We start from the raw sequence: 57,671 nt of genomic DNA, 5'->3' as shown, positions 1-57,671 counted from the left end.
TTGGATATTATGTTTTTTCAAACAAGATTTTCAAAGGCTACATCAAGCATTTCGGCGATAAGTTAATATCTCGGAAACGAATAATTTCAATTTTGAAACTTGGAATCCCAATCGGTTTTCAGCTGATTTTGGAAATCGCTTCGTTCTCGTTTGGAGCGATTATGATTGGCTGGCTTGGTGCATACCCATTGGCGGCTCACCAAATCGCAATCAGTCTCGCGGCTACAACATATTTGGCGGCGGGTGGGCTTGCTTCGGCGGCAACGATTCGCATCAGCACATTGATTGGAGCCGGAAAATTTGAGGAAATGCGCCGCGCGGGATTTTCTACTTTTCTGATGGCAGCAATGTTTATGTTCGTTACGGCAATCCTATTCATATTGCTGAGGAATCATTTGCCCTTGATTTTTGTAAATGAGCGGGAAGTAATCGAACTCGCTTCCGGTTTAATCATCATAGCATCATTATTCCAAATGTTCGACGGAACGCAAGTAGTAGCATTAGGTGCATTGCGAGGCTTGAAGGATGTCAAAATCCCGACATTGACTGCACTGATGGCATATTGGTGCGTCGGCATACCAACGGGCTACACCTTAGCATTTGTCTTTGGATATGGTGCATACGGCGTATGGATAGGCTACTTAGTCGGGCTTGGCACCGCCGCCGTGTTGCTCTTTTTCAGATTCGTTAAAGTGTCGAAAGAGGTTGTTTAGAAAGCACCTCACCCGACCCTCCAAGAAAACATAGCCAATGAATTTATTCGTGTGAAAATCAAAACAATCCACCCCGTCTGCTTCGCAGACACCCCTCAAGATAGGAATTTAAGTCGTAGGGACAGAACAGCGTTCTGTCCTTTTCATCTTGAACAAGATTATCAAGATTTCAGGATGGACAAGATTTTATTATCGAAAACCACGAAGTGGTTAAATATGAATAGCCCCGTATGAAATGCGGGGAAGAAATCGCGACATATTCAACAAACCACGAAGTGGTTAAATATGAATAACCCCGTATGAAATGCGGGGAAAGAATCAAAGTATTATCCTTTCGTCCCGTCCGGTGCTACAATAGACGAAACCTTCCGAAGGTTTCGAACCTTCGGAAGGTTAATCATTCAATTCACACAAATCATAGTTCAGACAAATAAATCATAGTTCAGACTTTCACAAACATTTGCTTCCGACTACCAATACGAACATAATACACACCTCGAGGAAGATGCGAAATATCAATGCTTTAATTCCCCTCTTGAGGGGTGGATGCGCCAGCAGACGGGGTGGATTGTCATTGTCCTTAATAACCCACGAATAAATTCATGGGCTATGTTTTAGGTAGAGACAAAACAAAAAAAAGAGGCTGCCCATATGGACAGCCTCTTTTATACGTTTGCGAATCGGATTATTTAACAATAATCATCTTCTTGGTGTCTTTGAAAGGTCCGCTTACCATTTCGTAGAAGTAAACACCACTTGAAAGCTCTTCAACAGGGATACGTACGCTATATTCACCGCTATTCAATACGCCTGTGAATGGTACTGATACTAATTCACTTTGTGCATTGTACAAGCGGATTTCCGTTGGTATGTTTTTACCTCCAACGGAGAATACTATGTCGGCGCCTTCGCTGCCAACCGGATTAGGATTGACTTGACCTAAGTTGTATTTAGCAGATGAAATTTGAATCGGTCGCATAAAATCAACACAGACATCGTCCAAAGTAACTTTAGAATAAGCATAGTTGAATTTTACACAATGGTCATCTTCAAATATGGCATGTTCGATTATAGTTTCCTTCGCTTTGATTACCATGTTGCCGTCATTATCTGTGTAAATCGGCAAATACGAGTCAAATTTGATGTGTACCATTTCGAGGTCACGGTTGAAATTAGTTGCTAAATCTTGAGTACCTTGCAATGTAATGCGAACTGTTTCGCGGTTACTTATACGGTTGAATGAATATGTGGTACCTGTAATGATGTAGCCCATAGCTGCAAAATCGTCACCAACGAAGATTTTCGCTTGATTGCCGGGATTATGCCCGATACCCAAGAAGTCCTTGCTATAGGAGACTTCGACTGTAAATTCTGTGTTGTAGCTATTTTCAACTGCTCTGTCGCTTTGGATATAAACTGAGTATCCAATTGCATCTACTTTGCCGGGTGCCACATTAACTTCTGTTTCTGTACCCTTGCCACCACCTTTCGAGATTAAGCTTCTGCTCAACAATTCGACTTCAGTGGCTGTAACTGTCAATGTTGTTTCATCATCCGGTTTGGTAGTAGAGGAGGTCTTAACTTTTAAAAATAAGTCAGCATTGTCGTATGTGACAGTAGGAGTGAAAACTATTTCGATTTCTCTTGTATCACCGGATCCTAAAGTGAATGGAGGAACAGTCAAAATGCTGAAGTCCGGAAGAGATACATTCTGTAGTCCATAATCATTTGTAACAGTTAACGCGGTTACAGTTAGTTCTTCCGAACCTTCGTTTGTGATTGAGGCTCTCATAAGTATAGGACGGTTGATACAGGTAACTACTTCAGCAGCTTGCAAACTCCAAGCTTCGACTTCTGCTGTGCCTGTCCAAACTGAAGTTACTTCAAATTCAGCATCAGAAACAGTAGTCAAACTTACTTCGAATGACCCAAATGTTACTGCTTCAAACTCACCGGGTACATTGATATATTCGCCGGGGCTTAAAGTATAAGGTAATGTGATAGAATTACCATTTTGGTCTGTTAGCCCTTCTCTATCCCAGCGGAAGATGCCATTACCGCCAAATTCGGAGAATGTAGCACCGCCAACTGCATTAGTTACAAAATCTGTAATAACAACATCGTGGTCGTTTTCCCATTCATTGTTTGTGAATCTAACTGAACCCGTCTTCTTATCTGTACCGACAATCATATGACCGAAATCAAAGTCCTCGGTGCTTGTGCGTGGGAACACACCAATACCGCGTAAAGTGCTTGTCGGGTCATCCGGTGCATCGCTATTGAATGTAAGGACTAAGTTATGATTGCCATTTGTAGTTGGGTGGAAATACACAGGAATTGTGCGTTTAGAATTTGGAGCAATTTTCATATTTCCAAATATACCTGATAAAATATTCGGGTTTGACAAATCTTGCCCTGCATCTGTTTTGAAAGCACTTCCGAGAATATTCTCTGTTATAGTAACACTTTTAATCGTAACTTCAGCAGAACCATTGTTTTCTAAAGTAATTGCGTTATTGGCAGAAGGATATGGGTCAAATGCGTAAACTCCACCTTTATTAATATAAGAGTTGGGGTCAACAAGTCTTTCTTGCCAATTTTCTCCATTTACAATCAAACCGGGTTGGATACCGCGACCGCGTAATTCAGTTAAATGGTCAGGAATTTGAGTATCGGCAATCCATGTGATTGTACCGGTATAGTCTTGAACTAAAGCGGGTTTGAAACTAACTCTAACTGTGAGTAATTCACCTGGTTCGAGTAGAATCGGATTTGATTCGCTAAGTTTGCTAATGTCAAATTCAGGTAACTCGAACTCAAAAATTTCATCAGTACCTTTGATACCGATTCCGTCTGTCAATTCAATTCCTGTGATTTTCAAAGAAGTTGTTGCTTTATAAGCTCCAACATTCGGATTCTCTAAAATCAAATCAACAGTATTGGAGCGGGAATTAACGACTTGTAAATCGAAATCGTGGTCGGTAGCATTAATATAAGGATTGCCAATGAATGCTTCAACTAAAGCGAAGTATGTAAATACGCAAGTGTCGCCTGTTGAGTTTTCTATAACAATTACTCCTACTGAATCTTTGAAATAGCCTTCTTCGTTAGCTGTGAAGATTACGTCAAATTTCACTTCTTGACCTACAGCCAATGGTGCTAAGTTTACATTTTCATACCCAATCAAATCGAAGTTTTGATATCCGAAAATGTCGCTTGGTTTTTCTTCTTTTACTTTTGAATCAAGAGTGACGTATATACTGTATCTGTCTCCGATTTCTCTTTCACCGTCGTTACGTAAAGTAAAAGTCCTGCTTTCAGTTGTCGGTGGATTAACGAGTTTGAATGTACCGTAATTCTCTTTATATGGAGATAATGTAGGGCTTAGAGCATAGTGTTCGATAACAGTGTCTTTTCTATTACCGGCTCTATCCATGAATACAAGATGGGCTACACCATTCAAAGTTTCATCATTTACTTTTAAAGTCCATGTAGTTCTTGGTGAAGTACCCATTATATATTCTTCGACATTAAATTTGAAATTATAACTTTTTGAAACATCCATGAAAATCAAACCGAGATTCGAGCGATTTTCCGGGTCAATACGCGGTTCGTCAATGACTTCGCCCGCAACATCACCGGAGCAGTCTTGCATGAAAGAAACATAAGGTGCTAAAGTATCGGGTGTTTCCAAGTCAGCAGTTGCAACTGAAGTCGGGAAACCATATGAGTCATAATTATCATAACCATACGCATATGCCACGAATGGGTCATTTGCACGAAGTTTGTAAACGCCGTCATACAACAATTTGACAGTTTTGGAATAGTATCTTCTACCGTCTTCATCATAATCATTAAATGGAGTTCCCGGATTGCCGGAAAATGCTTCGAGAGGAATCCATCTGAATTGTCCGTCAATAACTTCTGCTATTTCCATATCTTGTGGAAGTCCGTTATCAATAGTAGCCTTGTATGCAATATTGATAAAATTATCTTTAAAACCAAACCCACCACGAATACCGGGGGTGTTGAATACGATTTCAGTCTGATATTGCTGTATTGGAGAAAGTTGCAATTGGAAGGGGTCATTCGAGACACCGTCATCATCTTGTCCGGGATTATACTGAACTACATTGATTGCTTCGTTAGACGAAACTACCACAGGTCTCGGATTGTCATCAGCTCCTGCACGAGTTTCCATCCAACCTCTTTCTCTCAGACCACCTGCACTTTGAATTGTACCGGAAGGTAATCCATCAAAAAAGTACTGAGTCATGGGCTTTTTAGCAAAGATTTTTATAAGTGTATATTTTTTTCTGCCTTGAATTGGGGTGACGTGGTACTTTTTACCCCAAACATTTTCGGGCAATTCTTGTTCAATTATGAAGTCACAATAACCAATATGTGAGGGTATGTAAGCACAGAAATTCCCGGAAAGCACATTGACAGGTTTTGTAGCATTAATTGTACTACCGGTTAGGTCATTGAAAGCCCCTATACCCGGAATTAACCAAATGTCACCTTCGTTTATTGTAGTTCTCATTACTTCATTTGCTCTGAGTTCTGACCCATCTAAAAGTGGAACCCGCGCATTCTCGTAACCACCAAGACGAAATGTTACTTTTGTGTTATCATAAACACCTACAATACTTGTATATGATGGTAGGAATTGACCTGTATTATTAGTAGGGTCTTCATAAGAAGCAACCTGATATTTTTTCCCCAACGAACTAACAGGAAGTGCTAAGTAACCATCTGAAGTATATTGGTAACGAGTTACACCATAGACAATAATCGGATAGTCTGCACTAATCCTGATTGCTCTCCCTTCCCATACCTGAGCGGGTTGGGGTCTAATTGGCAAACCTCCACTGCCTTTTGAATAAGCTTGACCTTCAGTTGGGGGCAGAGGAAACTCAATTACGTCATTTGGAATGGTGACTTTTTGTCTAAAAATAGCCAACCCCGGTATTTCTAAAGTTACTGTTGTAGCAACTGAGGAAGAAACATAAAGCCGGAGTGCGTTGTTCGGACCAGGATCTTCCCAACATGGATGAAATGTAACCCAGAACAATGTCCCTGCATTGTTCGAATTCAATAATTGTGGCAGATTCTCTTTAAACGAATCTACCAAATCGTCTTGGGCGACTGCGCTATTGTGAATAAATCCTGCAAGAAATATACCCATGATTATCAATAGGGTAATTTTGGTTTTCATAAATCCTCCAATCTTAATATGTCAATAAATATGAAATGTTTTTAAATTTCAGTACTCTTTCTATATGCAAAAAACAAGTGAAAATTTGATTTGTTACATTTTTTTTTTGATTTTTTTGATTTTTTTTTGTTAGTGTTCATGGTCAATTTCATGATTAATGAACTAATATTAATCAAAATCAATCACTTAATATAATTATTAGGCTTGCATACATTTTAGCTTCATATAAATTATCACCTGAAGAATAAAACTACATAATAACATTCTGCTATGAATAGCTGTATCGCTTTGATTCACCTGTGATTTAGATGATTATAGACAATATGGATTGTAAAAAAGTTCATGCTATTAATTACATTCACTAAATGCTTCATGGATAGCATCGTATAAAAGCGAAAAATATCCAAGAGATAGTTTAACACTTATAACAGAATTTTATTAATTTTTTTGGAAAAAAAAATAATAAAATTTTTTCTTAACTTCTAACTTATGAGGTATTTCTTGGAAATTTGCTTGGTTTAAAATTGGTTTAGGATTATGTCTTCGCGTAAAGCATAAGGCGAAAGTAGTATCTTTGGGTGCATTGCGTGGCTTGAAGGATGTCAAAATCCCGACTTTGACTGCATTAATAGCTTATTGGTGCGTCGGCATACCAACGGGCTACACCTTAGCATTTGTCTTTGACTACGGCGCCTACGGCGTTTGGCTCGGCTATTTATTTGGGCTTGGCACTGCCGTCGTCTTGCTCTTTTTCAGATTCGTTAAAGTGTCGAGAGAGGTGGTGTAGTTACGCTATCTCGAAATAATTGTCGCTGCCACGCAGTAGCTTCACTAATTTGGCGCGCACTTGCAAATTCTGTGTTTTGTTCAATTTTGGGTCGTCGCGGAGCAAATATTCGATTGCTTTTTTGGCTTGAGCGATGATTTCGCCGTCTTCCGCAAGACTTAGGTATTTGAACTCCGGCAGTCCCGATTGCTTGGTTCCCATTATGTCGCCGGGACCACGCAGCTTCATATCGGTTTCGGCAATTTCAAATCCGTCGGTGGTTTGCACCATCGTTTTCAATCTCGCAATCGCTGTTATTCGCTCGTCAGTCGAATCAGTCCCGCGTTTCATGCTGTATTGGTAGTTGTCCTTGGTCATCAGAATGCAATAGGATTCGCGAGTACCGCGCCCCACTCTGCCCCGAAGTTGGTGCAATTGCGACAATCCGAAGCGTTCGGCATTTTCAATTAACATTATATTTGCATTCGGAATATCAATGCCGACTTCAATCACAGTCGTCGCCACCAAAATGTCATATTCCTTTGCCAAAAATTTTTGCATAGCGTCCTCTTTCTCGCTCCAGTGCATTTGCCCATGAACCAAACCACACTGCAATTCGGGGAAAATATCCTTTGATAAAAATTCAAAATGCTCGGTTGCCGATTTCAATTCTTCCATTTTCTCGGATTTTTCGACCAAAGGGAACACGATGAATGCCTGACCGCCATCGCTTGCGTTTCGCCGGACAAAATCGTAAATTTCCTCCCTTTTGCTGTCGAACGATACATAGGTCTTGATTGGAATCCGGTTTTTGGGCATAGTCTTAATGATTGACACGTCCAAATCGCCGTAAACAGTCATAGTCAGCGTTCGCGGAATCGGTGTCGCCGACATCACCAAAACGTGCGGCATCACTTTCGATTCGGATGAATTTTTGCTCAGATTAATCAAATCACCCCTTTGCTTGACGCCGAAGCGGTGCTGCTCGTCAATTACCAAATATGCTAAATTTTTGTACATAATATTTTCGCTAAACATGGCATGAGTGCCGATGATGAGATGTGCTGTTCCATCAGCAATTTTTTCGAGTGCATATTTTCGTTGTTTGCCTGTTTGCCCACCCATAAGTCTGAAAATTTCCAGACCCAGCGGCTCGAATACTTTGCTCAAGTTGCTGTAATGTTGCTCGGCTAAAATTTCCGTCGGCGCCATCAATCCGCATTGAAAGCCTGCATCTATCGCCATCAAAATTGACAATGCGGCTACAATCGTTTTGCCCGAGCCGACATCGCCTTGCAGCAAGCGATTCATAGCTTGCCCGGAGCGAAAATCACCGGCGATTTCATTCAGCACCTTCTTTTGGTCGGACGTCAATTCAAATGGCAAACTATCGTATAGTTGCCGAGCCAATTTGCTCTTCCCTTCGATTAGATAAGCATTTTCGCTCGTTTTAGACTTGTGCTTGATGCTTTCTACTTTCATCAGAAAATAAAATATCTCCTCAAATTTGATTCGCCACCTTGCACGATTGAGCAAATCCTCCGATTGCGGGAAATGCAGATTCAGCACGGTAGATTTTATATCAGGCATATTCAAAGTTTTTCGGATTGTGTCCGGTAAAGATTCTGAAAGCCTGATAGTGTTCGCTTCGAGCAGTTGATTGATGATATTACTGAGCATTTTGTTCGTGATGCCGCCTTTTGCCATCTTCTCCGTAATTCGGTATTTCGGCAAAATCATCCCGCTCTCGTACATACGCGCATCGTCCGATTCCAAAATGTCAATCTCGGGATGAGAAAAGTTTACGGAATTATACTTGTCAATCTCGGCTTTGCCACTGACCGCGAGAATCTGCCCTTCCTGATAATGCTTGGAATAATATTGGACATAATTCCAAAAGAAAATGCTTGCATTAGTTCCACTGCCATCGCTCAAAGTCAGCTTCAGAAATTTGCGTTTTTTGCCGAATGAATTTTCGGACTTTTTGATAATTTTGGCTACGATTGTAGAAATAGACCGAAATCCTACGCTACTTGTCAATTCCACATCAATCATATCGTGGCTACCAAGCTCGCGAAACAGATTGCTGATTGTAGTCCGAGCGTTGCGGTCAATGTACGATGCCGGGAAGTATGTGACCAAATCGTCAGGTGCCAAAATTCCTGCTTCTGCAAGTATTTCGGCTCTTTTGGGTCCGACACCTTTTATATATTGAATCTCGTTTGCGTTCATCAAATTACATTTCGGAAAAAATACAATATTAAACGAAAAAATTACTCTAAGCAAATTTGTATATATTTTCGGTGATATTCAAATTTTTATTGATTTTTGGTGTAGATTTTCTTAAAATTGTAATATAATTTCGGATTTTTAATGGCAAAAGTATTAATTACAGGTGGAGCAGGATTTTTGGGCTCGCATCTGTGCGACAAATTTATAGCAGAGGGTTACGAAGTAGTGTGTATGGACAATTTCGTGACCGGTTCACCAGACAACATAGCTCATTTGATGGGCAATCCCAATTTCAAATTCATACTCCACGATGTTACAAATTACGTATATGTAGAAGGCGATTTGGACTATATTTTGCATTTTGCGTCTCCCGCCTCGCCTATAGATTACCTGAAGTTGCCCATTCAGACGCTCAAAGTAGGTTCGCTTGGCACTCATAAGGCGCTTGGATTGGCAAAAGCTAAAAATGCGAGAATCCTTTTAGCAAGCACCAGCGAAGTTTATGGCGACCCGTTGATTCACCCGCAACCCGAAGATTACTGGGGAAATGTCAATCCTGTGGGCTATCGCGGCGTTTATGACGAAGCAAAGCGGTTTGCCGAAGCGCTGACAATGGCTTATCACCGCTATCATGGCGTCGAAACCCGCATTGTGCGCATTTTCAATACTTACGGACCACGAATGAGATTGCAAGATGGCAGAGCAATTCCCAATTTTATCAATCAAGCGCTAAAAAATGAAGACGTAACTGTTTACGGTGATGGCGCCCAAACACGCTCGGTTTGCTATGTGGACGATTTGATTGAGGGGATTTATCGCCTGTTGCTGAGTGATGAGACAGACCCGGTAAACATCGGCAATCCGGCAGAATTGACAATGCTTGAATTAGCCAAAGAAATTATCGAACTGACAGGCTCCCGAAGTAAAGTTGTTTTCGAAGATTTGCCTTCCGACGACCCAAAAGTTCGCCAACCGAATATTACTCGGGCGAGTGAGATATTGAATTGGGAACCAAAAGTAGAACGCAAAGCAGGGCTCATGCGCACAATTGCTGACTTCAAAAAGAGGCTAAATTTAGTATAATGAAGGAGTTATACAGATTAATACCATATTTGAAGCGCTACAAGAAAAAGCTGATTTTGGGTTTGATTGTTGTAACGATTGCTAATCTTTGCGCCACATACGTGCCGAGATTGGTCGGTACAACGATTGACATGATTGTTGACGGCAATTATGATATGAACAAAATATTGCTCAATATTTTGTACATATTGCTGCTGACGGCGTTTGCGGGATATTTCATGTTCCTAACTCGTCGAATGATAATTGTAGCATCGCGTGAAATCGAGTATGATTTGCGGAAAGATTTGCTCAATTCGATTCAGAGCCAATCTATGAATTTCTTTCACAAAAATCCGACGGGGAATCTGATGGCTCACGCTACAAACGATATTCCGGCGGCGAGGGAATTTCTGGGTCCTGCAATCATGTATTCCGCAAATACGGTCACAACTTTTACTTTTGCACTGTATTTCATGCTTACTCTGAATCCCGAAATAACGATGATAGGTCTGATTCCGCTGCCATTCATAGCGTATGCGACTTATTTAGTTGGCAAGAAAATTCATATTGCATTTAAAGATGTGCAGTCGAAATTTGCAGAACTTACCACACAAGCACAGGAAAGTATTTCCGGAGTTCGAGTAATCAGGGCATACACGCGCGAATTTTACGAATACACTCGATTTGCAGCAATGAGCAAAGAGTATTTGTTCAAAAATCTGCGTCTTGCACGTATCGAAGCCATATTCATGCCTTTGCTGATGGTGCTTGTAGGCTTGTCTCATATTGCAGTTCTTGCTTATGGCGGTAATTTGGTTATTGATGGGCGGGCTTCTTTGGGAGATTTGGCGCAATTTTTCATTTATCTCGAGCTTTTGGTGTGGCCCGTGGCAGCGATTGGTTGGGTTACGAACCTAATTCAACGGGGAGCGGCTTCCTCAGCGCGTCTCGGCAAGTTGCTCGAAGAGGTTCCGGAGATTGCCAACAACAGCGAAACTGATAATTCGATTAAGAAAATTGAGGGCGAAGTCGAGTTCGATTCAATTAATTACAAATATCCGAGCACTGAAAACATAGTGTTAGATGATATTTCGTTCCGAATTTCTAAGGGGAAAACTTTGGGTATCGTGGGTTCGGTTGGCACCGGCAAATCAACGATTATTAATTTGCTTTTGCGGCTTTTTGAAACGAATTCCGGTGCAATTAAAATTGACGGACATAATTTGAAAAGTATTCCGATTGATTTGCTAAGAAAGCATATTTCGGTCGTGCCGCAAGAGCCATTCCTGTTTTCGGATACAATCAAGGGCAATATCAGTTTTGGCAATCCCAGAGCTACGATGGAAGAAATTATTGCCGTTGCCGAAAAATGCAAGTTGCACGAGGAAGTCCTGACTTTCCAAAACGGCTACGACACAATGCTTGGCGAGCGTGGCATCACACTTTCGGGTGGGCAGAAGCAACGAGTTTCGATAGCACGCGCCATGATTACCAATCCATCGATTCTGATACTCGATGATTCGCTCTCAGCCGTGGATTCGGCGACAGAATCGTTCGTATTGGGCAATTTGAAGGAATTCATGAAAGACCGCACCACAATTATTATCTCGCACAGGATTTCAACCGTGATGAATGCCGACAACATTATCTTGCTCGACAAAGGCAAAATCGCCGAATCGGGCAACCACGAGCAATTAGTCACATTAAACGGCAAATACGCCAACATATTCCGCCTCCAACAATTAGCGAAGGAGATTGAGGAGTTGTGAGGGGGATTACATAGCCCACGATTTCTACGGTGGGGAAACAAAGAAACCACAAGAAAAATAAACATAGCCCACGGTTTCAACCGTGGGAAAAGAAACACGAGAAAGACAAACATAGCCCACGGTTTTAACCGTGGGGAAAAAATGAACGAAAACATAGCACACGGTTTAACCGTGGGGACGATTTTTGAACATTTGATAAATGGATTTATCCATTTTCATTGCTCATGTCGTTTTATTCATAAACCCATATATTTTCAAAAAATCGTCGAATTCTTGCTGAAATGTTATCTTTTTATGGTGTTGTTTTTGATTTTGAATGTATTGGAAAACCTTTTCCACAACTGACTCCGAAATCGAATAGGCTGCATAACCTGTTTGCCATACGAATTTCTCTTTAATAAAATTGTTTTGATTTACAAAATGTGAACTGCTCCCTTTAATTTGTTTGATAACATCCACAATTGATTTCTGTGGGTTTAATAAAAACAAACAATGGATATGGTCGGACGTTCCGTTGATAATTCTTACGGGACACGTTTGTTCGAGTAGTTGTTCAGAAATATATTGGTACAAATTATTTTCAAAACTCAAATCAATTAGGGGCATCCTATCTTTGGTTGACCATATTGAATGTATCCATATTTTATTGAATGAATGTGGCATAACATTTCCCTTTTCAAACCATTAAAATGGTTTATCATTTCATTGGCATTTTGTGACCCACGAATAAATTCGTGGGCTATGTTTTTTTGATATGTTATATGAATTGGATAATCATTTTTTATTGTGATGATATAAACAATATTTAAACCGTAAAAAAAAAACGACAATGACAAACATAGCCCACGGTTTCAACCGTGGGGGGAAAAAAAAACACGAGAATGACAAACATAGCCAACGGTTTTAATCGTGAAAAAAAAACACGAGAATGACAAACATAGCCAACGGTTTTAATCGTGAAAAAAAAACACGAGCAAAAGAAACATAGCCCACGGTTTTAACCGTGGAGAAAGTTTTGCGGACATTTGATAAATGGATTTATCCATTTACAAATTATATGTTCTCCAACCATTAAAATGGTTTATGATTTAATTTGCATTTTGTGACCCACGAATAAATTCGTGGGCTATGTTTTGTGATTCAACCCATACACAGGTTTTAACCGTTCCAAAGAAATTGAGGAGTTGTAGTTTAGTTGCTTGTTTCTCCAATCAGTAATCCTTCGACTGTTGTCCAATTAGGGTCTTCGCTGATTTCGTAACCAAACCCACGAATTAAATCTTCTTTGTTTATTTGGCTCTGCAAATATTGATGAACTTCTTCAGGGGCATCAAGATAAATGTAAATGTCTAAAAAAGTGTCGTTAAAGAGATGTCCAATGTAATGTGCTGTTGTAATTTTTTGAATTTCAGCAAATAATTCGTCTTCAAGTTTATTTGCGATTGCACTTTCTTCATTTTTTGGTAGTCCGTTTTCATACAAGTTATCAAGGTCAAGTCCAATTGCTATTTTAAGGCACCAAGGATAGTTTGCTTTCTTGTTGTAAGTTTTATAAGCCATATTAAACGAACCTACAACTGGTTTGTCTCCAATTTGTGCTTCTACTACTGAAAAACTTTCCTTTGGAAATATATCTATATTTTCAGTCTTGTTGTTTTTTATGCAACCAAATAGAGTTGTTAAAAGTCCCATGAGTATTAATATCCTTATTTGTTTTTTCATAGCATTTTCTAATTATGGTTTCGTTTAAAGTTACTGCTAACAACCCTTCTCCACCCCATTCCCATTTCCCTATCACTTACCTACATCTATTCAATAAGTAATATGCAAATATATATAAAAATTTGAGAAAAAAAAAGCTACCCTTTTGGGGTAGCCATTTTTATTTTGCGAGGGCGGAAATTAGATTCTGAAGTTACCGGCAACGAACATTTGTGAATTATGGCAGTATGTATTTACCAAATTGTATTAACCATAAGTAAAAACCTGCTATTCCACCTAATAGTCCTGCCATTAAAAACGTAGTTCGTTGTCTTGGAGGAATAAATTTGAAAGTAATTATTGCCAAAACGAAAGCTCCGATAACTGCAGTTATGGAGGTTATTGACCAAATTGGAAGGTCGAAATAATTTGCAATACGTATTTCGTCACCGCCCATAGAAAACTTACCGTTTAAGAAATAGCCAGCAAGCCACATGCAAAAATTTGCCGTTTGCCTTAGCCAAAAAAGAGAAAGAAATATAATTAGCCATTGCCCAAATGAAAGTTTGTCTGCTTGGTAGAAGCTTTTGCGATACAAAAAAAGTAGAACAAGACCAATTGTCCCGGTGAGCATAGTTTGAACAGGTCCGCCAAGTGCCATTGCGATGGGACAGCTTGGAATTATCGGATTCTCAGGGTCGGGAGATTGCCAAAATGTCGCACTATAATTAATTCGCGCGTCGTAACCTTGATATTTGGCAACTATGTAGTGTCCGAATTCGTGAGATAAAGTCCCAATAATTGTCGAAGCGATGAAAGAAAAAAATAGTCCCATGAATAGTTTTTTGTCCATATTTTTTCTGTCCGGTTTTCTGTCCGGCAAAGCTTCCCCCATCACTTACCTACATCTACTCAATAAGTAATATGCAAATATATATAAAAATTTGAGAAAAAAAAAGCTACCCTTGCGGGGTAGCCATTTTATTTTGCGAGGCGGAAATTAGATTCTGAAGTCAACTCCGGCAACGAACATTTGGGGTAAGCCGACTTTGATTCCTTGCGGACGGCGGCTCGAAATATAGCGCTCGTCGGTGATGTTTTTCAATGAAACGAACAAGGTCAAGTTTGGATTGTCTAACCTGTGTTCGATGGTTGCATTGATGATGAAGCGCGAATCAATCACTCCTGCTCTGCCATTTGCGGAAGGTGCGACGGTGTTTAGTTCATCGGTAAATTGCTTGTCGAGATATTTCCCGGTGACGTAGAAACTTGTGCCGAATGGAGTGGCAACGAGCAAACTCGTACTAAAGCTGAAATTTGGTGCGTATGGCAATTCATTGCCTTTGACGTTCACTGCACCTTCTGCAACGGGAATGAATCTATCGGCATCGTAAGTGGATTTTCCGTAATTGAAAGTGGTGCTGAGATTGATTGCATAATCAGTTTTGAGCATTTGCGAAATATTGAAGCCAATTGCGGATTCAATGCCCCAATGCAATGTCGAGCCACCGTTCACATAGCCTACGTCAGTACCGAGACCACCGGATGATTCGGAGATTGGTATAATTTGATTGCTGAAGTTCAGCTGGTATCCGGTTACTTCGATGTTGACCAATTTGTCGAAATCGGCGCGGAATCCAATTTCTGAATTCCAACTGAGTTCGGCTTCAAGGTCAATGGATACTCCTGAATTATTGATAGCATCTTTGGTACGCGGTGGCGCAAATCCTTTATGTATTCCTGCGAATAAACCAAGTCCGGGATGAAAATTATAATTGACACCAATCCCCGGGATAATCGCCGAGACATCGTTATTGCCAACTATATTTGTATCCTTCGATGAAACACGATTGATAACGCGTTCGTAATTGAATTGCTCAAATCTTGCGCCCGGAGTAATTATCAAATTTTCCAAAGCGAAGAATCGATTTTGGATGAATGCACTTCCGGCATAACCAGTCCGAACTTCGTCGGCGACCAAATCACCTTTGATTGCGCCCGCAACTTTGCCATTGATAGTTTGCTCGAAAGCGCGCTCGTAGTGCATTCTCACTCCGGCGGTCATTTCATTTTTCAATCCGCCTAAGTCGTAATTGTAGTAAATTTGCGGCTGCACGCCCATTACTTCAAATTGTCTGTCGCGATTTCCTGTCGAATTTCGCATATAAAGAGCACCGCCGGAAATCGTAGTATCTCCGTAAACATCACCTGTCCAGTCTGAGGGTTTCGATGACGAGAAATTTTGTCTATTCCAATTACGAGTAGTTGTATAGCCGTAAAAATTTGTCACGAAAAACATATTATTGTTCACAATGTATTGATGCGATAATTGAGCCGAGTAACGTCTAATCGCCAAAATATCGTCGGGAGCAACGTGTGTGAAATAGTCGCCGTTATCGAACATATTTTGAGTTATGCCAACGTAAGTCGAATTTGATTCTTCGTCGTAAAATCCAAGTTTGAATTTAATGCTCGAACGTGAATTGAATGCCACGTTGAATTTGAACATCAAATCATTGACGCCGAATTGGGTAACGCCGATTTTGTCTGCGGATTTGTGATTGTATTCTACTAAGAATCCGTGATCGGATGTAGTTGTGCCGTAAGCAATTTTGGAATTGACAAAACCACCACTTCCACCATTGAATTTGAAGCCAAGACCGGGAATATCATTTGGCTCATTTGTAAGGAAATTGATGACTCCGCCAATTGTTTGAGGACCGTGAATAATCGAGCCCGAGCCTTTCAGGATTTCCACACTCGACATTTTGTCCATCAAAGGCGTGTAATACATTTCAGGTTCACCGTATGGTGCGAGTGCAGTAGGCATCCCGTCTTCGAGCACAAGAATAGAACGACTTCTATCGGGGTCTAAACCGCGAATACTCATATTCATCCGTAGCCCGACGCCCTCTTCGTCCACCACGTTTACTCCGGGGATAGTCTCGAATGCTTGAGTACCGTTAAGTCCACGAGTCATTTGGAGAACTTTACTATTGATTATATTGACAGTGCCCGGCGTGTAATCAACTGAGCTTGATTTTACTCCCAAAATATTGACTGAGGGGAAATTGTACTTAGTTGTATCCTGAGCTTTTGTGACTATTGCTGAGACGAAAAGCAAGAAGACTATTAACAGAATCGAATTTATTGATTTTGACATATGTACACCTTATTAAATAATTACTTTAAACAATATTGCAAATCAGTTGCATACAAATATAAAGTTGTATGCACCTAATAATGAAATTATTTGAAATTCTGTAACCAAAATGTTGCTTACTATTAATACTGAGATTGTTCTTGAAATTGTGATTTTTTGAATGGAAAAACGATATGATTGCTCGAATTCATTACGATTTTTGTTGTATATATGGAAAATTTTGTGCAATTTTGAATAATTATTAATTCAACTGTTAAAAGCAGGATACAAATATGAAAGATAAACCGGCAAGTAGGATACAAGATTATCTTGTATTTGGTGAATTCGGCGGCGTCAATCCGTCCATTACTGATTCATCAACTTTTACCTTTATGAGCGCCGAGAAAATGGCGGAAATTTTCCAACAAGAAATCGAAGGTTGCTATTTATATTCACGACATATGAATCCGATGAACAAATTTTTGTCGGATGCATTGGCATTATTAGAAAATACGGAATCGGCTCACGTCACAGCAAGTGGTATGGGCGCTATCAGCACAACATTGTTGCAAATTTGCCAACAAGGGGATGAAATCGTGTCAAGTCGTACGATTTACGGGGGCACATTTGCACTGATGAAAAACTTTTTCCCACGCTTGGGAATCAATACGAATTTTGTGAATATTTTGGATTTGGAAGAAGTCGAATCGGCAATCACTGCCAATACGAAAGTAATTTATTGCGAAACAATGAGCAACCCAATGCTCGAACTTGCTGATATTCCGGCTTTGAAGGAAATTGCATTGCGTCATAATTGCAAACTTATCGTTGACAACACTTTTACTCCGATGCTAATTTCCCCGAAAAATCTCGGTGCCGATATTGTAGTACACAGTTTGACTAAGTTTATCAATGGCGCCAGCGATGCAGTTGGTGGAGCAGTTTGTGCCGACCACGATTTCATTGCGAGCCTCAAAGATGTCAATTCAGGTGCTATTATGTTGCTTGGTCCAACGTTGGACAGTTTGCGAGCAGCGAGTATCTTGAAAAATCTCCGCACTTTACACGTCAGGATGAACCAGCATTCCAAAAATGCATCATTTATTGCACGCCAACTCGAGCGCATCGGAATCAAAGTCGTCTATCCAGGGCTTCGTTCACACCCGCAACATCAACTGATGAGACGTTTCCTAAATCCGGGTTTCGGATGGGGCGGCATGGTGACAATTGATGTTCAATCTGATGAAATTGCCAACAAATTATTGCCGCTCATGCAAAACAATTTGGTCGGTTATTTTGCTGTCAGCCTGGGCTTTTATAAGACTTTGTTCAGTTCGCCAAGCCACAGTACATCATCGGAAATACCTGAGGATATGCAGCATGAAATCGGAATGTCGGGCAGTTTGATTCGCTTTTCATTCGGTTTGGATTTTGAAATCGGGCGAACATTTGAACGATTGGTAGAATGTTTGGCAGAAGTCGGCTTAGTAAATGAAGACTCTCTCATGAAAGCGCATCAAATCGCAGATAATATGAATTAATAAAATTCTAACAATAATAGAAATGGATTGGCATATTTATGTCAATCCATTTTTTTTATATTATTATTTTCTTATATTTCAATTGCTTAAGGCAGTATTTTATTTATATAAAAAAATGGGATTTCGTTTATTGAAATCCCATTATAAAAAGCAATAATTTTGTCCTTATCTTACAATCGAAATCGGAATAGTCTTAGTGATTCCGTCCATATTGATACGATAGAAATACAATCCGGAATTTATGCTCGATAGGTCGTATTTCATAATTTTGCGTCCTTGAGTTGCAAATTCGTCGGTTAAATCCATGATTTTGATACCGAGCGAATTATAAAGTGAAACGTTGATATTAGCCGAACGTGTCAAATCAATTTGCAATTGTGAAGCATCGCTAACAGGATTTGGATAGGTGAAAATTAACGATTGAGTGATTATGTCACTGTCCACTCCTGCAGGAGAGTCGTTTAGCTCAATATTGTCAATAAACCACCCTTCAGCTTGGCGAATGTTGTTTGTTCGCATCGAAAATCTGAAGATAATTGTATCGCCAATATATTGGCTCATATCTTTGGCAACTTGTTCCCATTGGCTATTAGCCAAATCATTCAAAATGAATTTAGACGAACTTGCTGCATTCCAAAAATGATAGTAATTCCAAGTCTTACCGAAATCATTTGACCAAGAGACTGCTCCAACATCATACCATACAATTCCATCAATGGTTTGTGTCACAGTATCAAGCAAAGCAATATGCTCGAATGAAAATGTTGATTTGCCGGCTTTAATCACAACAGGAGCAAAAATAAGGTCATCGTCTGTACGAGCTAAGTAATCACCGTCAGGTGAGTCAGTAAATGAATTTGGTGGGCTTGATGATTTCTTATTTGTAATGCCCCAAGTGCCTTCTTTGTAATGTGGTGTTAGTGAACTTGCATTGTCGAAATTTTCGGATAAATCATCAAGTGGAGCGCCGGAATAAGCTAAAACTGACTCTTGCGAGTAATCGCTCAATGTTTCAATCGAACCACGAACAGTCATAGATTTGAAACGTAATCTGTGAAATTGTTCCTTCGGCAAACTAATCAAAGCTGTCGAAATCTCGCCCGCAGCAAGATTATCTTCAAATGTTCCCAAAACAGCTTCGGTGTTATAATCCAGAACAACAAATTTGAGTTTGTCGTGCAAATCATTTCCGTGAATATTGGTAGAGGGATTACGCCATGAAATTAAAATTCCGTCTGTATTGGGACGCCATGAAATTTCAGTCGGAGGCATTGATTTCGGACTACCACCTCCTATTGCCGATATGTATGCTAATGTGCTCGTAAGTCCGTTTGGCATTTCAGCTTGCAAACTATATGAATAATTCACACCCGAAACAACATCATTATCAACATATGAAGCGGCTTGAGAATTTGGAACTTCGCCAATCTTTACGCTATTTCGGAAAATGTTAATTTTGAATTCGTCTAATTCATCTCCCAATAAACTATGAGTCGGATTGACCCAATTAATTTTAATTGCCACTTTAGGCTCCATTACAACATCAGTAGATAGATTTGTTGGAGGCTTAGGAGCAGGAGAAAGCAATGCTGTATAGAGGTCATTATAATAATAGAGTGAATTTTGATGAGCTGACATCCAGAACAATGGATAAATGCGGCTATTATACACACTTATGCCTGTATAATCTCCCCAATAGACGCCCCCTGTCGGACCTTGTGGGAATACACTATTGTTGTGTTCAAATGAATGAGCGAAAGGAGATACCTTAATATGTCTCCATGTGTCACCGCCATTCATCGAAATGGCAACATAAGCATCAACAAGTTTATTAGACGGTTGGTCTTGTGAGGAATAATACAATACAGCAATCATTCCAGTAACGGGGTCGCAAGAAATACTCGGGAAATACATATCGTTTCGGATTTGGGAGTTATCAATGCGAATATTTTTTTGCCAAACTGTGCCATTGTTTGTTGATTTAGACAAATAAATTCCATAATTAAGGCTACTTGCTTCACGCCCGGCTTGGACGATGTAAATGTTACCGCTGTAAGCAGAACCTGATATATCAACCGCAATTTGTGGCGGAGATGAAACTCTAATGTTTCTTTTATCAACCAATTCGTTTCTGCCGTTAGAAGCATTTAGGTCACCAATACTGGTAACTCTTTGTGCTTCAATTGGCGACGAGAAAGATAGTCCACCGTTTGTCGAACGTGCAAACATAGCATACGCTAAGTTATTAGCCCCTCTGTCAATCCAAGCCAAATAAACTTCGCCATTTGGTCCAACAGCCGGTACGGGTGCTTGTCCGTTATCTGCTATTTTATTATAGCTAGAAAAGGTCTCTCCGCCGTCGGTTGAACGCGAAAACACTATACCATTAATACCGCGGAACACACGCCAAGAAATATAAACATTATCTTTATGAGGTGAATTGGGACTGAAATCGCAAGCTATCGAATATCTGTCGTGGAATGGGTTGCCGGCAGCACTAAAAGCATCAAGCGTTACAGCATTGATACCATTTGGAGAGCCGTCTTTAATTGCATCCCAAGTGGAGCCGCCATCAGTAGATTTGACAACAAAAACTCCGTTTTGTCTTTTGTCGGATTCTTCTTCACTACCTTCTGTACTTGCAAAGCCATAAACATAGTATGCATGACCTTTGGAATCAAATGCGATTCCCGGGTCAAAAATTGTTGCTTGGCTACCTTTTGGGGTAAACCATTGTCCGGAATTGCGTGGTGTTGGGCTGTGTCTCCATGTTTTGCCTCCATTATCGGTAACAAACGCAGACATCTTGAATCCGTCAAAACCGGCTATATATTCATTATCATTCGAAGTAGCAATTATATTTTGAGGATTCAGTGGATTAACAGCTATCCATGTTTCAGTTTGGGCATTTCTCCATGTCGAAGAGACATTGACGATTTCAATTCCATCTTCAGACATAAATCTTTCAGGTGCTATAAAGTTGTCCTTAGGTATTGGGTGGTCAGGGTTGTGTCTTAATCTGGTATATAGTGGTAAGTTCTTAAATTGGGGATAGTTGTGCAGATACTCACTATCAATATAATACGGGACGTAGTCTCTGCCTATCTGGGAATAAGCATCTACAATGAACAAAGGTAGAAGAGCAAAAGCAAATAGTACGAATCTTAATTTCATCACAAAACCTTAATGTTTATAATTAATGATTACAAATTTAACAAAATAGTATCAATCTTTAATACTATAAACCATAACGATTGATTTGGTTACAAATTTTTTACACTTTTTGGTTGAAGACTATGCCGCTCTTGTTGTTGTTGGTTTGGCTGAAAATTTTGATTAGACCGTTCTTGTCATAGTAGAAATCGCCAAGTTTGATGATGATTTTTTCGGCAATGACTTTTCGTTCCGAATATGATTCAGATTGTCCGTCAATTTTGTTGCGATATGTTTTCTTACTATTGTTCATCTTGCTATATGCAATATGGCTTTTTTAAGTTGTTGAAATATAAGTACATTTACTTATGCCCAAAATTTTATTTCATTTTTTGAGAAAAATTTGTAAGATTCTTTAAAATAGAAATCGGATTAATTAGTCTGTTATGAAAGTTGATTCAAATTTTACAAAACATAATTTAGGTAGATGCAATGAGTGAGTTGATAAATAATTCTGAAAATCGTAAAAGCATTCTTAAAGAGCTAATATTAAAATTACACAAGGGTGACAATCCCGAACAAGTCCGTGCGGAATTGGAAGCTACTTTGACCAACATTCCTTACGGCGAAGTCGTCGAAGTAGAGCAAGAACTCGTAGCCGAAGGATTGCCCGTAGATGAAATTCAAAAACTATGCGATATTCACAGCTTCGTGCTGCAAGGTAGAATTGACCTCTCGGCAGTAAAAATTGTATTGCCCGGGCACCCGGTTGATACCATGAAGAAAGAAAATCGTGAAATCGAGAATTTAATAGCTGAAATCAAAAAGCAAATTGGCGAAATCGCTCCGGAAATAGCAGTTGATGATTTGAAAAAGCAAATGATGGCATTGAAAGGCAACTTCAATGCACTCATGGATATTGACAAACACTACAAACGCAAAGAATTTTTGATTTTCCCCTATCTCGAAAAAATCGGCATCACCGCGCCACCAAAGGTAATGTGGGGCAAACACGACGAAATTCGCGAGCAACTCAAAGGGATTTTAGATTCACTCGTTGTGATTGATGATGCCGGAGATTTCGCGATAATTAATAAAACATTGATTGAGCCTGCACTATTTGCAATACTCGATATGATTGTGAAAGAGGAAAAAATTCTACTGCCGATGACTTTGGACAAATTGACTGAAATTGATTGGTACGAAATTTACCAACAAACGGGCGAATACGGGTATTGCCTTTACGACCCAAAAATTGAATGGAAGCCGCAAGTCTCTTTGAACACCGAAAAAACCGAAAATGTAAAAGATGATTTCATCAATTTCCCTACAGGCAGATTGAATTATGAAGAAATGTTGGGCATTTTGAGCACACTTCCCGTTGACATTACTTTCGTGGACAAAGACGATAAAGTCAAATTCTTCTCCGAAGGCAAAGACAGAGTCTTCGATAGAAGCCGTGCTATTTTACTCCGCGATGTGCGATTGTGCCATCCCCCATCGAGTATGCACATAGTTGACAAAATTATCGAAGATTTCCGTTCCGGACGTGAAGATAAAACTGCGTTCTGGATTAATTTTCAAGGCAAATTCGTTTTCATCGAATATTATGCCGTTCGCGACAAAAACGGAGATTATCTCGGAACTCTCGAAGTTACTCAAGACCTTACAACGCACCGTCAATTAGAGGGCGAGCAACGATTGTTGAGCTATGGAGATAAAAAGTAATGTCAAAACACACCATAACACCCAAAACCAAAGTTGCCGAGCTATTGGATAATTTTCCCGAACTTGAAGATGAACTTATTGCCATTGCTCCCGAATTTGTGAAATTGAAAAATCCAATACTTCGCAAAACTGTTGCGAAAGTGGCAACTTTAGAGCAAGCCGCTCGTATTGCCGGATTGGAAATTAGCCAAGTGATAAACAGACTGCGTAAAAAAGCAGGAATAGAAGATATTATTGAAATAAAAGAAGGAAAACCCATGCAATTTGATGAATTTGAAATCAGCACTGATGCAATTCAGGAAACTTTTGACGCTCGCCCTATTATTGCTACAGGCGAACACCCAATGCACGACGTGATAGCCAAAATGAATGCCTTAGATAAAGGCAAGATTCTCGAGCTAATCACACCTTTTGTGCCAATACCACTAATCGAAATCGGCAAAAACCGAGGTCTGTCTGTACGCTACATCAAAGAAAGTGAAGATTTGGTAAGGACATATTTTAGGAATTAAGATTAGTTCAATAATTTATGATGCTTAAATCTCTTAATAATCGTGATTGGGCACTTTGAATATTTTTATCATGTTTTGTTCGCGGATGTTGCCGCGGGATAATCCTGACACGAAAACAAGATTGTCATCGGGTTTGATAAAATCGAGTTTGAGCAAATCTTCGACGTAAGAATCCGGGATTAGTAGCTCATTTTCTGCCGGTTGGACTAATACTGAGCGAACGCCCCATACAAAATTGAGTCTTCGGTGAACTCGCAAATCGTCTGTAAGTCCAATTATTGGAACTCGCGGTCTGTATTTGGCTACGTTTTTGGCTGTGGTCGTAGAACTTGTGAATGTGACAATTGCTACAGCGTTGATTTCGTCAGCTATAATACAAGCAGCTTTGCCCAAAGAATCGGACATTTCAGTTGTATAAGCCTCGAAAATACTGTAACCATATTCCTTAGTGTAGTACTTGTTTTCAACATTTTTAATTATTTTGCTCATATAGTCAATCGCTTCGATTGGGTATCTGCCGACGCTTGTTTCGCCACTAAGCATAACGCAATCTGTGCCGTCTATTACCGCATTGGCTACATCACTTGCTTCTGCTCTCGATGGACGCGGGTTCTTAATCATAGATTCGAGCATTTGAGTAGCAGTAATTACGGGTTTGCCGAAGTGATTACATTTTCTAATCAACTCTTTTTGAATAATTGGCACTTGTTCCGGCAGCATCTCAAGCCCCAAATCACCACGCGCAACCATAATCGCATCAACTTCGGCGATTATATTGTCAATATCCAATACTGCATCGGGGCGCTCAATTTTGGCGATAATGGGTACAATTCTGCCAAAAATTTTCATTGTGGTTTTCAATTCCAGAATGTCTCTAACTGAGCGAACAAAAGAAAGAGCCACAACATCAATATCACTGCTCAGTCCAAATTTCAAATCCTCTAAATCTTTTTCGCTGAGCGAAGGAGCTGAAAATGAAATGCCCGGAGCGATGATTCCTTTGTTATTTCTGAGTTCGCCGCCTTTGATGATTGTGGTGATGATATTGTTTCCCTGGATTGAATTCACTTTCAAAATCAAGTAACCATCATCAAGAAGCAAAGTTGCCCCTTTGCTGAGGTCGGACGGCAAATCTTTGTAGGATGTAGAAACTATTTGTGATGTGCCAAATCCGATATTGTCAGTAGTTATGGTAAATTCATCACCGTCTTTGAGAATCACGCAACCGTTTTCAACTTGTTCAGTTCTGATTTTCGGACCTTGTAAATCTTGCAGAATTGCAATCTTTTTGCCTGCTATTTCCGAAGCTTTCCGAATTGTATTAATCAGTTCATTGTGTTGTTCGTGAGTACCGTGCGAAAAATTCAGACGTGCTACGTCCATTCCGGTCTCAATCATCTTGACCAATACGTTAATATCGGAAGATGCCGGACCAATTGTGCAAACGATTTTTGTTTTTCTTAAATTCATTTTAATTCAATTGTTTATTAAACCATTCCGCTACGAGAATTTTCTCGGGATTGGAATGATTTTTGTGAATAAATTCATTCATATGTGTATTGTATTCGTAATCATTTTGCCATTCGTTTGCATATTGTGCCACTTGCTTTATAGCATCGCAGATGTATTCAATCTCTGAATTGGTCATTGTTGGATGGATAGACATTCGTACCCAACCGGGCTTCTCGGATAAATCGCCTTCGTTTATTTTGCAAGTGATTGAATGAGATTTATCAAAAGTTACGCCCAACAAATAATGTCCGTAAGTTCCGGCACAAGAACACCCACCGCGAACTTGAATTCCGAACTTGTCGTTGAGCAATCTGACAATCAAATTATAATGAATATCAATCATGTAGAATGAAATTATCCCGAGTCGGTCTTGATTGTTAGAGGCTAAAATATTCAGATTAGGAATTTTAGTCAATCTATCGAATATAATTTCAAGCATTTCATGTTCTCGAGCTAAAATATTATTGACTCCCATCTCCTCTTTTAATTTAATAGCGAAAATAGTTTTGATTGTCTGCAAAAAAGCAGGAGTTCCTCCGTCTTCGCGTGTTTCGATATCTTCGATGTAATTATGTTCGCCCCATGGATTAGTCCATTCAACTGTTCCACCACCGGGTTGGTCGGGAATCTTATTGTGATATAGCTTTGGGTCGAAAATTAAAATTCCGGTTGAACCCGGACCACCAAGAAATTTATGCGGTGAAAAGTAAATTGCATCAAGCGAACGCTCAGGATTGTCCTGACGCATCTTAATGTCAATGTATGGCGCTGATGCTGCAAAATCTACAAAACAAAGACCGCCTGCATTGTGCATCATCTCGGCGATGTCATGAAAAGGAGTACAAATGCCGGTAACATTCGAGCAAGATGTTACGGCTGCAATTTTTGTTTTACGGGCGGAATATTTTTCGAGCATCTCCGCTAAATGCCCCAAGTCCGGCAAACCTTCATTATCTGGTCGAATAATCTCAAGGTCGGCAATTGTTTCGAGCCACGAAGTTTGGTTAGAGTGATGCTCCATATGAGTAATAAAAACAATAGGCTTTTCATCCAATGCTTGATTAATCAATTCGGTATAGCTTTCGTGAATTCTAAAGCCGAGCATTCGCTGGAACTTGTTCACCACGCCCGTCATTCCCGAATAAGCTGAGATAATCACATCAGTTTCATAAGCCCCGACATGCCTTTTGATATATTTCAGAGCCTCTTTGTAAGCAATCGTCATAGTTGAACCGGTGAAATTCGTTTCAGTATGCGTATTAGCTACAAAAGGTGAAATTTGCTCCATGAAGAATTTTTCGATAGGCTTGTACATTCTACCGCTTGCAGTCCAATCAGCATAAATGATTTGCTTCGTGCCGTATGGAGATTCAAATTCGGCATCAATCCCCGAAATATTGTTTCTGAACTTTAAAAAGTGTTCTTCAAGTTTTGTCATATTTTGCTCATAAATTTATATTCAAAATTACGGATTTATAAGCAAATACTGAAACAAATTCACAATATGAAGTAGAATTCAGTTTCTTACGATATTCAAACCAATGATGATAGTTCTTTTGCAAAAATTTATTTTGTCTTAACTAAAATATATTTTGATTTGCTAATGAACATTGTTTATTTTTATATAATCTTTTTATTAGTCTTTCAAAAAATATATTGCTTTTCATAAGAATCAAATGTTTTTTTTAATTTTAATGGAGTGTCTGTATGAAAAATTTCTTAATCCTTACGGTAGCATTAATTGTATGCCTACCACTGTATTTGTCTGCTAATCTTGGCAAGATATTAGTCGAGAATCCTAATGGTACCAGCTCATTGCACATAACTTTTGCAGCGGCTGTTTCAGCCGCCCAATCCGGAGCTTCGCTTTATTTGCCTGCAGGGTATTGGGAAGAAAATGTAACGATTTCCAAACGCCTGAATATATACGGTGTGGGTCATTATCCTAACTCCAGCCCGATAACTCCGGGAACAAGCAGGATTAATTCTCTGACTTTTCTTAACAATACGGACTCAACTACTATACAAGGTTTAATAATATCAAACGGGCTGTCTTACGGGAATGGAAGTTCTGTTGCGGTGAGAAATCACTATTATTTACGATGCAACATTGGAGGCTCATTTAATATTGCCGTTTCAGGCACAAATGCAATTTCCAATCATGTATTTAAAGAGTGCATCATAAATTCTTTGACAGCTTCCAATGCAACACTTCCCAATAACATCATATTCACAAATTGTTTTTTCTCTGTTGTTGGCAATCTTCGCGGTTCGAACATTTATTTTACTAATTGTATTTTCGGGAGTAACAACTATTTTCAAAATGGTACAAGCAGAAATTTGCTTATCGAAAATTCAATTTTCATGCGTACTACCGCAGACGGTTTTGTATATCTTGAATCAAGCATAGTCAACAATTGTATCTTTTTGTCACCTACCATTACTTGGGGTTCAAATGCCGGAGAAGACAACATATTGAACCAAAATTGTGCCGGAACTTTCGAATCTGGCGTCTGTACAAGCTTTTCCTACGCGGGAGACTATCGTCTGAAAGCAGGTTCACCGGGCGAAGATGCCGGAACTGACGGAACTGACATCGGGGTTTATGGTGGAAGTTCGCCATTCAAGACGGGAGGATTGCCGGTAATCCCGAGCATAAAAACATTCAGTGTATCGAAAAATCCGGTGGACGGTAAAATTCAAGTTCAAGCAACAGCAGTCAGCCAAACTGAATAATTAAATTTCATGGAGAACATTTTATGAAACAGTTTGTTTTACTGTTTTTATTGGCAATTTTGCCTACTACACTTGCGGCTAACCAGATAGTCAAGTATCATTATTGGTTCAATAACAATTATGCGAATAAAGTAGTTATCGAAGTTACACCTTCTGATACTTTAGAACTTGATTTCGAGCTGCCAATTTCGGATTTACCACCGGGATTTCATTTCCTTCATGTCATGTTTGAAGATGAATCGGGTAAATACAGTGCTCCGGAAGCTACGTATTTTCTCATACCATATACTATACCGGATTATGAAAATTCGAAAATAGTTGGCTACGAATATTGGTTCAATGATAATTTTGCTAATAGGCAATATATTCAGACATCCGAAGAAGACACTCTGGAACTGGATTTGGAATTTGATGTAAGCCATTTAACTCGTGGTTTGAATTTCATAAATATTCGTTATCGTAGCTCAGACAGTTTGTGGAGTGTGCCTGAAACGAATTATTTCGTCATACCGATTCAATTAGATTTTACAGTTGATTACAAAATTGTAGCTTATGAATATTGGCTAAATGCGGATTTTGCAAACCGTCAATTTGTTGAAGTCGCTGAGACAGATACATTAGAATTGGATTTCGAATTGGAAGTCGGACATTTGTCGCAAGGAATGCACCTTCTGTCGAAAAGATTTAAGACATCGGACAGCACGTGGAGCGTCGCCGAAACTACTTATTTCATAGTTCCATTTGAATTTGCCGGAAATACCGATTATGATTTGATTGGCTATGAATACTGGTTCAATTCAGATTTCGCAAACCGTCAATATATCGAAGTTGCTGCAACTGATACTTTGGAATTTGCGGAATTAATTGATATTGATAATTTGCCTAATGGTATTCATTTGTTCAATTATCGAGTCCGAGCAGACGATGGTAATTGGAGTATTCCGATAACGGATTATTTCAATAACACATTTAAATATAATTTGGTTGATTCATCCAATTATGTTCGTGGAATTAAATATTGGTTCGACGGAGAAAGTGAAAAATACTATATTTATTATCATGATAGTCTCGTTTACGAATTAAATATCGAACAAGATATTGATGTGGATAATATTATCGGAAATCGGACGATTTTCATACATGCTATTGACAGTGCAGGATACCAGAGTTTACCGATTACATTTGATTTTACAAATAGCTTTACTCATACAATTGATGCAAATATTGTAACATTTGAAATTGCCGAGATTGGAAGCTATCAATATTCGTGGAATTTTGGTGATGGCAATACTTCAACTTTGCCTAATCCTACTCATGTTTACAAAAAAGGCGGAACTTTCGACGTTCGGCTGATTCTGACACGCGGTACGCCAAGTATCAAAGACACATTGATTGAGCAAGTAACGATTACGCTTGTCACAAACGAAATCCTACTTTCGCAAGGCTGGAACATGATTTCGACCTATGTAATTCCCGATGAATTCGATATCGACTCCATTTTTTCGGAAATTGGGGATAATACAGTAATAATGAAGAACAATGCAGGACAGATTTATTACCCGGCTTTTGGTATCAACGACATCGGCGATTGGGATATGAAACAAGGCTATCAAGTCTATATGAATCAATCAGATACGCTTTCGATACTCGGAGTTCAAGTCATCCCTGAAAATGAAACAATTAATTTGAGTGGCGGCTGGAACATGATAGCATATCTGCGAGATAGCCCGATGGATATTGAGCTTGCATTGGCATCGCTGACTGACGACGACAATCTTATAATCGCAAAAGACAATTTTGGCAATGTTTACTACCCGGCATTTGAAATCAATATGATAGGCAATATGCTCCCCGGACAGGGCTATCAGATTTTCATAATTAACAGCGACACATTGGTATATCCGGAGAATTGATTTGTAGATTAGTAATATTTGAACAAAAAGTCCTGCAATATTGTTGCGGGACTTTTTTTTGTTAAAATTTTGTTTGGTATTCTCATATAGAATAACTATGTTACATATTATTTTTCTTATGCTCTTTCGATTGTTTATTATGGCTTAACAATAAATCATTTTACAATTTTTACAGGAATGACCATGAAAAATGTTCTTTTTACCTCGATAGCGATGTTTGTCTTCATCCCCATGATTCTTATGGCAAATATCGGAAGAATTTTAGTAGAAAACACTGATGGAGGCAGCTCGCTTCACGAGTCCTTTCAATCTGCAATCAATACGGCAAATCATGGTGCCACTATTTATTTGCCGGCAGGATATTGGAATGAAAACGTAACAATTTCAAAAAGACTTACAATTTATGGTGTTGGACATTTTCCAAACTCAAGTCCGGTTAGCCCGGGTACAAGTCGGGTCAGTTCGATAACATTTTCTGGCGACAATGATTCCACAGTAATTCAAGGACTAATTATTGATGGTACATTGTTACATAATAGTGCCAGTAAACATCATTATTATTTACGATGTAAGATTGGGGCACTAAACTTAGCCACTTGGGGAATAGTTTCTACGACCAACCATATTATCAAAGAATGTGCAATTCAAGCCTTATTTACTTATTCAGCAAAAGCTCCACAGAACATTGTCGTCACGAACTGTTACATTGATTACATTGGTGGATTTGATGGACAAAACATATATTTTGTAAACAATATCATTGGACCTAATAATAATTTTCAATACGGTGCTTCAAAAAATTTATTAATTGAGAATTGTATTTTTACAGGGGCTAAAGCTGACCATTTCACGAATTTATCATCAAGCATAATAAACAATTGTATATTCGTGTCTGCAACTGTGAATTGGGGCTCAAATAGTGGCGATAACAATATATTAGGTCAAAGTTGTAACGATATTTTTGTGGATAGTGATTGTGCGGAGTTTTCATACACATCAGATTATCATTTGGATGCAGATTCACCCGGAAAAGATGCAGGCACTGACGGAAAAGATATTGGCATTTACGGCGGCGACTCACCATTCAAAGAAAATGGATTACCTTTTACACCACAAATAAAAGAATTCAGTGTCTCAAGAAATCCGGTTGATGGTAAGATTCAAGTCAATGCAACCGCAGTAAGTCAAACAAAATAATACCAACATATGGGAGCAGAATTATGAAAATGTTCTACATTGCGGTTATCATTGCTTTTTTGCCAAAATTTTTAATAAGCAATGAAATAGTCCAATACCAATATTGGCTCAATAGTGATTTCAGCCAAAGAGTTATTATTGATATTGATGCGATTGATACATCAGAAGTTGAATTGCAACTGAATATAGATTCATTACTTCCCGGTTTTCATTTTATTCATATGATGTTTATGGACAGTAACGGCATTTGGAGCCCACCGATTGTATCGTATTTTTTGATACCGTACAATTTCCAGGACAGTACTGAGAATACTATAACTGCCTGTGAATATTGGTTCAATAATGATTTCGAAAATAGAGTAAACGTGGAAGTTCAAGCTGATGATACTCTAACTTTGAACCAAATGATTGATGTTAGCCATTTACTGCCCGGATTCCATTTTTTTCGTCAACGTTTCAAATCTTCGGGCGGCATTTGGAGCCCACCTGAGTCATTTTACTTTTTGATACCATATCAATTTGATACAGTCTCAAATTATAGTTTAGTTGAATATGATTATTGGTTTGATGATGATTTTGACAATAGAAATACTATTTCTATAAGTGAGTCGGATTCGATTGATTTGTTAAAATTGATTGATGTAAGTCATTTATGTGAAGGGCTACACACTTTGGGATTCAGATTTCGGACAGATACTGATTTTCAAATTGCACCGCTAAGGCAATATTTTTTCAATCCTGTTAACTTTCTACAGCCTGACAGTTCCAACTATTTACTCGGATTGAAGTATTGGTTCGATGGAGATACTGATAAATACTATATTTATTATCATGATAGTCTTGCTTATGAATTAAATATCGAGCAAGATATTGATGTGGATAATATTATCGGAAATCGGACAATTTTCATACATGCTATTGACAGTGCAGGATACCAGAGTTTACCGATTACATTTGACTTCACAAATAGCTTTTCTTATGTAGTTGATAAAAATGTCGTGACTTTTGATGTTCCTGAAATTGCTGCTTATCAATATTCGTGGAATTTTGGTGATGGCAATACTTCAACTTTGCCTAATCCTACTCATGTTTACAAAAAGGGCGGAACTTTTGACGTAAGGCTAATATTGACGCGTGGAACTCCAAGTATCAAAGACACATTGATTGAGCAAGTAACGATTACGCTTGTCACAAACGAAATCCTACTTTCGCAAGGCTGGAACATGATTTCGACCTATGTAATTCCCGATGAATTCGATATCGACTCCATTTTTTCGGAAATTGGGGATAATACAGTAATAATGAAGAACAATGCAGGACAGATTTATTACCCTGCTTTTGGTATCAACGACATCGGCGATTGGGATATGAAACAAGGCTATCAAGTCTATATGAATCAATCAGATACGCTATCAATACTCGGAGTGCAAATCATCCCCGAAAATGAAACAATTAATTTGAGTAGCGGCTGGAATATGATAGCATATCTGCGAGATAGTCCCATGGATATTGAGCTTGCATTGGCATCGCTGACTGACGACGACAATCTTCTAATCGCGAAAGACAATTTCGGCAACGTTTACTACCCTGCTTTTGAAATCAATATGATAGGCAATATGCTCCCCGGCCAGGGTTATCAGATTTTCATACTTAATAGCGACACATTGGTATATCCGGAGAATTAGGACTTATGTACAAAATGCTCTTATAAGATGTGCCACACCTACCAAGTGTGGCATATTTGTTATATGCTAATTCATCTCACTTCGAAAAATACTTGCGTTTTTCGACCTTGCTCATGAAATCATTTGAGCTTTCGGTGTAAGATGGAGTAAGAGATTGTTTCTCGGGGAAATCTTCAATATGAATGGTTTGTGTTGGGAATGCAAACCTTACTCCCAAATCGTGTGCTAAACGAATGACTTCGGAGATGACCTCGTGGCGAGCTTCCAATTCCTTTGTCCAATCCGGTGCATCGAAGAAAATATAGAATAGCACAACAATAGCCGAATCTCCTAAATCATTAAGATGAATTTGGTAAAAATCTTTGCGTGTATGCGGATGCACATCTACAATTTTACGGAGCCCTTTGACGAATGCTTCTATCAAATCAGGTGGTGTGTCGTAAGTTATCGAAATGCGTGAAACATATCTGCGATATTGCCTCTTCCCCATGTTATCAATTTTTATATCGGCAAGATTTCCGTTTGGAATGGAAATCACTGAATTATAGAATGTGCGAACACGTGTAGAGCGGACTCCCACTTCTTCCACCGTTCCTTCGACTCCGTCGAATATTATCCAATCCCCTATCTCGAAGGGGCTATCCACAAAAATTGTAACCGAACCGAACAAATTGCGGACTGTATCTTTGGCGGCTAATGCCACAGCTAAACCACCAATTGAGACACCTGCAAGCAATGGGGTGATGTCAATTCCCAAATTTGTCAAAACGTAGAAAACACCTAAGATTAGCACAACAAATTTCATTGCTGTGCGAGCAAAAGGCACAAGTTGGTCGTCTAATTTCGTTTCCGTCTTACTCGCCATTCGTTCGAGCAAATCACCTATGAAATTGGAAATCCTCAAAATCATCAGTGTGATGACTATCGGTTGAAGAACCTTGATTGTTACTGAAATGTAATAAGCTAATTTGGGCGGTAATTGCAGCATAATCAAGAAAATATCAACCAAAAATATCACTGCGAAAATGCTGAACGGTCCGGAAATTGGTTTGACATACTTTTGGAAGAGGTTTTTTCGCTGAAATTTACTGAACATTCTAAATAGCAAAATCGAAAAGAAGAATTTCAAAAGGTAATATACCATGATTCCGACAAGGATGAAAATTGCAACGCCGACCCATTGCCATACTTTAAGTCCCATGAATTTTCGGCTCCAAGTATCAGACAAGCCGCCGATAAATGAAGTCATGTCAATTAAATGAGTCGAATCATAAAGTTCGGGAATTTTTCGGACAGTTTCGCGCGAATAAACCCACTTATCGCCTTTTTTGACTAAGTAAATCTCCGGAAATTGGGGGAATGGTGCATACTTATGCTTGCCGGAAGCTGAATCAATATAATCGGGGTCGTCGGGAATATTTTCGAGTTTGCCATCTAAATTTTTAGATTTATAAATATGGAGCAACATCAAGGCAATTTCATCTGCTTCAGCTTCTGAAGAACCGCTAATATCAAAAGTGGTAGCAGATATTTCAGGTTCGTACATATCATCTTGCAGGTAACGAATATGAGTATAAACAGCATCATACGGCGATTCCAAAGAGCTTCGTATCTCCTCTACAGGAGTAATATCTTGGGCATTGCTATAATTGATATGGGAAAGAAATATAAGAAGAATGCAGAAAATTTGGAAAATCTTAGTAATCTTAAGCGTGTTTTGTATTTTTTGTCTTGAAGTTCTAATCATACTTTATGTTTAAATCCTTTTTTTTATTATTTTGCATAATTGCATTTACAAATTTATAAATATATTTGAAGAAATGTACAAACTAAATTGGAAATTGATATGGCAATCAACAAAGATACAATAGTTGAAATAGTAAAAAATATTGCTCCAGACGTAGAGATTTACGAGCATCGGAACCAACTTTCTTTGATTATTCAGAGGGAAAATCTTATCGAAGTAGCGAATGAGCTAAAGAATAACCCTGATACTTCGTACGAATTGTTAATAGACGTAACAGCGATAGATTGGCTCAAACAACGCCCTCATCGTTTTGAAGTGGTATATTTTCTATACTCACTTAAATATGCAGATAGATTGAGATTGAAAGTGCCGGTGACAGAAAAGGACATACATATACCGTCAGTGGTAGAAATATGGAAGAGTGCCGATTGGTACGAACGCGAAACTTATGATATGTATGGGATTATATTCGATGGGCATCCCGACCTTAGACGCTTTTATATGCCTGAAGATTATGTTGACCCCGAAACCGGCGAACCAATCTACCCTTTACGCAAGGACTTCCCATTGATGGGCGTTCCCGAGACATTACCACTACCTCCTTATCCTGAAAAATATGGGGACATGCAATAAATGAATTTTTTATCATAAATATTTGATAAATTGATTTTTTCTTTGCATCTTTGTATAATGTATATATCGTTTTTTGAAAATAAACTGTTAAGTTATTTATTAAAATGATGAAATTTCATTAATTGGGGTTGTCAATTGTTGAATAGAATCTGCCTAATATTTTTAGTGCTATTAACTGCAACTGTTGCTCGTGCTGAGCAACAGACTCTTGACAGTTTGAATTCTGTAATAGAGAAGTCAATCGCCGCAGGGAAATTCGATGCTGAACTTTTTGAAACTATTGACTATATTTCCAACTTCTACGAATTATCAGACCCAAAGTCCGGCATCGGATTTATCGAAAAGCTAATCAACAACAATGTTTTTGCCGGCAGAAGCCACTACTACGGTATGATGTATTCGTGGTTGGGCAAATACCATCGGGCAATGTTTTCACCTGAAAATGCTTTGAAATTTTTGCTTTTGAGTGAGAAATTTTATAACGATGCCGACGATTCGCTTTCAATTTACAGCAACTACTCCGAAATTGGACATATTTACTATGATTACCGCCAATTTAACAAAGCAATTGATTATTATATACAGGCGTATCAGGGTTTTAATACAGATATAAATGATACTTCTAAAGCGAATATTCCTAAAATCATTGGTTTAGCCCAATCTTTGGCTAACATGGGTTTGGCTTATGAGAGAATGGGCAAAAATACTAAAGCAGTTGAAGAATTTGAACTTGCACTCGAAATAAGACGTAAACTCAATGACCCCTTGCAAATCAATAAAGCATACAGACATCTGGCACGTAACCAAGGAAAACTCAAACATCATGGCAAAGCATTTTTGTATTACGATTCGATTTTTACAAATAAAAACATAGAGAAATCAGCTGACCCTTTGCAATTGACTTCCAACTCTATGACAAAAGCCGAAGCATATACAGAAAGAGCTTTATTGTACGTTTCATTGGGCGAGCAAAACAAAGCCATTGAAGATATTGCAGAAGCTGAAAAACTATATTCCAAAACTTCGAATTTCACGGCATTAGTCAAATCTCTCGAAAAATTTGCCCAAGCATTGTCCGATAAAAAATACAGTTCAAATGCATATCAATATTTAATGAAAGCATATAAGATATCGAAAGATAATTCTCTGATATTCAACAGTATGTTTATTGCTCGTAAGATTAGTGATTTTTACGAATCATCCGGCAATCAGGCTATGGCTTTCAAGTATCTCAAAGAATATAGAAATATGAATGATTCGCTATTCAGAAACTATTTGATGAGGTCAATCGAAAATGCCGAATTGAATATAAGAATGAGCGAGAAAGTAAAGACTATTGAAGATTTGGAAAAAGAAGCCAGATTGATTGAAGCGGAATTATCTCAAAGAAATTTGCAGTTATTGTTGGTCATTCTTCTTGCAACTGTATTTATCGTACTTACTATTTTCTATGTTCGACAAAATAGTATGCGTAAAAATTTCGCTGAATTGCTCAAAGAAAAAAATAAAGACCTGACTGAAACTAACGATAAATTGGTCGTTTCAGAGAAAAAATTAGAACAAAACAACAAGGAATTAATCAAAAAGAATATTCAGTTAGAAAATTTAAACAACACTAAGGATAAATTGTTCTCCGTATTATCGCACGATTTGCGTAATGCTGTGGGTTCTTTCAAAAATTTGTCCGATTTGTTGCACGATAACTTCCCCGATTTAACTGAAAATGAGAAACGAGATTTCGTCTTGATGATTCAGGATTCTTCAAAAAAATTATTCTTGCTTTTGGAAAATTTGCTCACATGGTCAAGGAGTCAGCGCGGACTGATTCATTTCTCTCCTGCTGCCCATGAAATACATAAATTAATCGAAAACAACCTTGAATTAGTACGCGAACAAGTTACTACTAAGAAAATCACTATAATCAATGATGTAGATGATGATATTTTAGCGTATTTTGATTACAATATGATAGATACCGTAGTTAGAAATTTATTATCCAATGCAATTAAATTCACAGATACCGGTGGAGTAGTTCGCATTAGCAGTAGTGCAATAACAGGACAAGACGATAAAATTTGTATAACAATCGAAGATAATGGATTGGGTATGGACAAGAAAACATTGAATCGTTTGTTCCGCATTACTCAGCAAAAATCCAAGAAAGGTACTCAGGGTGAGCAAGGCTCAGGATTAGGTTTGATTATCTGCCGTGAATTTGTCGAGAAAAACGATGGTAGAATTTGGGCTGAAAGTGCGCTATACGAATTCACCAAATTCCATTTTACACTCAAATTACACGACCATAACAAAAAAATGAGCCACCCTATTGAGAGTGGCTCCATTCAGCAATTACATTAACACATCAGATTTATCAAGTACTAATAATTAATCACCCTTTTCTTGCGCATCAACAACAGTTATTGCAATCATATCAATAATTTGACTGATATCATCACCTCGTTGTAAAACGCTGATTGGTTTATTTAGTCCGAGAAGTACCGGTCCTAAAACGTGAGCTCCGCCAATTCTATGAAGCAATTTGTAAGCAATATTACCGGCTGCAAGATTTGGGAATACAAGCACGTTTGCTGCTCTCTTCAATTTAGAGAATTGAAAAGTGGACTCGATGATTGACGAAACGACTGCAGTGTCTGCTTGCATTTCACCATCAATCATCAATTCGGGGTCACGTTGTTTAGTGATTTTCAACGCTTCGCGCATTTTCTTGGGAATTTCGCCTTCTGCAGAACCGAAATTACTGTAAGATAGCAATGCTACTCTTGGTGTAATGTTGAAATGTTTTACAAAATTTGCTGCTTGTAAAGTAATATCGGATATATGTTGTCCGGTCGGTTCGATGTTTACTGTAGTGTCGGAAAGGAAATAAGTATTAGTTTTTGTTGATACAACATACAAACCCGATACGACAGAATATTCATCTTTTTTGCCGACGACTTGTAATGCCGGACGAATTGTCTGAGGATAATGCGTAGTCAATCCGGAAACCATGCCGTCAGCATCGCCGAGTTTAACCATCATTGCACCGAAGTAGTTCGGTTGATTCAGCAAAATTCCTCTTGCAGCGACTCGAGTAACACCTTTTCGTTGGCGAATTTTGTAAAATTCTTCGGTATATTTTTCAAACTCTGCAAAATCTTTAGGATTGATAATTTCTATGCCGCTTAAATCATAGCCATGTTCATCACAAAATTCTTGAATTGCTGTTTTGTCTCCGAGTAAAATTGGTGTAGCAATTTTCATTTCCAAACTCATGATAGCAGCTTGGATAATTTTCGGATTTTCGCCTTCGGGGAATACAATTCGCTTAGGTGTACGTTTTGCCTTTTGGTAGATACTATGCATAATTTCGAAAGAGCGTCCCATTCTGACTTCAAGTTCTTGGCGATATTTATCAAAATCTTCGATGTCATGTCTTGCTACGCCTGTATCCATAGCAGCTTTCGCGACTGCGGGAGCAACTCTTGTCAATACACGCGGGTCAAATGGTTTGGGAATAATATAATCAGGTCCGAATGACATTGTGTCAACGTTATAAACTCTTTTGACGCTATCGGGGACGTCTTCCTTAGCAAGTTCGGCTAAAGCATAAGCAGCAGCTTGTTTCATTTCTTCGTTGATTGCTCTGGCATGTACGTCCAATGCACCGCGGAAAATGAAGGGAAATCCGAGCACGTTATTGACTTGATTTGGATAATCAGACCTTCCTGTTGCCATGATTAAATCTTTTCGGGCAGCAATTGCAAGTTCGTAGCTTATTTCCGGGTCAGGATTTGCCATCGCAAACACAATCGGATTGTCGTTCATCGAAACGAGCATTTCTTGTGTAACGCAATCAGCTTGAGATAATCCGACAAAAACATCAGCGCCGACAAATGCTTCTTCGAGTGTGCGAGCATCGGTTTCAATTGCAAATTCTTCCTTATATTCGTTCATGCCGGAAGTTCTGCCTTTGTAAATCACACCCTTTGAATCGCACATCAAAACATTCTTTGGATTTACACCCAAACTGATGTGGAATTTTGCACATGCAACACCGGATGCACCGGCTCCATTATAAACTACTTTAATGTCTTCAAGTTTTTTGCCGACTATTTCGACGGCATTCAATAATGCCGCACCACTTATGATAGCTGTACCGTGTTGGTCGTCATGAAAAACCGGAATATCCAATTTTTTCTTGAGTGCTTCTTCGATTACAAAACATTCGGGACCTTTGATGTCTTCAAGATTTATCCCACCAAAAGTTGGCGAAATTAGCTCGACAGTCCTGATAATTTCTTCAACATTTTTAGATTCAATTTCAATATCAAAAACATCAATATCAGCAAATACTTTGAATAATACTCCTTTGCCTTCCATTACAGGCTTTCCGCCCATAGCTCCCAAATCGCCTAATCCCAAAACGGCAGTGCCGTTGGAAATTACAGCCACTAAGTTACCCTTTGCTGTATATTTGAACACATCTTCCGGATTCTCGAATATTTCGCGACAGGGTTCGGCTACTCCCGGCGAATATGCCAAAGACAAATCTCGTTGAGTTGCAGTTGGTTTAGTTGTGATAACTTCAATTTTGCCCTTTCTACCCATGCTGTGGTAGTCAAGAGCTTCTTGACGGTTGATCTTCATAGGATTTACTCCATAAATATGAATAAAATGTTAATTTATATTTATTGAAAATTTACATTTATAAAGTTATAAAATAATCAAAATATGTCACATAAAATAATATTAAACGTGATTTGTAGTGAAATTAATAATTTAATATTAACGTATTAATAAATTAGTGGCAGCAAAGATAAACTCTCTTATATCAAGTCGTGATTTTAATGCCAAATCCATAACTTCTTGGTGGGAAACTTTTTGTGGGATTTCTTTAGCAGTATTTGTAATTAAGGAGCAAGAAATTGTATTCATTTCGAGAAGTTCGGCAGTAGCCAATTCCAAGACTGTTGACATACCTACTGCATCTGCTCCCAGACGTCGGAGCATTCTGATTTCGGAGCGTGTTTCATAGTATGGACCAATCACTCCGGCATAAACTCCAAATTTAAGATTAATTCCGATAGTTGTAAGAACGGCATTCAATTTTTTGTATATTTCCAAATTACGAGTATGTTTGGACATATTTTGCCTGTATTCCATTCCGTCAAAAACTGAAGATAAATTACGATATGTGAAATTGAGAGTGTCATTTATTAACATCAAATCACCGGGCAAATAAGTTTCATTGAGCGAACCGGCAGCATTTGTGAAGATATGATTACGTATTCCGAGCAAATGAGCTACAATTACTTGCGATACAGATTCGGAGACTTCAATGCCCTCGTAAAGATGGAATCTGCCGGAAAAGACCATCACCTTGGTGTCATTAATATTTATGAGCAGAAGATTGCCCGCATGACCTTCTACTGTTGTTGTGGGGAAATTAGGAATCTCATCATACGGAATTGAAGACAGAATGTCCTCAGGCAGAAATGATTGCGAAATACCCGAACCTGCGGTAAGTGAAACTTTTGCATCTCCGAATACTGTATTTCTAAGGTATTCGGCAGATTTAGTGTATTTGTTTACAAGTTCCTGATTCAGTTTCAATGTCATAATACCACTGATATATTCTTCATTCTCATACTTTGGAAAAAATCTGATTTTAAAATCAACATTTCGTCTTGATTCAAAAGTACGAGTTTTAATATTACAATAGGCAAGTGATATAAAACATTAACTATTTCTAAAATTTTTGGTTCTAAGGAGTATTCAATTTCAAGCGTTTGCTTATTATTTTTAGCTTTATCATTTTTTGATAATAAATTTTCAAATATTGCATATATATTAGTAGATTCATCAGATTTGGACGATTTTCCCAAGTGCCGGATTTGTTTTGCAGTTTCGGGTTTGAACTTAAAAGTCAGATAAATTATCTTGATTTCATTATCAAGCGCCATTGGTAATAAAATATTCATCGGGATTTCATTGTGCAAAGCAATTGTATTCCAATAATTCATACTCACGAACAAAGTCCGAATTCGTTCAATTCTTTTCGTAAATTCATCGTGAATATTTGGGTCTATTGTCTTAGATTTCTTAAAATCTGACTTGATGGCATCAATAGTGGCTTCGATATCACGGAGTTTTTGAAATATGACTTTAAGCCTTGCAGTGCTGCTGTCATAATTGCTCAAATCTTTGTGTAATTTGCTAATAGAATTTATTGTTCCAAAGCTGAAGATAAATCTCAAATCAGCGTTTAAAGACTTAACTCCACCCAAAAAACTAAGACCGTTAGCGAAAATATCTTCATCGAATTCTATGTTTGATTCTTTCATCAACCAAAGGGTTTCAATTGCTGTTTCAAAATCAAAACCCTCGAGTTGTTCACTATCTATTGAGGCATAAGTGCGGAGAATACTGTATATTTCGTCACGGATAATCATGTGATTGAATTTTGCGGCGATTTCAGTAGTTTTCAAGAACTCTTTACTATGGGGCAAATCCAAAATACGCAATATTTCATCAATTCCCCTGCGGGTATTAGCATGGTAAATACTGACTGAGTAAACTCTCATGATTAGGTTGGGTTGTGTCTCCATGACATAGAAAAAGAGTTCGTCACCTGCTTTTAATTTGCCATGGATTTCGGCATGAAAATTTCCAATCGGCAAACGCACCAAAGCTGTTTGGTAGCCGGTTATTTTTACAATTCGCCCTTGAACAATCTCTCCGGCTCTAACTTTTGTGAATTGAGGTTTACTTTTTTGAGCTTGGGTATATGGGTAATAGGTATTGCCCGGCGATTTTCCCTGTCCGCCGATTCTATTAATTTGCCCACTTATAAATGATGTTTCTTCCATTTTCCATAACCTATTTCAAAATATATCGGACGTGCGAACAAAAAATTTACCTATTATTTTAGCAAGAAGTCAGAATCCATTTTTTATTTTTTAAAATTAGGTTTATATTTGATGTTTCCAAAAATATGGTTTTGATTAATGAAAGCATTAATAACAGGAATTACAGGTCAGGACGGCTCATATTTAGCAGAATTCCTTTTGTCGAAGGGATATGAGGTGCATGGAATTATCCGCAGAGCGAGCACATTCAACACACACAGGATTGACCATATCTACTCCGACCCACACGACAAAAAGCCGAAACTGCACTTGCACTATGGTGATTTGACAGATTCCGGAATAATAAACAACATCGTTTACAACATCAAACCGGACGAAATATATCATTTAGGTGCACAAAGTCATGTCAGAGTCTCATTTGATATGCCCGAATACACAGGTGATGTAACGGGATTGGGTACTTTGCGAATATTAGAAGCAATAAGAAATAGTGGAAATAAAATCAAGTTTTATCAAGCGTCTTCATCCGAACTGTTTGGGTCGGCTCTTCCTCCGCAAAGCGAATTAACTGCATTCCAACCGCAATCTCCCTATGCCGCAGCAAAGCTTTACGCCTATTGGATAACGGACAATTATCGCTCGGCTTATGACATATTTGCTTGCAACGGAATACTTTTCAATCACGAAAGCCCGAGACGCGGCGAAACATTTGTAACTCGCAAAATCACGCGTGCCGTGTCTGCAATAATTTCCGGCAAGCAGGAGAAGATTTATCTTGGGAATTTAGATGCCAAAAGGGATTGGGGTTTCGCACCGGAGTTTATCGTTATGACTTGGATGATGCTCCAACAACCCGAACCGAATGATTTTGTGATTGGCACAGGTGAAAGCCATTCAGTACGTGAGTTTGTCGAATCTTCATTTCGATATTGCGGAATTGAAATTGAATGGTTTGGCGAAGGTGTAAACGAGAAAGCCAGAATCAAAAGCAATGATTTTCTATTGAGCGATAGCCCAAAAATCGGCAGTGTAGTAATCGAGATTGACCCGAAATATTACAGACCGACCGAAGTTCATCATTTGTTGGCTGATATTTCCAAAGCTAAGACATTATTGGGATGGGAGCCTAAAGTAAAATTCAAGGATTTGGTTAAAATTATGATGGACCACGACTTGATTCAAAACGGGCTGAATGCTATTGGGCAAGGTAAAGAGATAATGCTGGCAAACGATATTAATTGGACTCGGAACACTTTTGCAACTGATGTGAGCAACTTAGATGACAGATAAAAATGCAAAAATATTTGTTGCCGGCAGTAAAGGAATGGTTGGCTCGGAAATATCTAAATTATTGACAGCATATGATTATACAAATATAATCAGGGGTGAATTTGAAAATCTTGATTTGCGGGACCAAACTCGCACAAATGAATATTTCCAATCAAACAAACCTGATTATGTATTTCTGGCAGCTGCAAAAGTCGGCGGGATATTAGCAAATAGCACATACAAAGCAGAATTCATCTACGACAACTTAATGATAGCCTCGAATGTGATTCACGCTGCAAAAAATAATGGTGTGCGAAAATTGCTCAATCTCGGCTCATCGTGCATATATCCGAAATTTGCACCTCAGCCGATTAATGAAGATGCACTATTGACAGGGCTGCTCGAATCCACAAATGAGCCATATGCCATAGCTAAAATCGCAGCAATTAAACTTTGCCGTTACTACAACGAGCAATATGGCACTGATTTCATTTCGGTAATGCCGACAAATTTGTATGGCAATAATGATAATTTCAATCTCGAAAAATCGCACGTCCTGCCTGCATTATTACGCAAAATATTACTTGCAGATGCGATTAGAGAAGGCGATACCGAATTTATAATCAAAGATGTGAAGCGGCATTCAATTGGATTTGGATTCGAGAATTCAAATGATATTGATGCGATAATTGCTAAATTGGACGAATTGGGCGTAAGTAAAGATTATGTCTCAATATGGGGCACGGGAAAAGCTTTGCGAGAATTCATGCACGTTGAAGATATGGCTTCGGCTTGCATATTTTTAATGGAGAAATATTCGTATAATGAAATAGGCGAATTTGTCAATGTCGGAACGGGTGAGGAAATCAGCATTAAGGACTTGGTAGAAATGATTAAAAATATTGTGGGCTATTCAGGTGAAATTAGATTCGACTCATCAAAGCCAGATGGCACTCCAAGGAAATTGATAGATAGTTCTAAACTAAATTCTTTGGGTTGGAAAAGTAAGATTTCACTCTTTGATGGAATAAAAAGTGTAAAAAAACATTATTTAAATTTGTAACTTTTTGAATTTTCATGTATTATTGTAAGATGTATTGAAACAAATAATTGGAGACTTTTTAATGTCGTTAGCTACAAAAACGTTTATTAAAGTTATTGCTTTGTTCTGGGCTTTTAGTGTAGTATCATATTCGGCAACCATACCGAACTTTTACAAAAACGTAGATGAAGTCGCTAAAAGCGAAATATCTTCAAACCCCAAAAGCATTGACCAAAAATATTACATGCCTTATTCACTTCACGTCAAAATCAAATACCAACTCTCCGAAATAACAATGCAAAAAGATATGGCATCGATACTTGGATTTGATGTTATGCAATTCATCGGCGATTTCAAAATAGATGCACCATTTGCAAAATATGTGAACAGCGATTTGTTAGCTCCCGATATGTATGGAGTATCACGTATTTATGAAATTCATTATTCAGGAACCGTTAACCCCTTTGATATTTGTGAGTTAATCGAACAAAATCCGAATGTTGAATATGCCTCCCCAATCTATATTCGATATTCAAACGGATTCACACCCGACGACCCAAGATTAGGCGAACAATATGCTTTAACACGGATGAAAGCAACTGAAGCGTGGGAAGTAACGAAAGGTTCAGACCAAATAGTAATAGCAATTGTTGATTCGGGAACTGATTGGCAACATCCTGATTTAGACGGCAATATTTGGATAAACAGTGGTGAAATAGCGGATAACGGAATAGATGATGACGGGAATGGCAAAATAGATGATATTCGTGGATGGGATTTTGTTGGTAATATTACCACTCAAGAGTATTATTCAGGCTTATTCAGAGAAAATAACAATCCACGCAACAAGCAATAATCACGGTACTATGTCGGCGGGTTGTGCATCGGCAAATTACAAATAATTCGATAGGAATTGCATCACTCGGATATTCTGCAAAAATCATGTCAATAAAATGTGCATCCGATAATCCTGCCGTACGTGGTATTTTACGCGGTTACGAAGCAATTTTATATGCAGCGCGTTCCGGTGCACATATAATAAATTGTAGTTGGGGTGGTCCCGGCAGAAGCGGTGCCGAACAAGATGTTATAAACCAAGCAACTGCTATGGGAGCATTAGTAGTCGCTTCTTCAGGCAATGACAACTCAAACAATGATATTTTTAACTACTATCCGTGTAACTATATAAATGTGTTATCGGTAGGTGCGACAGATGCAAACGATAGAGTGTCCGGTTTCAGTAATTATGGACATAATGTTAACGTTTTTGCACCCGGTTCGCGAATATTATCAACAACAATAGGTACCGGCTATACTCAGGCTGACGGAACATCATTTTCGGGTCCTATCGTTGCGGGGCTTGCTGCATTGGTCAAATCAATTCATCCAACATGGTCGCCCATGCAAATTGCTCGCCAGATAAGAAGCACATCAGACAATGTATTGGCAACTCAAAATCCGGCTTCAAGACCTTTGATTTATGGTAGAGCAAATGCCGAAAAAGCGGTGAAATACAATAATCCGGATTTTCCCGAATTAAATATCCCCGGTTTCTATTGCGACGCGATGACTGTAAACGGCAATATTGGAGCAATAGTTAATTATGAAATGACTCAAATAAAACTCAACATTACTAACTACCTCTCTCCTGCACCAAATTCTAAAATCATATTGTCACCGTACAGAGATATTGCAACTTTGAAAAACAACGAAATAGAAGCAGGAGATTTCGGGCAGCTTGAAACTAAAGAAATAATTGTAGAATTGCAATTGAAGGAAAATAATCCATGGTTTGATGGTTATGTGGATTTATTGGTCACTTACCAAAGCGGCGATTATGTTGATTATCAAATGTTATCAATACCTGTCAAAATTCAAAGTAAAAACAAATTTTCGTTAACTCAAGCATTAAGCCATACCTTTATGATAACGTGGTACGGCGCCCACACTCCAAGTAAGAATGTACTTTGGTCTGTAGGAACAGTACCGGGTCAAGGAAGTGTCTATTATAAAGTTGGGGGTACAATTCGCATTTTCACCTCAGAACCTGTTTATTGTATTCATGGCTTGGATGCGAACGTAGCATACGCCGGTAGCGGTCCTACTAATGGTGCGGCAAAAATATTCAAAACAAATGATGGTGGAGCTAATTGGAGTACTACACTTGTAAGCACCATTACTCCTTTTGTCAATTCAATTCATTTCTATGACTCCCAAAATGCAATTTTCCTTGGCGACCCAATCGGCACATCGTGGGGAATTGCTGCTTCTAACAATGGTGGGGCTAATTGGACAAAATTAACCAATATTCCTAACCCTGAGACAGGTGAATCAGGCTACGTAGAATCTGTGGCTTATCATGGAAACAGCATATGGTTTGGAACTTCTAAAGGTAGAGTATTTCGCTCAACAAATCGCGGACAATCTTGGGATGTATCTGTACTGCATGTCGGCGGTACAGTCTCAAAAATGGACTTCTTAGATGATAAAAATGGATTTGTTGTCTATCAGGAAGTAGCTTCCGGTCAGACAGGCGACCAATTTCTCGCTACAACAAGTGACGGCGGAAAGACATGGACAAAAAGAGTGCAGAATTTCACTTCAAATTCAATCATGCCAATATCAGTTTTCGCAATTCGAGATGCAGGTAAATTTGCAATAACATCCTTTAATGGGTCGGTCTTCACTTCGGATGATATGGGTATGACACTTAAACCCGAGCTTACAAAACAATCAACAAATTTGCAAGTCGGGACCGGTTTTGGCGAAGGTGCATCTGTTAGACTTTGGAGTGCCGGAAGGATTTCTATCGGATTCCTTGACTTTGAAGTAACTCCGACAAATATTGAAAAGAATATCGCTGTTTTGAATGAATCACCCGTAAATTTCGGTTCAGTGGATACATCGGCAAATGTTATTAAACGTGTTGATTTGCGAAATGAGGGCAATGTGAGATTGAATTTCACTTCCTTTGAAATTATTCCCGATGAAGGTGTGGACCCCGGCGAGTTCCGTCTTGTATTTAATAGACCGGAAGAACTTTCGCCCGGTGAAACAGTTGGTATAGCAGTAAGATTCCAACCTAAAGTTTACCAAACGAGAACAGCTACATTGCGAATTATTTCCGATTCTGACCCCGCAACTCTTGACGTTCCGCTTGTCGGGCTTGGTTCGACCACATCTTCGGTAGAAGATTATGCAAATTACGAACTAAGCATTACGCCAAACCCAACTGACGAGCAATTAACTCTGACTCACAATTTAGCAAATTTGGCAGAAGTGCAAATCGTTGACATTAGCGGAAAAGTAATGATAAGCAACATAACCGGATTGCAATCAAATCGGCTTGAAATCAATGTATCATCTATGACTACGGGCATGTATTACATAGTTTTAAGAATGAAAAATGATGTAATAGTAACAAAAGCATTTGTTAAAAAATAGTAAAGTAGTAGTATAAGATTAAAATCCCGGCAATCTATCCTACGGGAAACTGTGGGGTAGATTAGAAGGAAACTCAGATAAAACTCAACTATTGATTGAAACGTCAACATTAAAATATTTTGAAAATTTTTACGAAAACTTTGAAAAAAAATTTTTATTTACATGATTTTTTATTAGTTTCGTCTATTACAAAAAAACGAAGGATACTATAGATTATATTTACTGCTTTAGTTTGGAAAAAATTTCCTGAATTGTAACAAAAATGTGTTGCAGTTGTTAATGCAATGTTGTGCAAACTAACTTAGGGTATAATCATGGTAGTAAATAAGTTTCTCTACTGCGTCTTCGTAATCATATTGCTTCATGTCACAATGACGTCCTATGCTCAAGAAGTCTCCTATCACAACAATTCAGTTGTCGTCAAGTATATCCCTGTTATTGCAAATTCCAAATTCGTAACGAGCAATTCGGGCGATGTTTACTTGTACCCTGAATTTGAATCTACAATTTTGAAAGAAAATCAATTTGGTCAACCTCTTGACCAATATTTACCCGTGAAATTCATTGTACCGTCACCGGACGGATTCAGTTCAGAATTACTTGATTTGCACTACAGCCCTATTCGCGGATACGACATCATTCCATTTGACATGAATTTTGACAAATTCGAAGATTTCTCGGAATTGACTATCGAAGCTGCTGTTTATTCGAATTATAAATTTCCCGAAAAATTTTACAAGTTAGAATATTTGGGGATTTCATCAGACCATCACTTGGCTCAATTACAAATTCACCCATATAAATATGAAGATGGAATTTTGTTCATGCTTGATTCCATTACAGTTAAAATTGATTTTGATGAAACAAAATCTGGTAACTCATTGATTAGTTCAAATTTCGTAAGTGCAGTTAACTTTGCTCAAGCTAAGAACTGGGGCATCAACCAAGAAAGTGCTTTTAAAGATGAACCAAGATTGCAGAATGATGAAATTATCAAAGATTTGAACTTAATATCAAGTGGAACATGGCTCAAAGTTTCAGTGTCCGAAGAAGGGATTTATAGAATAGACGCTAACCAACTCTCTTCATCAGGTGCGAACGTTGCAAGCATTGATGTCAGTACGCTGAAAATGTTCAGCAAAGGCGGCAAAGAGTTATCCGAGCTTGTAAGCGATGCACTGATAAATGACTTGGACGAACAATCAATACAAGTCGTCAGCAAATCCGACGGGAAGTTGGATTATATAATCTTTTATGGTGCTCCAACAGTTTCATTTGAAAAAGTGGGACGTGACATTCAACATTATAAGAATCATTATTCTAAGGAAAGTTATTATTTGTTGACTTGGGGCGGAAGAACCGGCAAAAGAGCCCAGTTCCCGACTGATGTCAGCGGTGAGATTGTTAATCGCCCAACAACATATGTTCATAGAGTCTTTGTAGATGAAGAATTAACAAATCCGTATAGCCCGGGAGCCGGTAGAGTTTGGTTTGGCAGAACATATTTTTCGAATCCATTCAATCCGGTATTACTACATAATTTAGATAAAAGCGGCGATATTTTTTACAGATTTGCGTTAGCACATAAATCCGATTCGCCGGGTGTGTTCAATATTTTCGACAATAACGAGAAGTTAGGCATAATAAATCTTCGTTCACTTCCAACATACACAATGGCAATACGTGATTTTGCAGAACTCACGATGAGTGCATCAAAAATCGGCAATGACAATCGCAGCATTATCAATTTACAATATACTAATACGAATTTGACAGGCTCGATTGCCTATTTTGATTATTTTGAGATTCATTATCCTCGCAGTTTTTATGCGATTGACAATGAATTGTCATTTATAGCAGACACAAGTTTAAAAGGCATAAGCGAATTTACGATAAACGGCTTTTCAGGTCAAACTATTCATGGTTTTGATGTAACGACACCGTCCAATCCACAGTTACTTCGTAATACTGCCGTAACGGGTGGTATATTCAAATTTGTTAGCGAATTACCTGAAAATAATTATCGCAAATATTATATCTCCTCAAAAGTAAAATCACCAAAAATTTCTCCTGCTGAACTTATCAATTTACGAGCCGACAAAGTAAATGCGGATGTGATTGTTTTGACTCACCCCGATTTGATGATTTCGGCAAATGAATATAAAGCATATCGTGAAAGTGTTTCAGATTTGAAAATCCATATTGTTCGCACAGACCATATTTATAATGAATTTTCATGCGGAATGCCGGATGTAACCGCATTGAGAGATTACGTTGCATATGCTTGGCACAATTGGGACATCAAACCACAATATCTTGTTCTGTGGGGTGATGGTCATTATGACATGAAAAACATATCTTCATCAAAAATCAATCATGTTCCGGCTCATCAATCATTTGATTACTATTTGAAAAATTTAGACGAAATTCATAGTGCATGGTCATCTGATGATTTTTACGGTTTGATTGTCGGCAACGATGAAATATTAGATATAAGTATTGGAAGAATTACAGTCGAAAACAATGAAGATGGATTGGCTTTTATCGAAAAATTGAAGCATTACGAAAACAACTCATCATTAGACCAATGGCGATGTAACTTAATTCTAATGGCAGATGATGGACCGACACAGGGAAAGAAATACGAAGGTACATTGCATAATGACCAATCTGAAACTTTGACGAGAGACGTGATTAATCAATACGGTAAGGATTTGCAATATGACAAAATTTATTTGGTAGAATATCCCACCGAAAATATCCCTAATGGTAGATTGAAGCCAAAAGTTAACCAAGATATGTTAACCAAAATTAATACCACCGGCGGATTGGTCTTGAATTGGATTGGACACGGAAATCCAAGAGTATGGGCTCACGAACAGGTATTAGATAGAGACGTTTCTATACCACAAATGACAAATTTAGACAAAATGTTCTTTTTGACTGCAGCCACATGTGATTTCGGCAGATATGATAATCCTGAAACTAAAAGCGGTGCTGAAGATATGTTCTTAAGTCGCAAAGGTGCTGCAATAGCTGTTTTTACTTCGACTCGTATAGTTTACTCGCAACTAAATGCCAATCTTTTATATAAATTCTACGAGTTCTTGTTCACGCGTAATCCGAATACAAATAGATATAACACATTGGGCGACGTGGTAAGGCAATTGAAACAGACCTTCACCGGAGTTAATGACAAAAAATACTTCCTACTTGGCGACCCAACAATGAAATTATCGATACCTGAAAATCAAATTAATATTGATAAAATCAATGAGATTGTACTAAGTGAAAATGGCGATGAACCAATAACACTTCCGGCACTATCGAAAATGACAATTGAAGGAAGCATATCAATGCCTGACGGAGTAACTGCCGACGACAACTTTAACGGTACAGTTTTAGTTACGCTCCGTGACGGTGATGCCGAATACCAAATTATTGAAGAATTTTTGGGTGTCAAACGAGACCAATTCTATTTCAGCAAGTTGGGTCCCGCATTGAATCGGAGTTCTTACAAAGTTGAAAACGGAAAATTTACAGCAGATTTTATCATTCCGAAAGACATTAGCTTCAGTTCCAACATGGGACGCTTATTTGTATATGCGTATTCCGATGATGGTGAATTTGCCAAAGGTTCCTACCATAATATAATGATTGATGGGTACGACCCAACAAACATACAAGATATGGAAGGACCAAAAATTGAATTGTTCATGGATTCGCGAGAATTTATCCAAGGTGATGTAGTGACATCAAGTCCAAAGCTGATTGTTGATTTGTTTGACGAATCAGGAATAAATACAACCGGACTTGGCATCGGGCATAAAATAGAAGCTTGGATTGACGAATCACCAACTTCAATTGATTTGACGGATAAATTTACAACATCACTAACAGATTCACGCAGTGGCTCAATCGAATCATTCTTGTTCGGTTTGGCTCCGGGAAAGCATACTATCAAGGTCAGAGCTTGGGACGTGTATAATAATTTCAGCATAGCTGAGACATATTTCTTCATATCGCCTGATGGTGACGGTTCTTATGGAAATGTCAAGCATAACTATCCTAACCCATTTTCCGAGCAAACAACAATTGTCTTAAATCACAATATGCCGCCGCCATTTGAAGTAAATTTGAAAATATTTTCTTTAACCGGTGTTACACTAAGAGACATTAAAACGTCAGTCAATACGTATCATACATCTGAAATTATGTGGGATGGAAAAGATAATCTCGGAAATCCTGTTTCGCAGGGTGTATATATTGTGCATATTGAAGTGCCGAGTACTGAGAGTGGCACAACAGTTGCAAGAACTAAAGTTGTAAAAATTAATTAGCATTTGAAATGATAACAAAAAATATAATGAATAAAGATTTTGGAGGATTAATTTGATGAAATCATCAATCAAAATGGCTTTGATGGCTGTTATAGTAATGTCAACAACACTGCCAACCGAGTTGTACTCACAAGCTGGCGGCTCTGCTGTTCCTTTTCTTTTGATATCGCCCGATGCACGGTCGAGCGGTCGTGGCGAAACCGGAACTGCTATTGCAGATGATATCAATGCCATATATTGGAATCCCGCAGGATTGGGGTTCTTAGATTATTTCGAGAATTATGATGCGGATTTTGGCGACGATGAACTAATTCCATTTAGACAGGTTGCTTTGGCATTTTCGCCATGGTTGCCCCAATTCAACGCTGACTTGTTTTATAGTTATGGTACTATAGGTCAGTATTTCGAAAGTCTTGACGGAACGCTTGCCTTTAATTTCATTTTCATGAATTTAGGCGAATTTACTCGTACTGCCCATGATGGTACTACATTAGGTAAGTTCATTTCCAACGAATTCTCTTTCGGATTTTCGTATGGTACAATTGTAGCCCCTGATTTAGGCGTAGGTTTCCAACTACGATATATCCATTCAAATCTTACTCCTACCTCAGTCCAAACTGGTGGTGAAGCCGGTACCGGAACAAGTGCATCATTCGACTTGGGTATTTTATGGAAGCCACAGGATATCGAATTCCTCGGAATCGAAGACAGATTGTCGCTCGGTTTGAACCTGAAAAATGTAGGTCCAAAAATCACATACATCAAGGAATCAGACCCAATTCCAACGACCTTGCGTCTTGGAACTGCATTCAAAGCATATAGTGATGAATTCAACGAATTAGTTTTTGCATTCGACATGGCTAAAATGTTAGTCAAAAGAGACAGTCTTGGCTCGGATGCACTTCCGAAATCATTAGTTACAGGTTGGGAAAATCCCGGTGCAGAATGGGCTTTCGGCGCTGAATATTGGTACCAAAAAGTCGTGGCGTTCAGATTAGGATATTTCCTCGAACCTGCTGCACAAGGCAATCGTCAGTATTGGAATTTTGGTGCAGGTGTAAAATACGACATCTTCAAACTTGATTTCAGTTTCATTAACACAATCGAAGAAAATCATCCTCTTGCAAACACAATGAGGTTCTCGATGCTTGTTGATTGGCGCTAAGAAGATTAGCTAAAAATTTGAAAAATTCAAGGGTTGCATTTTGCGACCCTTTTTTTATGATGCAACTTTGTTTTATACAAAACGTAATATGATGGAATTATTAATTGTAATCACCCTATTTATTCAATTTAAAACTATTAATCGGAGAATATAAAATGCAAACAATATTAGGTGCCGGTGGAGCAATTGGTTTAGACCTTGCAATAGAATTGACAAAATATACAGATAAAGTTCGCTTAGTTGGCAGAAACCCCAAACAGGTCGTTGGAGATGAAGAACTATTCAAGGCAGACTTACGAGACCAACATCAAGTTTACAAGTCGCTTGAGGGCTCGGAGATAGCTTATTTAGTAGCAGGATTGCCATACAAAACAAGTGTTTGGCAAACGCAATGGCAACTCGTAATGAATAACGTAATCGAAGCCTGTATTCGTAATAAATGCAAGCTCGTTTTTTTCGATAATGTCTATATGTACGGAAAAGTTGATGGAGCTATGACTGAAGATACACCCATCAATCCATGCAGCAAAAAAGGCGAAATCAGAGCATACATTGCTGAGATACTGATGAACGCAGCCGATAGTGGCGAAATTGATGCACAAATAGCTCGTTCGGCAGATTTTTACGGTCCAAAAGCAATAAATACCGCTTCGTATATGCTGATACTCGATAAATTCAAAAATAAAAAGAAAGCGTCTTGGATAATAAACGACAAAGCAATACATTCGGCAACTTTCACACCCGATGCAGCCAAAGCGACTGCTTTGCTCGGCAATACAATTGACGCTTATAATCAAATCTGGCACTTACCAACTGACCCTGAACCCATAACCGGAAAGCAATTTATCGAACTTGCCGCGGAAGCATTTAGCGTAGAACCACGATACAATGTTTTGAGTATGTTTATGCTGAAAATGGTTGGTTTGTTCAAATCCGATGTTAAGGAAATTCTCGAGATGATGTATCAACAGGAATTTGATTATTATTTTGACAGTAGCAAATTCAACAATAGATTTTTCCAACCGACAAAATATCGAGAAGGCTTGATAATTTGTGCTCAAGAAATGATGAAAAAGTAAATAAATTGAATTTATCCCCTAATATTAAAAAAAATATTTGACCAATGTCAAGCTTTTCAGTATATTAGGGGTATATGATGTGACAAATTGGATTGAACATAAAAATTTCATATCATAAATGACTAATGTTGAATATTGTTATGAGAAAATGATGGCTAAGATTGAATTATACAACTCGAGCGAGGTAAAAACTTGCTTCATTTGCGGGGAAGATTTACATAAACTTGATGCCCCAAAAGAACTTCATTGCGATTTTTGCGGTAAAACCAAGACCTCGTCAAGCAATTGCGACAACGGGCACTACATTTGCGACTCTTGCATTGAAACTCCAATTACCGAACATGTAAAGCAAAAATGCTTAAGCTACAAAGGTGATAGTCCAATTGAATTGGCTGTAATGATAATGGATTCGCCTATTATCAAAATGCACGGTCCTGAGCATCATTTTATTGTTCCGGCAGTATTATTGACCTGCATTGCAAACAAAACCGGCAAACGTGATGAATTGGTCGAAAAACTCGAAATTGCGGAGCGTAGAGCAAAAGCCGAAACACCGAATGTTTGTAATTACAGCATCGGTACATGCGGCGCTGCAATTGGAACAGGAGTATTTTTGAGCATATTCATGGATAGAGAAAATCAGCACGAAGATGCTTGGTCAATAACTAATTTAATTGTAGCGGAAAGCTTGAAATTGGTTGCCGAAAGCGATGGACCAAGATGTTGCAAACGCGACACTTACATATCACTCGAAGCAGCAATTGGATTCCTGCATGACCGATTTGCTGTAGATTTGCCAATCAGCCAAGCCAGATGCACCTTTTCTATGCGTAACAGAACTTGCCAGCATGAAGAATGTACATACTATAATATAGGCTTTTCGTTGGTATAATTGCTATTTTGCTCTTAAAGACGAAGCCGAGACTTGGTAAGTAAAGTCGTAAAAGGAATCTTCGGATTCGAGTAATTTGTGGTACGCCAAAAATCCAATCATTGCGGCATTATCCATACAGTAACTCATTTGGGGCACAACAACGTTGATGCCCTTTTTGTTTGCTCTTTCAATCATCAGAGCTCGCAATCTCGAATTTGCCGATACTCCACCGGCAATCACAATGTTCTTCACCTTATGCTTCAGAGCAGCTTTTACAGTCTTTACCGTCAATACATCGCAAATTGCTTCTTGTACAGATGCACAGAAATCTGCCTTAATTTCTTCCGGCAAGCCATTGCTAAATTGCTTGTGCACAAAATATCTGACTGAAGTTTTCAGCCCGCTAAAACTGAAATCGAAATTATCATCATGTAGCATGGGTCTGGGGAAAGTGAAGGTGCTCGGATTTCCTTCTTTAGCGAATTTGTCAATAAGCGGACCACCGGGATATGGCAATCCGATTAATTTTGCGATTTTATCGAAAGCCTCCCCTGCCGCATCATCTTTCGTAGAGCCGATTATTTCATAATTCATGTACGAAGTGACTAAGAAAATCGAAGTATTACCACCGCTCACAACTAATGAAATAAAGGGAAAAGTCAGGCTCTCATCTTGCAAACAGCCCGAATAAATATGCCCTTCGATATGATTGATTGGGACAATTGGTTTGCCGAGACGCAAAGCGAGCCCTTTTGCAAAGTTTGAGCCCACAATCAATGAACCAATCAAGCCCGGTTCTCGAGTTACAGCGATTGCATCAATATCTTCCAATTTAACATCTGACTCGTCGAAGGCGCGATTAACGATTTCATTTACTGAGCGTAGATGAGCCCGTGAAGCGAGTTCAGGGATGACGCCGCCGTATTTCGAATGGAAATACTGCGATGCTATGATATTTGTACAAACTTTTGTCCCGTCAAGGATAGATGCCGAAGTCTCGTCACACGAAGATTCTATTGCTAATATTTTCATTTTTCTAAAAGTAAATTATTCAACATATTTAATGCATAAAAAACTGCCCGATTCCTGATAGCATCACGATTTCCGGGAAATATTTGTTTAAATGCTAAAACTCGCTCACCGTAGGCTAATCCGAACCAAACCGTACCAACGGGCTTGGAATCAGTCCCGCCGTCCGGACCTGCAATGCCTGTGATTGAAATTCCAATATCCGATTTGAAAATTGAGCGGACATTTTTTGCCATTAATTCCGCAACTTCTTCGCTCACAGCCCCATGTTCATCAATTATAGCACTATCAATTCCTAACAATTTAGCCTTGCTTTCGTTGGAATAAGTCATAAATCCGCCAAGAAAATATGACGAACTACCTGCCAATTTGGTCAATTCACCACCAAGCAAACCTGCGGTACAAGATTCGGCAACCGACACAGTTTTGCCACTCATATTCAATAATTTTGAAATATGCTCAATCATCGGGCGCTCGTCGTATGATTGAATGTACTTGCCAATTCTCAGTTCGAGATATTTAATTGCTTCCTTGATTTTTATTTCAGCAGTTACAAAATCGGGAGACTGCACAGTGAGTCTCAATCGGACACCATTTGCAGATGGCAAATACGCAAATCCCGATAAATGCGGAATATCCTCCGAATTGCCGATTAAATCCGCAAGATAAGATTCGAAAATACCGTAAGTGCGAATTGTTTTGTGAAGTTCGATTTCCGAATTCGATTGTTCGAGCACGCTTTTGATTTTATCTTTTAGCGAATTTTCGTAAATGTACTCCATTTCATAGGGCACACCCGGCAAAGCTACAATCATTTTACCCTTATTTTCGAATAACAAACCCGGTGCCGTCCCGATTAAATTGGTCATAGCAACAGCTTTAGCCGGAATATATGCTTGGGCACGATTTCTCTCGGTGACTTCCCTACCCTTGCTTTTGAAAAGATAATCAATAGTTTGGTAAACGGAATCATCAAAAATCATTTCACATTCAAAAAATTGGCAGAGAGCAGTTTTGGTAATGTCATCTTGAGTTGGTCCCAATCCACCGGTAATAATCAGCAAATCGCTACTATCGCTCAATCTGCGGATTTCCGATACAATTTGCGACAAATGATCAGGGATGGATGAATTGGCAATTACCGAAATTCCTAATTGTGTTAATTTCGCTCCGATAGTGGCAGCGTTTGAGTTGACAATTTGACCAATGCAAATCTCAGTTCCGATTGTAAGAATAGATGCTTTCATTCATTTCCAATATAAAAATGTAATGACGAATTGTCTGAACTATGATTTGCATGATTTTGGTGATTATGATGAATAAGAAGCTCTTAAATTCTTTTATTCATCCGGTGACTTGGAATATTCAGATTAATTGTATTTATTAAAGCTGTGGGACAAGTGGGAGTCATCGGATGAATTAAAATGTCCCGTCAGTTGTTACAACTGACGGAGCGAAATTGTCTGAACTATGATTTATATGATTAATGTGATGAAGATGATTTTACTAAATGGAGTAAACACATTTCAGGACAAAACCGAAGAGACCTCACCCCGAGAGGCTGTCTCATAAGGGCAGCCATTTTTTATATTTTTGTGGA

Annotated in this window: 36 protein-coding genes and 1 pseudogene (1 of these 37 running past the window's edge); 21 read left to right on the top strand and 16 right to left on the bottom strand. The window is 38.5% G+C overall.

Annotation, left to right across the window (positions count from 1 at the left end):
* On the top strand, positions 1–713 hold the 3' portion of the coding sequence (locus tag M9949_12500) for an MATE family efflux transporter (GenBank protein ID MCO5252220.1). 625 nt of this gene lie to the left of the window's left edge; only the last 713 of its 1,338 coding nucleotides appear in the window; the start codon falls outside the window, past its left edge; it ends in the stop codon at positions 711–713.
* 685 nt (positions 714–1,398) lie between these two features.
* Here the strand turns inward: M9949_12500 and M9949_12495 are convergent.
* Positions 1,399–5,931, bottom strand: a complete 4,533-nt coding sequence (locus tag M9949_12495; protein ID MCO5252219.1) for a T9SS type A sorting domain-containing protein — start codon at positions 5,929–5,931, stop codon at positions 1,399–1,401.
* 574 nt (positions 5,932–6,505) lie between these two features.
* Between M9949_12495 and M9949_12490 the strand changes: the two genes are divergently transcribed.
* Complete coding sequence (locus tag M9949_12490; protein ID MCO5252218.1) at positions 6,506–6,718, top strand: hypothetical protein; 213 nt, start codon at positions 6,506–6,508, stop codon at positions 6,716–6,718.
* On the opposite strand, the gene recG is transcribed toward M9949_12490, so the two are convergent.
* Positions 6,719–8,929, bottom strand: a complete 2,211-nt coding sequence (gene recG, locus M9949_12485) for an ATP-dependent DNA helicase RecG (GenBank protein MCO5252217.1) — start codon at positions 8,927–8,929, stop codon at positions 6,719–6,721.
* A gap of 141 nt (positions 8,930–9,070) precedes the next feature.
* Between recG and M9949_12480 the strand changes: the two genes are divergently transcribed.
* Positions 9,071–10,012, top strand: coding sequence for an SDR family oxidoreductase (locus M9949_12480; protein ID MCO5252216.1), 942 nt, complete (start codon positions 9,071–9,073; stop codon positions 10,010–10,012).
* Positions 10,012–11,760 (top strand): ABC transporter ATP-binding protein/permease, encoded by a 1,749-nt coding sequence (locus M9949_12475; protein MCO5252215.1) that lies wholly within the window; start codon positions 10,012–10,014, stop codon positions 11,758–11,760. The genes M9949_12480 and M9949_12475 overlap by 1 nt, the downstream gene beginning before the upstream one ends.
* Positions 11,761–11,982: 222 nt before the next feature.
* On the opposite strand, the gene tnpA is transcribed toward M9949_12475, so the two are convergent.
* From tnpA to M9949_12455, 4 genes are all read right to left on the bottom strand, one after another.
* The gene (gene tnpA, locus M9949_12470) at positions 11,983–12,423 is read right to left on the bottom strand and encodes an IS200/IS605 family transposase (GenBank protein ID MCO5252214.1); all 441 of its coding nucleotides are present in this window, start codon (positions 12,421–12,423) and stop codon (positions 11,983–11,985) included.
* A gap of 528 nt (positions 12,424–12,951) precedes the next feature.
* Complete coding sequence (locus tag M9949_12465; GenBank protein MCO5252213.1) at positions 12,952–13,482, bottom strand: DUF695 domain-containing protein; 531 nt, start codon at positions 13,480–13,482, stop codon at positions 12,952–12,954.
* A 217-nt stretch (positions 13,483–13,699) separates the two neighbouring features.
* Positions 13,700–14,314, bottom strand: a complete 615-nt coding sequence (locus M9949_12460; protein ID MCO5252212.1) for a hypothetical protein — start codon at positions 14,312–14,314, stop codon at positions 13,700–13,702.
* Between the two features lie 147 nt (positions 14,315–14,461).
* Entirely contained in the window at positions 14,462–16,624 is a 2,163-nt protein-coding gene (locus M9949_12455; protein ID MCO5252211.1) for a TonB-dependent receptor plug domain-containing protein, read from the bottom strand.
* A gap of 272 nt (positions 16,625–16,896) precedes the next feature.
* Between M9949_12455 and M9949_12450 the strand changes: the two genes are divergently transcribed.
* Positions 16,897–18,144 carry an aminotransferase class I/II-fold pyridoxal phosphate-dependent enzyme gene (locus M9949_12450; GenBank protein ID MCO5252210.1) on the top strand — a complete coding sequence of 416 codons (1,248 nt, stop codon included), beginning with the start codon at positions 16,897–16,899 and terminating at the stop codon, positions 18,142–18,144.
* 165 nt (positions 18,145–18,309) lie between these two features.
* Here M9949_12450 and M9949_12445 read toward each other — a convergent pair whose 3' ends face one another.
* Both M9949_12445 and M9949_12440 read right to left on the bottom strand, forming a co-directional pair.
* Positions 18,310–21,318: a T9SS type A sorting domain-containing protein gene (locus tag M9949_12445; protein ID MCO5252209.1), complete on the bottom strand. Its 3,009-nt coding sequence runs from the start codon at positions 21,316–21,318 to the stop codon at positions 18,310–18,312.
* Between the two features lie 100 nt (positions 21,319–21,418).
* On the bottom strand, positions 21,419–21,610 hold the full coding sequence (locus M9949_12440) for a hypothetical protein (protein ID MCO5252208.1): 192 nt from the start codon (positions 21,608–21,610) through the stop codon (positions 21,419–21,421).
* A gap of 179 nt (positions 21,611–21,789) precedes the next feature.
* On the opposite strand from M9949_12440, the gene M9949_12435 reads away from it, so the two are divergent.
* Positions 21,790–23,025, top strand: coding sequence for a DUF438 domain-containing protein (locus M9949_12435; protein ID MCO5252207.1), 1,236 nt, complete (start codon positions 21,790–21,792; stop codon positions 23,023–23,025).
* Positions 23,025–23,537, top strand: coding sequence for a DUF1858 domain-containing protein (locus tag M9949_12430; GenBank protein ID MCO5252206.1), 513 nt, complete (start codon positions 23,025–23,027; stop codon positions 23,535–23,537). The genes M9949_12435 and M9949_12430 overlap by 1 nt, the downstream gene beginning before the upstream one ends.
* Before the next feature lie 33 nt (positions 23,538–23,570).
* On the opposite strand, the gene pyk is transcribed toward M9949_12430, so the two are convergent.
* Together pyk and M9949_12420 are read right to left on the bottom strand one after the other, a co-directional pair.
* The gene (gene pyk / locus M9949_12425; GenBank protein MCO5252205.1) at positions 23,571–25,007 is read right to left on the bottom strand and encodes a pyruvate kinase; all 1,437 of its coding nucleotides are present in this window, start codon (positions 25,005–25,007) and stop codon (positions 23,571–23,573) included.
* 1 nt (position 25,008) lies between these two features.
* Positions 25,009–26,487, bottom strand: coding sequence for an aminotransferase class V-fold PLP-dependent enzyme (locus tag M9949_12420; protein ID MCO5252204.1), 1,479 nt, complete (start codon positions 26,485–26,487; stop codon positions 25,009–25,011).
* A 269-nt stretch (positions 26,488–26,756) separates the two neighbouring features.
* Here M9949_12420 and M9949_12415 point away from each other — a divergent pair, with 269 nt between their 5' ends.
* The 4 genes from M9949_12415 (at position 26,757) to M9949_12400 (ending at position 32,580) form a co-directional block, all read left to right on the top strand.
* A complete protein-coding gene (locus M9949_12415; GenBank protein MCO5252203.1) occupies positions 26,757–27,785 on the top strand; it encodes a hypothetical protein in 1,029 nt (342 codons plus the stop codon).
* 23 nt (positions 27,786–27,808) lie between these two features.
* Positions 27,809–29,698, top strand: coding sequence for a PKD domain-containing protein (locus tag M9949_12410; protein MCO5252202.1), 1,890 nt, complete (start codon positions 27,809–27,811; stop codon positions 29,696–29,698).
* A gap of 183 nt (positions 29,699–29,881) precedes the next feature.
* A complete protein-coding gene (locus tag M9949_12405; GenBank protein ID MCO5252201.1) occupies positions 29,882–30,895 on the top strand; it encodes a hypothetical protein in 1,014 nt (337 codons plus the stop codon).
* 23 nt (positions 30,896–30,918) lie between these two features.
* The gene (locus M9949_12400; protein ID MCO5252200.1) at positions 30,919–32,580 is read left to right on the top strand and encodes a PKD domain-containing protein; all 1,662 of its coding nucleotides are present in this window, start codon (positions 30,919–30,921) and stop codon (positions 32,578–32,580) included.
* Between the two features lie 76 nt (positions 32,581–32,656).
* On the opposite strand, the gene M9949_12395 is transcribed toward M9949_12400, so the two are convergent.
* Complete coding sequence (locus M9949_12395) at positions 32,657–34,327, bottom strand: mechanosensitive ion channel (GenBank protein ID MCO5252199.1); 1,671 nt, start codon at positions 34,325–34,327, stop codon at positions 32,657–32,659.
* A 99-nt stretch (positions 34,328–34,426) separates the two neighbouring features.
* Between M9949_12395 and M9949_12390 the strand changes: the two genes are divergently transcribed.
* Both M9949_12390 and M9949_12385 read left to right on the top strand, forming a co-directional pair.
* The gene (locus M9949_12390; GenBank protein MCO5252198.1) at positions 34,427–34,960 is read left to right on the top strand and encodes an NADH-quinone oxidoreductase subunit C; all 534 of its coding nucleotides are present in this window, start codon (positions 34,427–34,429) and stop codon (positions 34,958–34,960) included.
* A gap of 138 nt (positions 34,961–35,098) precedes the next feature.
* Positions 35,099–37,318 (top strand): tetratricopeptide repeat-containing sensor histidine kinase, encoded by a 2,220-nt coding sequence (locus M9949_12385; protein ID MCO5252197.1) that lies wholly within the window; start codon positions 35,099–35,101, stop codon positions 37,316–37,318.
* 27 nt (positions 37,319–37,345) lie between these two features.
* Here M9949_12385 and M9949_12380 read toward each other — a convergent pair whose 3' ends face one another.
* From M9949_12380 to M9949_12370, 3 genes are all read right to left on the bottom strand, one after another.
* Positions 37,346–39,607 carry an NADP-dependent malic enzyme gene (locus tag M9949_12380; GenBank protein MCO5252196.1) on the bottom strand — a complete coding sequence of 754 codons (2,262 nt, stop codon included), beginning with the start codon at positions 39,605–39,607 and terminating at the stop codon, positions 37,346–37,348.
* Positions 39,608–39,745: 138 nt separating this feature from the next.
* Positions 39,746–40,579 carry a purine-nucleoside phosphorylase gene (locus M9949_12375; protein MCO5252195.1) on the bottom strand — a complete coding sequence of 278 codons (834 nt, stop codon included), beginning with the start codon at positions 40,577–40,579 and terminating at the stop codon, positions 39,746–39,748.
* The gene (locus M9949_12370) at positions 40,576–41,829 is read right to left on the bottom strand and encodes a hypothetical protein (protein ID MCO5252194.1); all 1,254 of its coding nucleotides are present in this window, start codon (positions 41,827–41,829) and stop codon (positions 40,576–40,578) included. The genes M9949_12375 and M9949_12370 overlap by 4 nt, the downstream gene beginning before the upstream one ends.
* Positions 41,830–41,967: 138 nt before the next feature.
* Between M9949_12370 and gmd the strand changes: the two genes are divergently transcribed.
* From gmd to M9949_12330, 8 genes and pseudogenes are all read left to right on the top strand, one after another.
* The gene (gene gmd, locus M9949_12365; GenBank protein MCO5252193.1) at positions 41,968–43,119 is read left to right on the top strand and encodes a GDP-mannose 4,6-dehydratase; all 1,152 of its coding nucleotides are present in this window, start codon (positions 41,968–41,970) and stop codon (positions 43,117–43,119) included.
* Positions 43,109–44,161 carry a GDP-L-fucose synthase gene (locus M9949_12360; protein MCO5252192.1) on the top strand — a complete coding sequence of 351 codons (1,053 nt, stop codon included), beginning with the start codon at positions 43,109–43,111 and terminating at the stop codon, positions 44,159–44,161. Before gmd ends, M9949_12360 begins: the two co-directional genes overlap by 11 nt.
* A gap of 568 nt (positions 44,162–44,729) precedes the next feature.
* A pseudogene (locus tag M9949_12355) lies at positions 44,730–45,523 on the top strand (S8 family serine peptidase).
* A gap of 1,320 nt (positions 45,524–46,843) precedes the next feature.
* Positions 46,844–47,584, top strand: coding sequence for a choice-of-anchor D domain-containing protein (locus M9949_12350; GenBank protein ID MCO5252191.1), 741 nt, complete (start codon positions 46,844–46,846; stop codon positions 47,582–47,584).
* 314 nt (positions 47,585–47,898) lie between these two features.
* Positions 47,899–51,924 (top strand): type IX secretion system sortase PorU, encoded by a 4,026-nt coding sequence (porU, locus tag M9949_12345; GenBank protein ID MCO5252190.1) that lies wholly within the window; start codon positions 47,899–47,901, stop codon positions 51,922–51,924.
* 55 nt (positions 51,925–51,979) lie between these two features.
* The gene (locus M9949_12340; GenBank protein MCO5252189.1) at positions 51,980–53,089 is read left to right on the top strand and encodes a PorV/PorQ family protein; all 1,110 of its coding nucleotides are present in this window, start codon (positions 51,980–51,982) and stop codon (positions 53,087–53,089) included.
* Positions 53,090–53,244: 155 nt separating this feature from the next.
* Positions 53,245–54,168 (top strand): NAD-dependent epimerase/dehydratase family protein, encoded by a 924-nt coding sequence (locus M9949_12335; GenBank protein ID MCO5252188.1) that lies wholly within the window; start codon positions 53,245–53,247, stop codon positions 54,166–54,168.
* A 148-nt stretch (positions 54,169–54,316) separates the two neighbouring features.
* Positions 54,317–55,060, top strand: coding sequence for a DUF5714 domain-containing protein (locus M9949_12330; GenBank protein MCO5252187.1), 744 nt, complete (start codon positions 54,317–54,319; stop codon positions 55,058–55,060).
* Positions 55,061–55,063: 3 nt separating this feature from the next.
* Here the strand turns inward: M9949_12330 and tsaD are convergent, their stop codons facing one another.
* Together tsaD and M9949_12320 are read right to left on the bottom strand one after the other, a co-directional pair.
* The gene (tsaD, locus tag M9949_12325) at positions 55,064–56,074 is read right to left on the bottom strand and encodes a tRNA (adenosine(37)-N6)-threonylcarbamoyltransferase complex transferase subunit TsaD (GenBank protein MCO5252186.1); all 1,011 of its coding nucleotides are present in this window, start codon (positions 56,072–56,074) and stop codon (positions 55,064–55,066) included.
* Complete coding sequence (locus M9949_12320; protein ID MCO5252185.1) at positions 56,071–57,318, bottom strand: competence/damage-inducible protein A; 1,248 nt, start codon at positions 57,316–57,318, stop codon at positions 56,071–56,073. The genes tsaD and M9949_12320 overlap by 4 nt, the downstream gene beginning before the upstream one ends.
* Positions 57,319–57,671 lie beyond the last annotated feature (353 nt).

Origin of the sequence: Candidatus Kapaibacterium sp. (assembly GCA_023957315.1) — a bacterium.
Taxonomy (GTDB): domain Bacteria; phylum Bacteroidota; class Ignavibacteria; order Kapaibacteriales; family UBA2268; genus PGYU01.
This window is presented reverse-complemented; position numbering and strand designations above follow the sequence as displayed.

Bases quoted from the DNA above. Each gene is read 5' to 3' on its own strand.
- M9949_12495 (MCO5252219.1), bottom strand. From the start codon at position 5,931: ATGAAAACCAAAATTACCCTATTGATAATCATGGGTATATTTCTTGCA.
- recG (MCO5252217.1), bottom strand. From the start codon at position 8,929: ATGAACGCAAACGAGATTCAATATATAAAAGGTGTCGGACCCAAAAGA.
- M9949_12480 (MCO5252216.1), top strand. From the start codon at position 9,071: ATGGCAAAAGTATTAATTACAGGTGGAGCAGGATTTTTGGGCTCGCAT.
- M9949_12475 (MCO5252215.1), top strand. From the start codon at position 10,012: ATGAAGGAGTTATACAGATTAATACCATATTTGAAGCGCTACAAGAAA.
- tnpA (MCO5252214.1), bottom strand. From the start codon at position 12,423: ATGCCACATTCATTCAATAAAATATGGATACATTCAATATGGTCAACC.
- M9949_12465 (MCO5252213.1), bottom strand. From the start codon at position 13,482: ATGAAAAAACAAATAAGGATATTAATACTCATGGGACTTTTAACAACT.
- M9949_12460 (MCO5252212.1), bottom strand. From the start codon at position 14,314: ATGGACAAAAAACTATTCATGGGACTATTTTTTTCTTTCATCGCTTCG.
- M9949_12455 (MCO5252211.1), bottom strand. From the start codon at position 16,624: ATGTCAAAATCAATAAATTCGATTCTGTTAATAGTCTTCTTGCTTTTC.
- M9949_12450 (MCO5252210.1), top strand. From the start codon at position 16,897: ATGAAAGATAAACCGGCAAGTAGGATACAAGATTATCTTGTATTTGGT.
- M9949_12445 (MCO5252209.1), bottom strand. From the start codon at position 21,318: ATGAAATTAAGATTCGTACTATTTGCTTTTGCTCTTCTACCTTTGTTC.
- M9949_12440 (MCO5252208.1), bottom strand. From the start codon at position 21,610: ATGAACAATAGTAAGAAAACATATCGCAACAAAATTGACGGACAATCT.
- M9949_12435 (MCO5252207.1), top strand. From the start codon at position 21,790: ATGAGTGAGTTGATAAATAATTCTGAAAATCGTAAAAGCATTCTTAAA.
- M9949_12430 (MCO5252206.1), top strand. From the start codon at position 23,025: ATGTCAAAACACACCATAACACCCAAAACCAAAGTTGCCGAGCTATTG.
- pyk (MCO5252205.1), bottom strand. From the start codon at position 25,007: ATGAATTTAAGAAAAACAAAAATCGTTTGCACAATTGGTCCGGCATCT.
- M9949_12420 (MCO5252204.1), bottom strand. From the start codon at position 26,487: ATGACAAAACTTGAAGAACACTTTTTAAAGTTCAGAAACAATATTTCG.
- M9949_12415 (MCO5252203.1), top strand. From the start codon at position 26,757: ATGAAAAATTTCTTAATCCTTACGGTAGCATTAATTGTATGCCTACCA.
- M9949_12410 (MCO5252202.1), top strand. From the start codon at position 27,809: ATGAAACAGTTTGTTTTACTGTTTTTATTGGCAATTTTGCCTACTACA.
- M9949_12405 (MCO5252201.1), top strand. From the start codon at position 29,882: ATGAAAAATGTTCTTTTTACCTCGATAGCGATGTTTGTCTTCATCCCC.
- M9949_12400 (MCO5252200.1), top strand. From the start codon at position 30,919: ATGAAAATGTTCTACATTGCGGTTATCATTGCTTTTTTGCCAAAATTT.
- M9949_12395 (MCO5252199.1), bottom strand. From the start codon at position 34,327: ATGATTAGAACTTCAAGACAAAAAATACAAAACACGCTTAAGATTACT.
- M9949_12390 (MCO5252198.1), top strand. From the start codon at position 34,427: ATGGCAATCAACAAAGATACAATAGTTGAAATAGTAAAAAATATTGCT.
- M9949_12380 (MCO5252196.1), bottom strand. From the start codon at position 39,607: ATGAAGATCAACCGTCAAGAAGCTCTTGACTACCACAGCATGGGTAGA.
- M9949_12375 (MCO5252195.1), bottom strand. From the start codon at position 40,579: ATGACATTGAAACTGAATCAGGAACTTGTAAACAAATACACTAAATCT.
- M9949_12370 (MCO5252194.1), bottom strand. From the start codon at position 41,829: ATGGAAGAAACATCATTTATAAGTGGGCAAATTAATAGAATCGGCGGA.
- gmd (MCO5252193.1), top strand. From the start codon at position 41,968: ATGAAAGCATTAATAACAGGAATTACAGGTCAGGACGGCTCATATTTA.
- M9949_12360 (MCO5252192.1), top strand. From the start codon at position 43,109: ATGACAGATAAAAATGCAAAAATATTTGTTGCCGGCAGTAAAGGAATG.
- M9949_12350 (MCO5252191.1), top strand. From the start codon at position 46,844: ATGACACTTAAACCCGAGCTTACAAAACAATCAACAAATTTGCAAGTC.
- porU (MCO5252190.1), top strand. From the start codon at position 47,899: ATGGTAGTAAATAAGTTTCTCTACTGCGTCTTCGTAATCATATTGCTT.
- M9949_12340 (MCO5252189.1), top strand. From the start codon at position 51,980: ATGAAATCATCAATCAAAATGGCTTTGATGGCTGTTATAGTAATGTCA.
- M9949_12335 (MCO5252188.1), top strand. From the start codon at position 53,245: ATGCAAACAATATTAGGTGCCGGTGGAGCAATTGGTTTAGACCTTGCA.
- M9949_12330 (MCO5252187.1), top strand. From the start codon at position 54,317: ATGATGGCTAAGATTGAATTATACAACTCGAGCGAGGTAAAAACTTGC.
- tsaD (MCO5252186.1), bottom strand. From the start codon at position 56,074: ATGAAAATATTAGCAATAGAATCTTCGTGTGACGAGACTTCGGCATCT.
- M9949_12320 (MCO5252185.1), bottom strand. From the start codon at position 57,318: ATGAAAGCATCTATTCTTACAATCGGAACTGAGATTTGCATTGGTCAA.